Source organism: Legionella sp. 16cNR16C (assembly GCF_021297775.1).
Taxonomy (GTDB): Bacteria; Pseudomonadota; Gammaproteobacteria; order Legionellales; family Legionellaceae; genus Legionella_C; species Legionella_C quinlivanii_A.
In genome coordinates this window covers 460,266-517,936 of record NZ_JAJTMX010000003.1, presented here as the reverse complement: position 1 = coordinate 517,936, position 57,671 = coordinate 460,266, and the positions used below count along the sequence as shown (strand labels likewise).

Below are 57,671 nucleotides of genomic sequence, written 5' to 3'. Positions count from 1 at the left end.
CATCCCCTGCCACTTCGGAGATAATATTTTTTTCAATAGCGGCCTGTTTGTTAATCGCATTATCAAAAGCCAGAGGACCATCCAGTATAGCTTGAGTAATTTGTTCTCTTTCTGACATTTTACATAATAGTGCCGCATCCACGGTGGCCTGCATCTTCACATTAACGAACTCGGTAGCTGCCAGTATCGCCACCTTGGGTTTTTTATCCATTCCATAAAGAACCCGCCACAAATTGATGGCATTTTGGCAGATATCCGCTTTTTCTGATACCGTAGGCGAAATATTAATCGCAGCGTCTGTGATAACCAACGGTTTATGATAAGAAGGAACGTCCATTACATAGGCATGGCTAATACGGTATTTGGTTCGCAAATTGGCAGAAGAAGGTACAATTGCGCCAAGCAACTCATGAGTCGCTAAAGAACCCTTCATGATCGCATCAACTTTACCCTCCGCCGCAAGCGATGCGGCTCTGACTGCTGCGGCATCACTATGAGGGCAATCAATAATTTCCCATTGCGAGATATCAATATTGGCTTCACTGCCTGCTGCCCTGATTTTAGCGACAGGACCAACCAATAGAGGCCTGATCAATCCCGCCCGTTCTGCATCAGCAATTGCCTCTATGCTGCTCGCTTTAACCGGGTGAACGACCACAGTGTTAATGCGGCCAATCTTTTTGCAGGATTTGATGATTGGTTCAAATCGGTCATGGTTGTGAATTTCGATATCAGGCAAACGTGTTTTGGCAACCTTCAGTTTTTTGGTCGGAGCCAATACCCGGGCCTGCCCCTCAATAACGATGTCTCCCTTCTCATTTTTTCCCAAACAATTAAAGAGGACAATTGGCCTGTCTTTTTCCTTGTCAATTACAGTAATTGTAATGGTGACCGTATCTCCCAGATGTACCGGATTCTTAAATTTAAGATCCTGACCAAGGTAAATGGTACCAGGTCCTGGTAAAGCGGTACCTAATAAAGCAGAGATCAAACCGCCAGTCCACATACCGTGACCGACAATTCCATGAAATATATCATTTTGCGCAAATCCGGGATCCATATGAGCAGGATTGATATCGCCGGAAACTGCTGCGAATAAAGCGATATCCTCAGGGGTTAACCTGCGGCTTAACATGGCTTGCTGGCCTATGGATAATTCATCAAAGGTTGTGTTTTCAAGAAATTCATCGGTCACAGCTTATATCCCTAATACAGTGTTGTTACAGAAACGCGCATAAGCGTCGCTAAAAATCCTCTCTCCCCTCAGGGGGCATTGCCATTAAGTTAAGGAAATTCTGCAATTGCATATAGGTTGTGCCCTTGGCACAACCTTGAGCTCTGGAGTGGTTCAAACCCTTTGTTGGGCCAAGGGCCCAACCTACAATGATTCCTTAACTTAATGGCAGTGGCCCTAGCCCTCTCCCAGCTTGGGAGAGGGGATTTTCTCTTAAGTTGACACTTATCCGCAAACGCGGAATTATGGGTTTTTGTTTCAGCGTTTTGGTCGAAGCAACTTACTTTTTTTATTATAATAAGAGTTCCTTGAACGGCTATCTGATGCGAAAGTTGCTATCGCTTTGAGAACAAGATTACCCACTTTTGAAAAGGCTTGTAATAAGGCGAAAGCCAGCGTTCTGGCTCTTGTTGAGTGTGTTTTCATAAAGCACTTCCTATGCTAACAAATTAATCATCCATTTTGCGCGCTTACCTGCACGCAGCTTAATGATATAATTTAAACTAAATTCACACAATAATTCTTAAAAAAGAAAACCGGTTATCTAAAATTCATCCCATAAATTTAACTGCCTTGGCCCCTGCTCCTTTTTGCGGAATTGACTGGTATTTAAAGCAATCTGCCTTTCAGTATTTAAGCCAAAACGCCTGCAAGCCAACTGAAATCGCATCTTTAACAAATTGGCAAACTCCCCCTCTCCACGCATACGGCTGCCAAATGTCGAATCATATTCTTTACCGCCGCGCATCTGACGAATTAAACTCATAATGTGCCCGGCACGCTCTGGAAAATGCTTGCCAAGCCATTCCTTAAACAAATCCTTAACCTCGTGAGGTAATCGAAGCAGTACATAAGCAGCATTACGCGCTCCAGCCCTGCTGACCGCTTCGAGGATCCCCTCCAGTTCCATGTCATTGACCATAGGAATTATGGGTGCCAGCATCACCTGCACTGGGATATTATGTTGCGCTAAACCCTGCACCAGCCTTAATCTTGCAGAAGGTGCCGAGGTTCTTGGCTCCAGGATGCGCTTAAGATCAGTCGATAATGAAGTAATACTGACCGCCACTTTGGCCAGGTTGTTTTTCGCCATAGCTGCCAGCAGATCGAAATCTCTTTCCAGCAGCGAGTTTTTAGTAATTAAAACCACCGGATGCTGATGCTCAAGCAAAACCTCTAACAGGCTGCGGGTTATTTTCAATTTCCCTTCAACTGGCTGATAGGGATCTGTGTTTGCGCCAATCACGATGGGTTTACACTGGTAGTTTGCCTTATTGATTTCCTTTCGCAATAATTCGGCAGCATCCTGCTTGTAGAAAATTTTGGTCTCAAAATCTAAACCGGGCGATAAATCCATATAGGCATGGCTGGGTCTGGCATAACAGTAAATACACCCGTGCTCGCAGCCCCGGTATGGATTAATCGACTGTTCAAAACCAATGTCAGGGGATTCGTTGCGGCTTATTATTGTTTTTGCTGATTCAGGATATAAAAAAGTCTCAAGCGGCGGCAGCGCTTCTTCCTCTCTGTCCCATCCATCATCATAGTATTCATGACTTGTTTTTGCGAAACGCCCTTCCGGGTTGGACAAAGCGCCTCGATTTTTAATAGTGGGTCCAGTTTTCATGATCAATAACTCAACATCTTTTGATGCAATTTTACCCAAAATAGTTGAAAAATGTAGCCCAAATCAGCAAATACTTTCTTGTGAAAATCAGAGGATTAAAGCAGGAATGACAGCATCAGGGGCTCAGCCAGATGGTTTTTAACTTTTTTTGTCTGCCAGTTCTTTTGCCTCTTTCCACAAGGCCATTAACTGTTCAAAGGGTAAATGGTCAAGATTGTTCAGATTCTGACTTTTAGCTAATTGCTTGACCACTAAAAAGCGCTGCTCAAACTTGTTCAAACTCTTTTCCAGGGTTAATTCGGGATCATAGCCGCAATATACGCAAAGCGATAACACCGCATGAAGCAGATCACCGATTTCATATTGCAATAAATCATTTTCTCCATGGTCCTGGTCCAGCAATTGATTGACTTCCACACACTCGCTTTCAACTTGCGTAAGAATCTGCCGGGCATTATCCCAGCGAAAACCAAACTGCATGGCGTCCAGTTCCAAATCAATCAATTTATTAAATAAATTCATACCTATATTTCCAAGTGCGATAGATAATTATTATCAGGGAGGATTCATTTTTATTCCAGTCTTAAAGGCTTTGAGCCAATTGAACGAGTTGATTTAAGCACCCCCAAGTGATACAATATTGAACTATTTAGATAATCAAAGAGCAAACCTAATCATGCCCTTGACCCAAAATCGCCAGTACTTCCCCAATACCGCTTTGCGGGCCTGGCATAACCTACTTTATCGAGAAGACGATTCTAATCCAGTCGAGATCCTGATTGATGGAGAAAAACATAGCCTGCATATAAGCCGTTACCAGGGAGACGAAAATAACTTTGTAAGTCAGGGTGGTACAAAGCAAGTCTACCGATTGGATTATGGGAAGGTCTTTTCAATTTTAAACTGTTCAACCGGAGTAGGGCCTTATGCTGCCAAAGTATGGAACTGGGTAGTTGATGACGAAATTATTTTTTCTAATTATCTGGCCAAAACAGGCTTACGCACTCAGGATTATCAAAAAGTAAAGTTAAGCATTGACGGGCACGATGTATATGTTCTGCAAATGACGGCATTTGACAGCCTGCTCAAGCAGGGCAAGCAAGTCAGAGACGCTAAGAATGCACAACATTTCGGCAGTACCATGCTTTTTGGAAATCGGGAAAATGCCGAAAATCCCGCTTATCTATTACAGTTAATGCAGCCGCTTCTGGATGACATCGCTTGTCTGCTTGCCCATTGCGTGCATATCTCTAATCTTGGAGACAGTCTTAATCTGATTATTGAAGATACCCCCGAAACCCCCGAGCATCAGCGCGACCAACCAGGGCTTATCAGTGAAAGAAAACAAGTTCCCCATTTATTCTTCTATGATCTTAGTAAAGATTTTAAACAGATAGATTTCGATAACGATATCCATTTTGATAAAGAGTGTTGCCCCAAGGTTGCAAAATACTATATAAGAGGGGCCTACTTTGCCCTGCTTGCTGCAATAAATAACGAGGAAAGATCTCTTTTCGGACTTGGCGAATGTTCTCCTTTCCAATTTTCGGATAATAGTTTCGAGACTATAAAAGAACAGTTACTAGAGACAGTTCTTCAAAAAACCGAACAACTGATTGCCAGCAGAACCACATTACCTAAAATTACTGAAATCCCTTGTCCCCCTTTACCTCAGCTTTATGAGCAACCTGCGGATTCTATTGTCGTAGCTTCTCAACCTGAACGGGCAGATCAAAGGCTGTGCTGCGCTTTGAACAAGTACATCAGCGAGCGAGAGGCCGAAGTTAAACGGTTCCAATCGAATTACAATTCCTTCTGGGCAAAGCTATTTTCCAGAATGGATGCAACAACAAAAATAGAAACTGCAAAAAAAGTGATTGCCTGTATAGAGAACAAACCCAATACTGATAAAAATTTTTCACCCAGGGAACTGGCGGCAGCGCTTCAAGGCCGCCTCGGGCATCTAATGGCAGATAATCAATACGCATTGCCAACGGATTTTAAACAGCAACGAGACGTTTACCTGCAGGCCAAATCGTTCTGGAGTTTTAATTAACTTTGACTGCCTGCCTGATTTTCATTAAGCTCAGGTAAAGTGAATTGATCAGGACGTAATCATGCCAGTACTGCAAGGGAATAATATTAGAACCTACTATGAAATTCATGGACAGGGTCAACCGCTGGTATTGATTGCCGGGTACACCGGCGATCACAATTTCTGGAATCTTATGCTGCCGCAACTGGCAAGCCAATTTCAGGTCATCATTTTTGATAATCGGGGAATTGGTGAAACAACAGATAAGGGAGAGCCTTTTACTTTAGAGACTATGGCAGCCGATGTGATTGCATTGATTGACGCACTTGGGCTGTTAAAGCCGCATATTCTGGGTCAGTCAATGGGGGGAGCTATTGCACAGATTGTCGCCCGAAACTATCTCGATCGCATCGGTAAACTAATTCTTTTAAATACCGTTTCCCGTTTCAATCAACGGACCATCAGAACGCTGGAGGGTTTGCTGCGTTGCCGCAAAGAAGGGGTATCCTTTGATTTGTTTATGGATCTGGCAATGCCCTGGTTTCTTTCCAATGCCTATTTAAGCAATGAACACAATATTTTATTATTTAAAGAGGTGCTTAAAAATAACCCCATTCCTCAAACCATTGAGGATCAGCAACGCCAGCTTAGAGCACTTGCTACATTTAACTCCACCGCCTGGCTGGGAGAAATAAATGTTCCCAGTCTGGTTATTGCGGCAGAAGAGGATATCATCACCTTACCTGGAGAGAGCGAAGCCCTGGCGAGGATGTTACCTAATGCCGCGTTTATGAAGGTCCATGGTGCTCACTCCAGCCCTCTTGAGCAAGCGCAAAGGGTCAATGAGTTAATTTTAAAATTTTGTGTTTAAAAAACCCGGCATAGACCATATTTAGACAGATAACTTTAGCCCGCGAAAAATTAAACGCGGGCGTAACCCTGATATCTATCCTATTGACTAAGTCTCTCTTTAATCGTTTGTGCCGTATCATTTATAACCGTTAGCAACTGCTGATAAAGCTGCTCCAGTAATGCAGTATGGCCTGACAAATGATACTCCTCCAAACACTGACAAGCCCATTGCAAACGTACATTTCCGCAATACATCGCACTGCTCTTCAGTTTGTGAGCCAGTTTGGCTACTTTCTGCCAATCTCGTCCAGAATGTGCTTTGGCTAATTCTTCTCCAATGGCAGGTAATTCTTTTTCAAGCAATAAACTGAGCATTTCACGTAAAGTCGCAAAATCACCCAGATTAGCGATACCAATAGTTTCATCAAATAAAGCATGACCTGACAAGGCGAAATAATGGAGTTCCTTGTTATCGCTGCCATGGTGAACGAATTTGTCTTCTGCGATGAATTCTTTCAAAAGACCTTGAAATGCAGGGAGAGTCACCGGTTTACTGATTAATTTATTCATTCCAGCAGGAAGCTTCAGGGTATTACTGGATGATAAAGACTGCGCAGTCAGGCCTACAAACGGAATGGCCGCCCGGCCCTCCTGCTGCTCAAGTTCGCGCAGTCTATTTAACATTTCATGACCCGAAATTCCTGGCAGACCCAGATCGCTGATGATTAAATCAAAGGGTTGTTGCTGCAAAAGCTGCAATGCCTCTTCTCCAGAGGTGGCAATCTGATAATGACATCCGGATTTTTGCGCCATGATCTCCACAGTTTTTAATGCGACCGGATTATCCTCGACTAACAATAAGCGCGCCTCATGATTTGATATTTCATGATCAGAATTTAATTTTTCGTCATCCTGATACTTTTCATCATAACTGATATCAGGCTCTGCCAACACCATCGGAAGTTTGAAGTAAAATCGGGTTCCCTTGCCAATAGTACTGCTTAAATTAATTTCCCCCCCCAGCAATTCCACATAGGTTTTCACGATATGCAAACCTACCCCATGCCCCTGATATTGCGCTTTATTGGATGGGTTTACTTTAAAAAACCGATCAAATACCTTGGCTTGCGCCTCCTCGCTTATGCCTAAACCTGAATCAAATACCGAAAACTCCAAAGTTACATTATTCTCTTCCTCTGAAAGCTTCTGAATACTTACTCCAACATGACCTTCCTGGGTGAATTTAATGGCGTTTCCCAGCAAATTCAGCAAAATGCGATGAATTTTAATGCGATCACTGATAAACCAGTCAGGAACATCTGGCTTGATATCAACCAGAAACTCAAGCTTTCGCATTAATACAGAGGGTTGTTCCAGCTGGACAATATCTTTAATTAATTTTCTCAGGCTGAAATGCTCATAATGCAGATCTTTTTCCTGAATGTTTCCAGAAGAAACAATTTCCAGAACGCCGTTAAGTAATGCAAGCAACTGGGTACCGCTTTCGTGTATCCAGCGAGAATATTGCATCTCTTCCTGTGTATTGGCATTTTCCTCAAGCAGGTTAGACATGCTGATTATGCCGGTAATAGGTGTGCGAATGTCATGGCTCATATTGGCGAGAAACTCGTCTTTGGCTATGTTGGCGGCTTCTGCCAATTCCTTTGCCTCACGCAATGCTTCGGCCCGTTTATTATCTTCCGTAACGTCCGTGGCCACCCCGGTGACGCCATAGCAAATCCCCTGTTCATCAAATAATGGAAATCCATTATCAATAATCCAGCGTATTTCACCATCGGGACGAATAATTCGATAATGTTCCGAATAACGGGCTCGCTCGCCCAGGCGGCTCACTTTTTCAGCCATTTCGGAAATAGGATTATGATCCATCGCATCATCGGGATGAAGAAAATCCATCCACATCGATGGATTATTGTATAATTGTTCGCGAGAGCGTCCCCAGATGCGCTCAAACGAAGGGCTAATGTATTGAATTTTCTTGAAATCCGGGCTGCTAATCCAATACACCTGATCACTATGTTCAGAGAATTTTGCCAGGAAGTCTCCGACTTCATTAATAGTGAGATGAATCTTGTCCTTTTTTTCACCCATTGGAATGCTAGACTAAGAAATGTATAATTAAAATTTTAGCAAACTATATTTATTTTGCGCACTATTTATTTTTGGAGCAAACATGAGAGACCCCGCAGGCCAAAATGCAAATAATGCTGATCAGGTAATGACACAAGCAACTTGGGTAAACCACATCGAATCACTTATCGCGCAAGGTCTTTCCCAAAAAGAAATTGCCGACGGGATGTTAAAACCAACCCAAAAAACCGGCTACCTGAATCTACAAAACAAACCCTACTTAATCAAGGCAGGCATGGGAAGACCGACTTATCCCGCTTCCGTTGCCGCCGTTTTGAAAAAGTACTTCTCTAATATAGAGGAAACGGCAAAAAAAGAAAGACAGGAGTTAGAAAATACATCCGGCAAGGGTGCACTGGATTACGGGGACCCGCAGGGAGATGAGGCGAATCGAAAAATGATGGCCACCGCCATGTCCAATTGGTACGATGCTCCAATCTCACCCCAGGATATTCTCTTTACGGTCGGTGGAGCCGGAGGCCTGCATTTAGTATTTGAAGTGCTGAATCAACTAAATGATAACGTTCCTTTCAGGATGATAACCCCATTTCCTCATTATTCACTCTATGCTTCAAATCCCGGGCATAAACTTCATCCTATTGATGTGTTCAAGCTGCCTGGATACAAACTGACTGCAGAGGCGATTGAGGCCAGTATTATTGAAGCCTATGAAGCGGCCAAAGAAGATCACATCCAGCCCAAAGCGATTTTAATTTGTAATCCCAATAATCCCATGGGTACCGTGATTGATGCAGAAGAGATGAAAAAAATTGCGGTAGTACTTAAAAAGTATCCTGATTTACGCATCATCTTTGATGAAGCCTATACAGAAATGAATTATGTGCGCAGGGGCCTTCTGGAAATACTTGAAGATTTACTTAAAGAAAATCCGGATCTGAAAATTATTCTTGATGAAGCCCATGAAAAGATGGGGATGGAAGAAAAAGTTAATTTTTTAAATCTGGTTAGTGCCTTGCTTCTGCAACATAAGCTTCAGAACGAACATTTACCCGAGCTCAGAAAAGAATACCAAAAAACCCTGGATATTATAATGAGCGGCTCCATTACCTTTAACATAATGTACCATTTATTCACTTTGAGGTCTCAACTAAACCATCTCGAAAACGCCGCGAAAAATCTGCCCATTGATAAATCCATCAAAGATACCTATGGCAACAAGGTCTATCATTCCCTGAGTAAACTCACAACGGCTCTCGAAAAAGATTCAAGACTGCCTCAAATGCTGGAACAGGCTCAGGCTATCAAGGATAAGGAAAATGCTTCATTGGCAAAACTGGCCCCTGAGCTAGTTGATCGAATTATTATTATGCGTTCAGCAACCAAAGCCTTCTCTGCCGCAGGTGAGAGACTGGCTGTTTTAATGGCCTTTGATCCTGTGTTTATGCGCGAACTCAAAACCTTGCAAATCAACACTGTGGGTCATGCGCCACGCTCTTTACAAAAAGCCTATGCCGAAACGATGGCGAATCTCAATGAAAGAGAGCATCTCCTCATGAAATATTTTTATAAGGCAAAGGTCGATTATGTAACCCAGCGTGCCAGGCAAATGGGAATTACCCTACCCTCAGCCGAGTACCATACCGAGGGTACTTTCTATGTTCCAGTAGACTTAAGTGAATTATTTGGAATGAAAATTCCTAAAGGTGCAACCAAAGCGCTGGAAAAGGAGGGTGTGGTCAGTAATGATTTGGAGCTGGCCTACAGTTTGTTATATAAAGATCTGCTGTCCATCAGTCCTTTTTCCTATTGTGGTGTCGATGGCAAAAAAGGGTATATGCGTATTACCTGCTGCAGTCCGCAGGATGAGTTATGTGAAATGATGGACCGGATCGAAAAGCGCATTCTTAAAGTCAGACTTGAAAAAAATAAAAAAATGCGCCATGAAATTGAACAGTTACTTTATAGTTATGAGAGTATTGAGACTACCTATTCAAGAACCAGTTTATTAACCGAGCCGTCTTCAAAAGATCGCTGGGGAGAGCAAAGTTCTAACAATGAACTCTCTTTATCATCAAGCCAGGAAGAAGAAAGAAGCAGCATCGAGGATTTTGCCCGCGAAATCAGAATTCGTTATCAGAACATTCACAAGGAAAAACAACCCAACGCACGCTGCGTTCAAAAGGAAAATAAACAGCTTGAGAACATACTGTCGGAATTGCGGCCTGCGATTATGAGGGCAACCCGATTAGGTCAAAGAATAGCCGCTCGCAAAATTAAAAACTTTCTATCCCATAATTTTCTTACCAGGAAAGATGATAATGAAAGAAAAAAACAGCAGCGCGAAGAAGATGCAATCTGGAAGAGAGTAGTCGATAAAATGTTTGTCATAGATTGCCCACAGAAAGATAGTCTTCTCTGCCTCACACGTGAAAAGCGCATGGTCTATGCTGAATATGCGGAGGCAATCAATAAGTTAGAAAATACTGGCAATCTTCCCCAGCGTCCTCGCTCACAATAGGGTATAGGTCAACACTGCCATTAATTTAAGGAATTCTCCAATTCCCTGTTGGGCCATTGGCCCAACATTCGGTTCTGAAGTCGCCCAACAATAATTCCTTTATGGCAGCCCCCAGCCTTTACTTTTCATTTTCCCGACTCGATGCCATACTCAATTCTTTCTATAACGAGCAGATCTTGTGATAAAGAAAACAGCTTATCTAATTATTGTAACGGTGATCATAGGAGTGCTTTCAGGCCTTAGTGGAATGTGTATTGCCTTGCTATTGCACTGGATACAGCATATCGCCTACGGTTACAGCCTACAGCATATTATCAGCCCGGAAAGCTTTCTCCAGGGAGTCGAGGCAGCTTCGGGCGAACGTCGGCTATTGGTTTTGGTCATTTGCGGCTTAGTCGCCGGAATTGGCTGGGGGCTTCTCTATCGCTTTGGCACTCCACTGCTTGGCATCTCCAACTCCATTAAAAAAGCCGAACCTATGCCGGTTATTGCAACTAGCATTCACTCTCTTTTGCAGGTAATAACCGTTGCACTTGGTTCACCGCTGGGCAGAGAAGTAGCGCCCCGCGAAATAGGCGCACTGTTCGCTGGATGGATTTCGCAAAAAAGCGGGCTGAGAAGCGAAGATACCAGAATAATGATCGCTTGTGGAGCTGGTGCTGGTCTGGCCGCGGTCTACAATGTTCCACTGGGCGGCGCCCTGTTTATTGCAGAAGTCTTGTTGCTTAGTTTTAACTGGTCGGTGCTGCTGCCAGCCCTTGTCAGCTCCACAATAGCGGTTGCCGTCTCCTGGATTGGTTTGGGTAATCAACCGCAATATGATCTTTCAGGATTAGTGCTCAGCCCCGGAATTATGGCCTGGTCAATACTCACCGGACCTGTTTATGGGCTTGCGGGTTACTGGTTTAGTAGAATTGCGAATCAATGCCGTAAAGCGGCAAAGCACAACTGGCAACTACCGATTCTTTGTATTCTGAATTTTAGCTTAATTGGCGTGCTGGCTATTTTCTTTCCGGCTATTTTAGGGAACGGTAAAAGTGTCATTCATGTCGAATTTGGAGCCGTCACGCTGATGTCGCTCTCGGCAATATTATTTCTGTTGCGTGTTATAACCACCTGGTCGAGTTTACGAGCCGGGGCAGAAGGAGGCTTGTTAACCCCCTCCATGGCGGCCGGGGCCTTGTTGGGCGGTTTTTTAGGCGGTTTATGGAATCTGTATTTTCCAGGTATTATCCCTGCTTCTTTTGCTGCAATTGGCGCCACCGCGATGCTGGCTGCCAGTCAAAAAATGCCGCTGACCGCTATCGTGCTTATCTTTGAATTTACCCGTATTGATTTCAGTTTTATTATGCCAGTCCTCTTCGCAGTATGCGGATCACTTGCTGTTTGCAAATTATGTATGAGTCTTGAAAAATAACCCGGCTGCGCACAACCGGGTTCATTGCATCAGGACATGCGATAGATGAGCGTACCGGAAAGCCCATTATCCTGCACATTAGAGGCCCATTGTGCAATATAGGAAAGCTTCAACTGCAAATGATCTGTCTCAGGAGGCTGCAATAACAAACCTGCATCAATCAATACAGAATTTCGCGCAATGGGACTGCCATAAATAGTAAAGGGGTTGCTGCCGCTATTAAAGGCCATCAGCGTCTGCGGGTCTGAATGATGATTCGCATGCTGCCATCCCAGCATAAGACGTTGAGCTATGCTGATTCTGTCATTGACAAGCAGACTGGATGTTTCACGAAGTCCCAGAGTTGAATAGAAAAGATTTTCCTGACCGCGGCCATTTAAGGCGGCAGGACTGCCGGACTCGAAAAAGCGGCGCGTTTCCACGTTCACATAGCTGCCGCCTATAAAGGGTTCTGCCTCTATATTGTTCATTGTGAGCGGATAGCCTAATTCTCCAAACAATTGTGCTGTATTGCCGTTGGAATTGGATTTAACCGAGTTGGAAAAGCCGGGGAATACAATATTACGATGCGTATGAATATCATGCCAGGTATAGGCCGCTCCACCTCGTAAATTAAACCAGGCCAGACGACTGCCTGCATAAATTCCCAGATCATAATTGTCGCTGGATACCCAGGAGTTTCGTGCATACACTTTAATGTCAGAATTACTAATCCCACCAATCATTCCAAGACGAAATGGCAAAACAGAGGTTGTGTCAGCTCCCAGGAAAAATCCACGGGTTCTGCGATCAGTTTGCGCCGCATTCCCATTGCCTTCCAGTTTACCCCAGGCGCCAAAACCTTGGCCCCACCAGCTGAGACCTGACAGCTTCTGGAGTTTCTGATTAGTATCCACCTGTACACCTTTCAAACCTGAGAAAGCCTGCTGCAAGCGATTTAAAGCCGCATAGCGCAGATAACGGCTTTCTTCCATAAAGGCACCTAATGTCGATACATGGATTTCTCCAGAAAGGCTGTCAAATGCCTGTGGGGCGAACTGTAAACTGCTCAGGCTACTGATTGCGTCAAAGACCGGATTACCGCCACCAAGACTCTCTACCCCTTCCGCCGTATTGAACTGATTGACAGTTAAGGCGGTACTGGAAAATCGCAGACCATTTCGCAGAATATCCAGATAAACATGCTGCGGATCATAGGCAAGAATAAAATCCAGAAACGGTAAATGCGCATTAAGACTATTGTAGGTTCCTGTAACCCCGCCAAGCGCTGTTAAAATGGTATAGCGCGTTCCGGCAGAATAAACCCCGGGGCTGCGTAGCAACAATACTTCGGCACCAGTAATACTCGCCGCTCCTCCGATACTGATCAAATCCGATTGACCGGCCGCATTAATTTCAAGCTCATAAATTGAGCCAGGAAGCTGCAGATAATTCCCAAGCACAGAGAATGTGCCAATTGAATTGCCTGGGGCGACATTTCCACCAATAATTGCCGAGCCCACTGAACCCGTACCTTGCAGGCGCGCCCCAGGCAATACATCAACCGCGCCGGGAAGGCTGCCATCGATTCGTAAAATCCCCTGATTGACGCTTGTTGGCCCGGAATAAGTCTGTTGGCCGCCAATGGTTAACTGTCCTGCCCCGGTTTTGGTTAAACCGCCGCAGCCATCGAACACATTATCGGTCCCAATATTAAACCCATTGGAATCAATCGTTAATCCCTGGCAACTTACGAATAACTGTCCAGGAAGAAAACCGCTGATAAACTGTTCATTATTTCCATTGGCTCTGAGAACACCGCCATCGAAATGAGTAGCAATGAAGAGACTGTTGCCCACTAGCTGGTTCGTCTGCAGGACACCATTGGCGACAATCTCAAGCAGGGCAGGACCATTTCCAAGAACAGTTTTCTGCATCACGTTGACCAGTCCTCCATCCTGAATACTGAGAAAACCCGCAGAGTTTTGCCCCACTGTCAAAGACGTATTATTCCAGAGTGAGCCCTGGCCATTCACTATCACAGCTCCCACGGATCCTGCATCGGCAGCAATAATCCCCTGCTGATTGCTCACAGTGCCGCCGCCGCTTATAAACAGACTGCCGTTTCCGGATCCACCGACAGTCAGACTGCCATTGTTAGACCAAAGTGAGTTTGCGCCATTCACATCGGCGATACTGACCGAGCTCGCGCCCGCAGCAATTACGGCTGATTGGGAGGTAACCAGACCGCCAAAAAAAATCGACAGCGATCCGTCAGATAATAAGCCTATGTACAAATCCCCTTGATTATGCCACTGTGAGCCATCACCTTCTACGCCCACCCCGCCTGTAGAACCTGTTTCCGCACCGAGTATGGCATTCAGATTGGATACCATGCCGCCATCGCAAATACATAAATCGCCGAATCCGCCCTTTCCAAGAATCAGATCGCCGCTATTAATCCACTGAGAACCCGGCCCCTGGACATCAATCACCCCTACAGCATTTGCGGTATAGGCAACAGTGGTGGTGTTACTATTGACCTGACTGCCATTATCAATAATTACGTCCCCGGTTCCATCAAAGCCAATTAACCATTGGCTATTGATGTTCAGCAAGCCGTTATCCATCATCAGCATACCAAGAGAACCAGCCGTTAGCCCCATTGTAAAGTTGGCCGTATTGACGGTTCCTCCATCCAGGATATTCAAATTGCCAGTGCCAAAACCGCCAAGCTCGAGTACAGCTGCATTATTCCACTGAGAACCAGGGCCATTTACGGTCACCGTTCCACTTGAACCTATGTTGGTTCCAATTTGCGCCAGAAAATCGCTTACAACACCCCCATTCACTATATCCAATATCCCTTCATTGGTATCGCCAACGATTAAGGAAACCAGAAATGCCGTTGAATTGCCGTTGACTTCTGTCGAATTAGGAATAATCGTATCAATGATTACCGAATCACCTGGAACTGGAACCCCTGGAATCCAGTTCAGAGGATCAAACCAGTCATTTGACACTGACCCTGTCCAGTCTACCGCCCATGCGGGATTGGACAAGCAGAAAATAGTCAATAAAGAGATTAATGGTTTGCTGGAAAAGAAAGAATGGGTATTTCTTTTTTTAAGTGAGTGATTCAATTATAAGCCCCGTTTAAACATTCCTGTTTCCCTTTCTTTAAAAAACAACCCTCACCATAACCCTGACCCTGACTGCCATCAAGTTAGGAAACCAGTGTAGGTTGGGCCCTTGGCCCAACAAAGGGGTTGCACCACTTCAGAACTTAATGTTGGGCCAAGGGCCCAACTTACATGTAATTGCAGAATTCCCTTAGCTTAATGGCAGTGACCCTTTTTTCGCAGGCATTAATTCGGGGTTAATTACATCCGATCCAAATTGATAATACTTGAAATTATTCAAGTGTGAAACGGGCTTTTGTATGAACCCTGCCATTGCTAAAGACTATCCGATTCCAAAGCCTTCAACTCAAGGCCCTCAATCTCCTGCAAGGATTTTCCGGCGATACCTTGTAAATCGCCATACATTCCCACGGTGGCATTCATCACCCGTTCGATTTGCTCGGTACGCTTCGCCCATTGTTTCATAATTGCTTTACGTTCTTTATCCAGATCAGTTTGCATTGAGGAAAAGGCTTCAACTATGGCTTCTATCCGCTGCCGGAAGCGAGAACCGGTGAGGTATTGATAAACCATTTCCATTTTACCTAACTGGCCTTCAGACGATTTTCTGGCAAGAGACAATTCGAGTAAGGACTGACGAAGTATTGTCGCCACGGGAAAGGCCGCTTTTGGATGAGTAACCCAAACACCGTCAATCAAATCGAAGGTTTCAACCCCATCCGGTAGTGCCTGACTGACCAGAACTGAAATTTCTGCTTTCGCGCTGCGCTGGTCCTCTCTCAGTTTACTTAACCAGCCGTCGCTCCAGTGTTTGGTGCGCTTGGATTCCCATAAAATACTCCCGCATGGCTGCTGATTACCTCCAAATACTCTTTGCAGCACATCACCGCCGAACTCCCCTTTGGGCACCGGTTCAATTAAGTCAAAGGGAAATTTGGTTTGCAGCATGGATTCCAGATAAAGCTCCTGCACTTCACCCTGCAATTGCTGCGAACCTTGTTCCGCTTTTCGCTTCAGGTCTTCAATCTGTTTTTGCATGCTGGAAATGGTTTGTTCTTTTTCCCTGATTTTAAAAACCAGTCCTTCCTCTGCTTCAAGACGCGCCTTATTCTTAACCGACTCAAGACCCTCATTGATTCGTTTTTCAATGGTTAAGTCCATTTCACGTTTAGCATCCTCAAGCTCACGCTGTTTTTTAATCGCTTCCGCCTGCATCTTTTGCGCTTCAGCAAGTTTTTCATCACGTGTTTTAAGAATGGCCTGTAATTCAGCAATCTCTTTGAGCCTGTTTTCCAGGTCGGAACCGATTGCCAGCTTCGCTTTTTGCGATTCCTCAACAGCGATGCGGCTGCGCTCTTTTTTTAGCTGAGCTTCAAGCTCATCAGCAATTTTCTTTTGCATTTGCTGCTCAGCCTGTTTCAGCTGGTTCTCTTTCTGGCGTACCGCTTCTTCTTTCTGAAGGATCGCCTGATCTTTTTCCAGTAATTGCTGCTGAAATTGTTTTTTTGTGGTTTCAATCAGAGGCGCTGCCAGTGATTCGGTTAACTTGATGTCTGTTTTACAGGAAGGACAGCGAATGGTGGGTTCAGTCATTTTTCACCAAAGAGTAAAAAAGGCCCATTTTAAATACCTCGGAACAAAACATCTACTTCTGCATAAAAAAATATATTGCCTATTTTATGTACATTTAATTCTATAACTTATACTTATTAAATCATTATCAGATTTTAGAATGACCCATGAGCAAAGATTATGAAGATGTAAACCCCGCCCCTCCAGTGGCCAGAGATCATCTTCCACAAACAGCCACTGTATTAATAGCCAATCCTGAAGTGTACGAGTATGCAAAGTTTGAGCAGGAAACTAAAGCTGAGAATGTGAAAACGGTCTACAGGGGGCAACGGAATAACCAGGGAGAACCAATTAATGGCATCTTTACTGCCGGTATGTCCTCCTGCGTAGCCCTTGCTTTTATTATACGGGATGATAAAGGAGAAATTACGCAAATCTCGATGATGCATGTGCCTGGCTCAATTGGCTCTTCTACCTTTGAGGGTATTGAAGGTATTGATATGACCGGGTCTGCTATTATGGATAATATGCTTAAGAAAGCACCAAAAGGCTCAAGTGTAGAAGTGGTCATAGGCTGGAGTAAAGATGTCTATGAGTCTGACTTTCAGGCTACAGGAAAAACCACACTAATTGATGAAAATCTTGCACAGACCATTGAAAAAGTGATTACCGATAGAGGTTATAAACTCGATAAAATCGAGCCCTATTGGGGGGCTAAAAATAACCTGGATGAAAGTGGTTTCAGTTTTGGTATTAATTTTAAGGGGGAGCGAGGGGAATTTAAAAACTGTCGGGGCTGTCGCACAGAGGAGAACGATGCTCGAGTTAAAAAAACCGACTCTCCTGCTACGCCATCAATGGCTGCATTCATGCTAGACTGGGCTCGCACTCTGCGTGATAAACTATTCTTTAATGCTATCAAAAAGGATCTGGCTGAGTCAGCAAACAATCCAGATTATGATGAAGTAAAAAAAATCGGCTTTGACTACAGTAAAGACGAGCTGCCATTGAACGATATGGTTAAATTAAAAGAAATGATGGTGCTGGCGCGTGAAAAAAACGATCCCAGACTCTGGGCTACCATCAAAGACGCCTTGGTTGAGCAGATTCAAAACAGGCCCGATAAAGCGGCAGCGGTTGCTGAACGAAAAGAATTATTGTCCATGCATTTTAAGGGCAAAGATAGTAATGGAGAATATAAAGGCAGCGGGCTTTGCCGGATGTTCCAAGGCGGCGAAACCGCTCACTGGCGTCAGGTAAAGCAATTTGAAGATTCAGCGCAGGCGGTCATGCAAAAATCGACCGACATGAAAGCGCAGCTCAGACTTTCAAACCCTGCTTCTGACACACAGCCCTTGCTAGAGTCGGACAAGGAAGAGGAGCAAGAAAACAGAGCAAGCATGAGCGCCTAGAATCAATATGAGCTTAGATTCCGCCATTTTGTTTTTTAAATCGGAATAGTATACTAGGCGCTTTTCCTTCTTAAGCACCAGCATGACCGAACTATTCCATAGCGCTCTCACCTTTATTAACAGCACCAAGCTGCTCAGCTCGCTTTATGCTGCCGGCTTAATTGTTGTGGGCTACATTGTCGCACAACGAGTAAGCACCATGACTAATCACTCGATCAGCAAACGCTTTTCCCGGCATCATGCCTTACTGATTAGCCGTATTGTGTTTTATATTATTCTCGGATTATTTGCCGTATCCAGTCTTCAGCATCTTGGATTTAAGCTGGGCGTATTGCTGGGGGCGGCAGGTATTTTTACGGTCGCTATCAGTTTTGCCTCGCAAACCGCTGCCTCCAATTTAATCAGCGGCATTTTTCTATTGTTTGAGCATCCCTTTAAAGTAGGCGATACCATTGAACTCAAAGGAATTAATGGGGTGGTAGAATCCATTGATTTACTTTCAACCAAGTTACGTACCTCCGATAATAAACTTATCCGCATTCCAAATGAGGTACTCATTAAATCTGAATTGGCCAATCTGAACTATTTTGACACACGTCGAATTGATTTAATTATTGGGGTGGCTTATCAAAGCAACATTAACGAAGTTAAAGCCACATTACTTGATATTGCCAGCCACTGCGCTCAAGTGCTAAAAGATCCTGCACCCAATGTGAACATTAATAACTTTGCAGACTCTGCAATTGAGCTAAAATTCATGGTATGGGTTAAAACAGAGGATCATTCGGCAGTTAAGAATCAACTGCAGGAAATTATTAAAGAAAAGTTTGATCTCAAGGGGATTGAAATGCCCTTCCCGCAGGTCACCATTCACCGCGTTTAAATAACAGGATGACAACATGACGATTGCCTTACTTGCAACCGGGGATGAAATCATTAATGGGGATACCCTCAACAGCAATGCCCATTTTCTAGCCCATGCCTTAAGCTCGGAAGGACTAACAGTCGGCCGGCATATGTCTTGTAGTGACAGGCAGGAAGATATCCATGAATGCATCCAGTTCTTAGCAAAAGATCATTCCATTCTCATTATTATCGGCGGTCTGGGCCCTACCTCAGATGACAGGACACGCTTCGCCCTCGGTCAGTTCATGGGAACAGCTCTGATAGAATTCCCGGATGCTTTAGAGCATGTACGAAATCGTCTGCTCAAAAGCAAGCTTGCCTTAACTGAGGGCAACCGACAGCAGGCCAAATTCCCTCCGCAAGCTCTGTTATTGCCGAATCCTAACGGTACCGCCTTAGGTTGTTTTTGCGAGTGGAACGGGCAATTATTTTTTTTACTTCCCGGCCCGCCGCGAGAATGCCATCCCATGTTCAATGAGCACGTCCTTCCCAGATTACAATCGACAGAACATGAAAATACCCGATTATTAAAGTGGCGAGCGTTTGGTGTTGCGGAAGGGCAGATTGCCCAGCAACTTGATGATGCTTTGAAAAATATAGAGTGTGTGACCGGATATCGTCTGGAAACGCCCTATGTCGAATGCAAAGTCCGTTGCAAACCTGAGCTCATCGCAGAGGTTAATACTATTGTAGAACCTATTCTAAGACCCCATTTAATTACCCGAAGTGATAAAAAAGCATCGGAAGAATTTATTCTGGCTCTTTCTAAAACAGAGATAAGGCTTGCCGTCATCGACAAAGCGACGGGGGGCCATCTGCAGACCCTCATACAAAAGCCCGAGAACCGGCAGCAACTCCGTTTTCATGACTATGGTGAGACTGATTTGCACGTTGAGATCGCAGGATTAAGCGAGTACTGGCAGCAGAGTCCGAATAGCGGCACAACTCAGCTGACAATCCACTGGCGCCGGGGAGACGAGCAAGGCAGTGAGATACACAGCCTGCCCTATCGAAGCGCCCTGGTAGTTCATTCAGCGACGGAATGGTTATGCTTCCGTCTGCTTCATCTCATCAATCAGCTGCATAAGTGAATAACAAAGCTGCTGGGTGCCCTCTCCGGTCATCGCAGAAATCTGGAAGACTTTCTCAGTCCAGTTTAAACCTTGAATCACTTTATTAATGGCAGCTTCTCTTTCTTCTGGATCAGGAAGCATGTCGATTTTATTGAGCACCAGCCAGCGAGGCTTTTGCAATAACACTGGATCATATTCGCCCAGCTCATGAATGATTGTTTTTGCCGCTTCCACAGGATCACTGTCATCTACAGGCGCCATATCAATAACATGCAGCAAAATACAGGTTCGTGCCAAATGCCTTAAAAAGCGGTGCCCAAGACCCGCCCCTTCGGCAGCCCCTTCTATCAGGCCGGGAATATCAGCCATTACAAAACTTTTATGCGATGAAACACTCACCACCGCCAAACTGGGATGCAAGGTCGTAAATGGATAATCGGCAACTTTGGGTCTTGCAGCAGAGACCGCACGAATAAGGGTGGATTTACCCGCATTGGGAAGCCCTAAAAGACCGACGTCTGCCAAAACTCTCAACTCCAGCCGCAGATGGCGGGATTCGCCGGGTGTACCGGGTGTAGTCTGACGGGGGGCGCGATTAACGCTGCTTTTGTAACGGGTATTTCCCAAACCATGAAAACCGCCCTGAGCCACCAGCAACTGCTGACCGTGCTCACTCACATCGCCCAGTAATTCATGCGAATCCACATCATACACCAGTGTTCCTACAGGAACAGGGATGACTAAATCCTCCCCTCGCTTGCCCGTGCAGTTTCCACCCATCCCCGGTTGGCCATTTTCAGCTTTAAAATGCCTTTGATAGCGAAAATCGACCAAAGTATTGAGGCTGTTATTGCCTTCCAGGTACACGCAGCCGCCATCACCGCCATCACCGCCATCTGGTCCGCCGCGTGGAACAAATTTCTCACGCCTGAAGCTCAGACAACCATGACCGCCATTACCAGCATCTACTTTAATGAGGGCTTCATCAACAAATTTCATGTTTTCTTACCCAAAATGAAAAAAAAAGCCCCGGTAGCGGGGCTTAAAGGCTATTATCCATCAGCAGGAACAGATTATGCCTGCTCTTCTACTGCCTGGACATTAACAAATTTACGATTTTTGGCGCCTTTTACATTGAATTCAACATAACCGGTAACCAAAGCATACAATGTATGATCGCGGCCACAGCCCACACCAACGCCTGGGTGGAAACGTGTACCACGTTGACGCACAAGGATTTCTCCCGCATTCACAAATTGACCGCCAAAGCGTTTTACACCAAGATACTTGGGATTCGAGTCACGTCCGTTACGCGTACTACCACCCGCTTTCTTATGAGCCATTTCTCTCCCCTCTACTTGCTGATCGCAGTAATTTTAACCTGCGTATAATATTGTCGGTGCCCCATTTGTTTCATATGGTGCTTACGACGTCTGAATTTAATAATTTTAACCTTTTTGTGTCGGCCATGCTCAAGCACTTCAGCAGTTACAGAGGCATTGGAGATTAAAGGAGAGCCACAGGTCACCTTATCGCCGTCTGTCAGCATTAGCACTTCGCTAAAGTTGATTTCTTTGCCAACGTCTGCGGTCAGCAATTCTAATTTTAAAACATCGCCTTCTTTGACACGGTACTGCTTACCGCCGCTCTTAATTACCGCATACATAGCTCTTCTCCCACTCGCCACATTTGGCTTACACAAGTTCAACAAAGTGGCATATTCTATGAAATTACTGCCCTGACTTCAAGTTGTATTTAAATTATTGTATACTTCCCTGCCCATCAATTTTAGCATTTTCCCTGGTCGCGGGCAAAATGCCGGGTAAATTTAACGATTTTTATTTATTTGGAGATTTTTTAATGCCTATTTTACTGGAAGCCGAATCAAGAACTGATATGGGAAAAGGTGCGAGCCGCCGCCTGCGTCGTCTTGAAAATAAAGTTCCTGCCATTCTTTACGGCGGCGACAAAAAACCACAAACAATCCATTTATTACATAATAAAGTGATCAAGGCACTTGAACAGGAAAGTATTTACGCAAGTATTTTTGATCTGAAAGTGGATGGCAAGGTTGAGCATGTTATTCTTAAAGATTTACAACGTCATCCTTATAAGCCTATTGTTCTGCATATGGATTTACAACGTGTTTCTGCTAAAGATGTACTGATTAAACACGTCCCTGTTCATTTCACGAACGAACAGCAATGCAAAGCAGTTAAAGCAGGCGGTATTGTTAACCACACGATGACGCAGGTTGAAGTTCGTTGCCAGGCAAAAGATTTACCTGAATTTATTGAAGTTGATTTGTCCAGCATGGTAATGGACCAGGTAATTCATTTATCTGACCTGAAAATGCCTAAAGGCGTTCAACTTACTATTGACCTGGCAGACGGCACTCACAATCATCCAGTAGTCAGCATTCATGCTCCCAGAGGCAGTGCAGGCGATGCGGAAGAAGGTGAATCCGCAGAAGCAGCAGAATAATTGTTTTGGAAGAGGCGCAAACCGCCTCTTCCCTGATTTGCTTATTTTATGACTATTAAATTAATAATTGGCCTTCGCAACCCGGGTTCAGCCTATGCGCCTACTCGGCATAATGCCGGCGCCTGGTTCGTAGAAGCTTTAGCACAACATTGTGATCTGGCTTTCAAAACTGAAAAGAAATTAAATGCTGAACTGGCAACTTTGGATGGCCGCTGCCGGCTTCTCCTTCCATTAACCTTCATGAATAACAGCGGTCTCCCAGCGCGGGAAGTTGCCCAGTTTTATCGTATAAAACCTGAAGAAATTCTGGTTGTTCATGATGAACTTGATTTGCCCGCAGGCCGAATCAAGCTGAAATCAGGTGGAGGACATGGCGGACATAATGGCTTACGCGATATTATCGCTCATCTTGGCAGCCAGGCGTTTCATCGCCTGCGAGTGGGAATTGATCACCCGGGCCACAAAGATTTGGTGCTTAATTATGTGCTGGGTAAACCATCGCAGAATGACAAACAATTAATTCTGGAAGCAATTGATCGGGCTATCCAGGCTGCACCGACCATTATTGACGGCAATATTGCTGCCGCAATGAATGTCATTAATGGATAATAACTCATCAATTGATGAGCTTAATTGATTTTGAAGTGAGGTTACTATGGGATTTAAATGCGGTATCGTCGGCTTACCCAATGTCGGTAAATCGACATTATTCAACGCGCTGACCAAGGCAGGAATTGAAGCAGCCAACTATCCTTTCTGTACCATAGAACCTAATGTGGGGATTGTAACTGTTCCCGATCCGCGCCTTGATGCGCTTAGTGCTATCGTTAAACCCCAGCAAACCCTGCCGACTACCATGCAGTTTGTTGATATCGCAGGATTAGTTAAAGGGGCTGCCAAAGGAGAAGGGCTTGGAAATCAATTCCTGGCAAATATTCGCGAGACAGACGCTATCGCCCATGTGGTCCGCTGTTTTGATAATTCCGATGTAATTCATGTTGACGGACGAGTAGATCCACTGTCTGACATTGAAATCATTAATACGGAACTGGCGCTTGCCGATATGGAAACCGTCGATAAAGCCATCCTGAAATCCGCAAAAAACAGCAGGAGCGGTAATAAGGAAGCGCTTTTTGAAAAGCAGACTCTTGAGAAAATTAAAACGCATCTCGATGAGGGAATCCCGGTAAGAACCCTGGCATTAACCAATGAAGAAGATCAGATTATTAAACGGCTCTTCCTGTTGACAGCCAAGCCGGTGCTCTATATTGCCAACGTAAGCGATGAAGGTCAGGAAAATAATCCTTATCTTGATAAGGTCAAAGAGCTGGCCGCCAGCGAAAATGCCAAAGTGGTTGCTCTATGTGCATCAACCGAATCAGATCTGATTGATTTGGATGATGAAGAGCGTGTTGAATATATGAAGGAACTCGGCATTTCCGAGCCTGGTCTGAACCGGGTAATTCGTGCAGGTTATGACCTGCTGGGCTTACAAACCTATTTCACTGCCGGCGTTAAAGAGGTTCGCGCCTGGACGGTGGCGAAAGGAGCCACAGCGCCGCAGGCAGCCGGCGTTATTCACACCGATTTTGAGAAAGGCTTTATCCGCGCTGAAGTAATTGCTTATGAAGATTTTATTCAGAATCGTGGCGAACAAGGTGCAAAGGAAGCAGGCAAATTGCGGTTGGAAGGGAAAGACTACATTGTTCGCGATGGCGATGTGATGCATTTCAGATTTAATGTCTGATACCTGTAGCTCTCCATCGATACGAAAATAGCTTTCTCTTCAGGATCAACGGGACTCGGAAACCATTCTCCTGCGTCCCACGACTTCGACCTTCTACCCTACGTACCGCGACTTGTTCGCGGTATCCAGAAATGCCTGTATCCACGCCCAACCTGGATGCCTCGGACAAGCCGAGGCACGTAGGGAGGGGAATACCTCAATCTGAATGCCTTAGACAAGCCGAGGGTCGTAAAGGGCCAAAATACTTCAATCAGGGATTAATTACCTGACTAATTTCATAAATTTTCCGCTCTATACTATAAAGACCTTTAAAATCATCAGGTACTTCGCTTCGCATTGCTGCAGCGTGGTGCTCCAGATAAGACTGATAGGCTAGATAGTTTTTCACATAATAGTCGACCTTGATTTTTTTCCATGAAACCGGTTCTGTTTCGATGCAGGTCAATACTTCAGCTTTTAAAAAGCCTTCAATATCAAGTAATTTACCGACATGCGTGTTGAGCCATACCATGTATTCATCGAATATATCCGGATGAATTTCCACGCTGATTTCATATTTTATCATGGCCATTTTTCGCCTAGCTGCTTATCGCATTATAAGAACCTGCCAGATAATTATTATTGACCTGACGGGTCATTAAATAATAATTAATTAGTTCCGCAAGATTCTTCATTCCCAGTTTCCTCATGATATTCGCTCGATGGATTTCTACTGTGGACAGTGCAATATTGAGCGTATAGCCGATCTCTTTGTTCATTTTGCCATTAATTACATATTCCAGAACTTCCTTTTCCCGAGGCGTTAATTTCATCATATCGTCTTTAAACCGGGTGACAGTATTGCACAAGGGAATAGCAGCAAATGACTTCTGCACTGCAGCCAGTAGTTGCTGGTTATTAAAAGGCTTGGGGATGAAATCAAACGCGCCAATTTTCATAGCTCTTACAGCCATTTCAATATCACCATGCGCAGTAATAAAAATAACAGGCAGTAAATTTTTGCTTTGTGTCAAACTCTCCTGTAACTCCAATCCCCCCATGTTTGGAAGCCGCACATCCAGAATGATACAGCCATTCTGAACCTCTCCACGTTGAAAAGCTTCCAGAAAAAGATAGGGATCATTGTAACAAATCACCTCAATTTGCACCGATTCAAACAAGGCCATAAGCGCTCTGCTGATGGAAAGATCATCTTCTACCAGATAGACGCAAAAATTAGATTTATGCATTGATTTGACTTCCTGAATCATCAATTATTGCGTATCTTAAAGAGATTAATATCGCTTGACAATTCATTTTTAGCGAGAGCTAGCGTATAAAATATATTTCGTTTGGGCCATTATCAAGGTGATTTAATATTGAAAGTTATGTTCGTGGATAACGCTGAAAACACTAATTCCATTCCTGATGCGCAACAAATGGTGCATTGCTTACATCAGTTGACTGTGCAAAGCACGGGTAACAAAAGCCTCTACTCCCTTCTCCAGGAGCATCTGGAGCTTATCATCCAGCTGTTTAAAGTGTCTTATGCCCAATTGAGCCTGCAGAATGTGGATACTCATCAGGTGCTTATTGAAGTGGGAGAAAACCTGAGCCTTAATCCCGCCTCCATTTTGCGCCTAAGTCAAAAAGCTGAAAAAATTCATAATAGTTTCTACATTGATAATCCCGTGCTCACCGAGAATATTGCAAGCCGCTTTATACTTATTCCTGTGTCAAGCCCAACAAAAAGCGCCCTGGGCAATCTTTTAATATATTGGACACATGCAGAGAGACCGGATGATATGAGTATCTCCTGTCTTGAGTTAATTGCTTATCATACAGGCAATTTATTACAGCAACGGGAAATTGACAGTCTTTCCAGTCTTTATAAAACAACAGCAACCGAGGAAGGTTATGCCAAAAAACTTTTTTTAGCCGCTCTTTCACATGATCTTCGCTCACCGCTTACTTCAATTTTGACCTGGGCTCAATTATTAAAAACTACCTCATCTCCTCCGGATAAATTACAAACCGGCTTGAATTTTATTGAGGAAAGTGCATTTCGACAAAATAAAATTATCGATAATCTTATTCACATTTCCGAAGTGCTTTTAAATAAAACACCAATGGAATTTGAGTTCACTGATGTCAATTCCATTCTTAACAAATCTCTGCAATCAGTTATTTCGCTGGTACAAAACCGAAACCTGCAAGTTAAAAAATGTCTGACGCCGCACCCGCTCATAATTCGCGCGGACTCGTTCCGGATTAAACAGGTTTTTTGTAATTTGCTCGCCAATGCTATTAAATTCAGTTTTGAAAGCGGAGAGTTATTGATCAAAACAGAGCATTTGGTTTTAAATAAAAAGAGTTATGCCCAGATCGCGTTCGAGGATCATGGTGTGGGTATGAAAAAAGAACAATTAACAAGAATTCTTCGACTATTTAATAAAGACGATGGTATAAAGGCTAAAGAGGGAATGGGAATCGGCCTTGCTTTTTCTGCCTATCTGGTCAAATTGCACAACGGTTTTATGGATGCAGAGAATAAGGGAGAGAATAAAGGCGCTATTTTCAGGGTCATGATACCGCTGGTTTAATTATGAATAGTGGTTAACCATTAGTGCAAAGTTAAAAACCTGTATTTTTTGATTGATAAGAACAGGTTATCGTTTCAGTTCTTTCTTATAATTCAAGGCATTGAGGAAATAGAATGACTGAACGATTAACAGGTAAGGTAAAATGGTTTGATCCCAAAAAAGGATTTGGGTTCATCCATGCTGATGGGCAAGACTATTTTGTGCATTTTCGTAATATTCAGGCGACAGGATTCAGAACATTGACTGAAGGAGCTGAAGTGAGTTTTTCTCCTTGTAAGGAAGATAAGGGATTGAAAGCATGCGAAGTAGAAATTATTAACCGGGTCTGAATTTGAAAATGCGATGAAAAATTAAACATTTGTTAGAGACAAGGAGAGCTCTAGTTAAAATGGAAATTTTGAAACTAAATGCTTTACAGGGGCCAAATTGCTGGTCAAATACACATACCCGTTTAATAGTCCTGGAACTGGATCTGTTAAACTACGGGGCGCGCCCAAGTAACTCACTTCAGGGATTTACTGAGGCCTTGGAAAAGCTGCTCCCTTCTCTGGCAGAAAGCCCATCTTTGGATAATTGCGAGGGGGGATTTTTGCAAAGACTGCGAAGAGGTATCCCCTTAAGCAGCGTCATTGAACAAGTCGCTCTTGAATTACAATCTCTGTCAGGCATGAGATGCAGTTTCGGCAGGACCCACTATGTTGCAAGCAAGGGGGTGTATCAGATTGTTTTTGGTTATGAATTCGAGAAAGCAGGCTTATACGCAGCGAAAACCGCAGTCTCTATCGTCGAGTGTCTGGCGCTAAGCAAACCTTATCTTTGCCTGGAAAACGATCTGTCCTATCTGCAACAAATCCGACAACTTGCCAGTCCAGCCCCAGGTATTCTGTCTATTTTAAAAGAAGCTGAGAAGAGAAATATACCTTATTATCGGCTTGATAACGAACCGTTCTATCGGCTTGGACAAGGATGTAATCAAAAGCTTCTTTGCGCAACCCTTGGGTCTCAAAATAGCAGTATCGGTGTTGATAATACTTATGATGAAACAGCAGTGAAAAAAATTCTGGATTCTCAATGCATACCCGTAACTCAAAGTTCGAGTGTCAAAGGTCAGAGTTTTATTTTTCTAGTCATTAATTTCAAACTGGCTGCGGTGATCAAACAGAACCAGCCAATCGCCCAAATTAAAGAAGAAAAAGAAATCACCCCAACGGAGGCTACGTCTCAAACCCATCCTTCCTATGCATTTCTTGCGGAGCGGGTTGCAAGGCTAATGCATCTTAGCATATGCGAAGTGGTTATAGTGAGTGAAGATATTCGTTTACCACTTAATGAGACCAGCAAAGCAGTCTATGAAGTGAATGCAACTCCCCGCCTTGGCCAGTATCCCCTTGTAAAACCTATTGCAGCATCTATTATTGATATGCTCTATCCACCTAATCAATCTTCACGCATTCCCATAGTTGCTTTCTCCGGCGTCAAAGGGCAGCCAGGACTGGCTCAATTAATTGCGTCAATGGCGGAAAAATACGATTTTTCAAGTGGATTTACCTCTATTAACGGAGCCTGTATTACTGGACAGCCAATTACCTTTGCCAACGACAAGCCATTTAACCAGGTGAGAGCAGTATTAAGGGATCCTGCCGTAAACTTTGCGGTTTTTGAATGCGATGCCGAAAGTATCTATGATTTCGGGCTGGCGTTTGACCACTGTGATGTCGGCATCGTAATGAGTGTTGCAAAAGAAAACTCAGATTTTGAACGAGTCAAAGAAACCCTGGTACGCAGCGTCCACTCTAAAGGCTACTGTATTTTAAATGCAGATGATGATCAGGTTTATACGATGCGAACAGTTCCTGATTGCCCCGTGGCTTTATTCAGTCTGAATGCCGATAATTTAAGAATTAGCGAACACTGCCAGCAAAATGGCCTGACAGCTTATTTTGAGGACCAGTTCCTAATCGTTCGTAAAGGCAATAAAATCAAATGCCGCATTTATCTGCCTGAAATAACTCAGGGCAGCATCGCGCAAAATATTCTGGCAACAGTGCTGGTATATGCTTGTTTTGAATTTAATATGGACTCTATCGATAGAAAACTTGCCAGCATTCTGGAGAAAGAGCAATCTGATACGCCTCGCCTATACGACCTTGTTCCTGAATAAGCGAAGCGCAGTTGGCTCAGCGCTAGTGAGTTAAAGCAAGCAAGTCTGCCAGATCGTTGGCGTGATCCTCTTCTTCCTCAAGAATCACTTCCAGCATGCGCCGTGTGGTGGGATCTTCCTGCCCAAACCAGGCGATTAATTTGCGATAGACCATAATCGCAATTCGCTCAGCAACCAGATCATCCTCAATCATACCGCGCAAATCGGTACTGGAACCGAACTCTGTAGCAGAACGTGAAAGAATGTTGGCAGGATTGAAATCAGGGTCACCTCCCAGCTGATTAATTCGCTCAGCAATCATCAGCATATGATGCTCTTCCTGCTGCGCATGTTCTTCAAATTCTGCAGCCACCTGGATGTAATCAATGCCCTTGGCAATAATCTGATGGTGGCGATAGCGCAATACACATAAGATCTCTGTCGCCAAAGCATCATTTAACAACTTGCAGGCCTGCGTTAAATCAAGCGGATAGTCACAGGTCACCGCACCGTCTTGTAGACTATTTCTCGCTTCGTTTCGTATTTCCTGCAGATTATAGGGAACAGCAACCTGTTCTTTGTCCTTCATTATCTATCCTTGACTAGACGATTTATAAAACATTATAGACAATATTTAACATTAACAACCAAATAAAATACACCCTGATGCTAAGGAAAACCACTAATAAATCCTGTAAATTCCACTATTTATAAATAAATACAAACAAGAGATGATAAATAATAGTCGTTTTTCCCTTAAATCGCGCTAACCATGACATACGCTACTATACAATTAATGGAGTAAATTTTATGACGGATAAAATTAAAGGAAAGGTTAAATGGTTTAATGCTAAAAAAGGTTATGGATTTATTATGGCCAATAATGAGGATTATTTCGTGCATTTTCGAGAGATTCAGTGCACAGGCTTTCGCACTCTGATAGAAGGTTCAGAAGTAACGTTCGTTGCAGAGCACACCGTAAGAGGTCCACAAGCTCTGAATGTAGAAGTTACAGGCTCTGAGACAAGGAATTGAGGCGCAGTTTTGCGAAACTCGTCAACAATTACTGACCACTCTGTGCTTCCTTTTATATTTGTTTTCCCCTTTGCTGCACCAGAAAATTTCCCGCCCAAGCGGGAAATTAAACTGGCTCCTTCGTCAGGAACTAATAAGAAGAACCACTTGAACTGCCGCTGCCTGTTCCAGTACTACCTGTTCCAGGATTGGTTGTACCTGTACCTGTCCCTGTGCTGTCAGTTCCAGGATTGGTTGTGCCTGTGCCTGTTCCGGTGCTGTCAGTTCCAGGATTGGTTGTGCCTGTTCCGGTATTATTGGTTCCAGGATTTGTTGTAGTATTGTTGTCTGTACCCGTTCCGGTAGTTCCTGTCGTGGAGTCTGTTCCGTTAGTTCCTGTACTCGTGCTGCCTGTACCCGTTGTAGAGGAAGTGCCCGTATCAGGAGTGCTGGTTGCATTAGTGCCGGTTGATGTGGTGGAATTCGTGCTGCTGCCTGTGTTGGCATGCAGAGAAAATGCCATCACGGTGAATAGAAATGCTATCATCCTTTTCATATTTATCTCCTAATTATGAATTTTTATTTAAGATCGTTTGATTTATTGAATTGAACGGCGGATCTGGACTGAACTATCATTTGTCCTTAATTGTTCTTACCCTTTAAGTTTAGTACAAAATAACCCGAGCAAACGCCAGTTTATAAAACTATTTCAGCCGGATAAATTATTTTATGATAGACTAAGTTCAATTTAATCCATACCAGGAGTAAGAATGGAAAGCATGTTCACCTGTCTTGTTCTCTTATTTATCCTGGTTATTTCGGGCGTGGTTTCCCGATTATTACCGTCATTACCCTCACCACTGGTCCAAATTGCGCTGGGAGCGCTTGCCAGCAGCCTGTCCCCCAACTTTTATATTGGTTTTAATCCTGAGTTGTTCATGCTGTTGTTCATACCTCCATTATTATTCAGCGACAGCTGGCATTTCCCTAAAAGAGAGTTCTTTTCCAATACCCGCCCGATTATTATGCTCTCAATCGGGCTCGTGTTTTTTACGGTCGCCGGCATGGGGTATCTGCTTCACTGGCTTGAACCCTCAATCCCATTAGCAGCCTGCTTCGCACTGGCCGCAGCTTTATCACCGACTGACGCTGTATCTTTAAAATCAATGACAAGCAAAACCGGAATGCCCGAGCGTTTGCGGCATATTCTGCAGGGCGAGGCATTATTAAATGACGCCTCTGGCCTTGTGTCATTTAAATTTTCAGTTACCGCGATGCTGACCGGTTTCTTTTCCTTCACTAATGCCACTATCAGTCTGCTTCTGGTGGGATTAGGAGGAATTATCATTGGCGTTCTGCTGACCTATTTATTCATTGCCGCCCTCGGACAGCTAAGCCGTCGAAACGCCAGTGAAACCACCACCGAAAATCTGCTGCTTTTACTTTTGCCTTACGCAGCCTATCTTGCAGCCGAACATCTGGGATGCTCAGGCATTATTGCCGCAGTGGCTGCCGGTTTTACCCTCGATCAGGCAGGTTTTCTGGATAAGACAATGGCTATCATGCGCATTGAAGGCCGCTTTGTCTGGGGAATGCTCGAAACTACCTTAAATGGCATCATTTTCATTTTACTGGGTTTATATTTACCCAATTCCTTTCAAATCATTGCTTATACCGGCACCAGCGTATCGAATTGCTTCCTGATTATTGCATTGATAACCTGCTCTCTGATTGCGCTCAGGGCGCTCTGGATTTATCTGACCTTGCCTTTTGAGGCAATGATAGCGAGACGAAAACAGACAGAGTGGAAAATCCCCAATTTAAAAATTGTAACCGCTATAGCGTTTGGCGGAATTCGCGGAGCTATCGCTTTAGCAGCAATCCTTTCATTACCTACCTGGATGCCTGACGGCTCACCCTTCCCCATGAGGGATCTCTTAATCAGCGTAGTCGTGGGGGTCGTACTCTGTTCCCTGTTATTGAGTGCAATAGTACTGCCTCTCATTATTCCTAGCCTGCGCTCTTTAATTATCGAATCGCCGGATGATGAAGAGTTTCAGGCACGAATCGCTGCAGCCCAGGCCGGTATACAGGCTATAGAACAGGAACTTGCTCAACTGGCCGAGAATTTAAATGAAGAAGAACTCAATCTGTGCACACAGGTGGGCAAAACACTTACCGCTTCCCTTAGCCAATTTGTTTCCTCCAGTGTCGGCGGAGAAACAGAGAAAATGGCAAGTCTGAAAGCACTTGATTTTGAAGAATCTTTACGCCTGGCAGCCCTGGAAGGCGCTCGCAAAGAGCTAAGACAGCTTCGCAAAAAGGGACGAATTAATAATTCCACGATGATTGGCATTATCCACTTACTGGATATTCGCCAGCTTTCCCTGGTGGATAATTACAGACAATCTCAATTAAAAAAAATTAAGCGCTGAAAGCGGCTCATTTTCCAGAACTGAGCAAGTTAGAGCTGCTATCATTGAGTCTCGCCAATAATTCAGTAGTTATAAGCTCTCCCTCCATCTGCCCGCTAATCATTTCAGAGGAGGTCAGATAACTCAAGCCCAACGCCAGCTCTTTAATTTCCGAGCCCATCTCCTGTGAGAGGTACTGGCGAATACGATCGATTAAAGCGAGACAACCCTCTCGGTCTGTCATTGGTAACAGAAAAAACATAGTACCTTCCATCCTGGAGGATAAATCACTTTCGCGAAAGATTTGCCGCAATTTTTTAAAAAATTGTCCCATAGCCCGCTCGGTATTAACAATCCCTTTCTCATGCAGTAATTGATCTTCATTGAGAATGCGCAAGGTCATTATGCTGAAATACCAGGTGTTATAACGTTCTGCCAGTTTGGCTTGCCAGGATACAATCGCCATAAAAACGATATAGTCAATGACATTAAAAAACTGATGAAAATTATGATAAATTTCCTTTTCAATACCCTGCACCAGATATTCAGCTCTCCGGGTTAATGAATAATCATACAAATATCTTGTTTTTAATTCATCAATGAAAAAAAGACGCTGACAAACCAAACACATCATATTCACTTCCGCTTCAGCAAAAAAATGCCCACAATCCATACACATTTTATCTTCGACAGGCTTATCATAATCCACACCCAGTTCTTCGAGCTTGGTATTACAGCGGCTGCAAATCAATCGCTCCCGACGAAGAAACTCTGGAACAGGCCCTATTTTGCCGCAAGTATAACAATGAACAAAATTCTGTAATTTAATACGAATCGAATGGCAGCTGGGGCAGGAATTTTTTAAATTTAACAGACCGGAACTACAGAAACTGCAAATCTTGATTTCATCAATCAAATTATGCTGAGAAAGGATATCCCTTAAGACCAAATCTTCAAGAAATTCCCAGTCATCCCTTTTCTCCTCCGGAGAAGAAAACAGAGTAATTAATGGAAAATAATAGACATATGGATTGTGATAACTAATCTGACCTCTTAATTTTAATTCGGGACGTGTATAAAGATAAGTGCTGAGCATTACCTCTTTCTCTTCTGACAAAAGCACATTCCCCGGAATTTTTTTTAAACGCTGATGAATCGCATGAGCTTTAGTCAATAATTCATCGTCAGCCGAGCCATCAAATAAGTCATGGAGAGACTCATCAATGTCACCATGGTAGAAAATAGGCGTATACCGATACGTCGGAATCGAACGGAGTTCGCGCAACAAGGCAACCCACTCCTGCCGCTCTTTCTTAGACATCACAATGGCATAGGGGGATTGCTTTGGAAGCTCATTGATCTGCCCCACGATTTCTACCTTGAACGGTAAAAATTTATCATCGCTAATATTGCTAATCATCCAAATTGATTGCGGATTATTTATTGTCATTGCGGTTATCCTGACTCAACTTATATTTTGAGTTTAGACCATTTACATTTTGAATACCGCAAAGAGCAGGCATGTTTATAGCATGACAGGTCTGTTGCGGTCCTCTTCAAACTTGACATTATCGCTGACCCGACTTAGCATGCGAGCATAACAAGCGCAGGGGCAGATTATGACGGTTAATCGTTTGAGGGCATTAGTCAGCGAAGACTTTGAAGCCGTTAATTCATTAATTATTGACAAAATCCAGTCACAGGTCGGATTAATTGAAGACTTGTCGCACTATATTGTCCAGAGCGGCGGTAAACGCTTACGCCCACTTCTGTTATTATTAGCGAGCCACGCCTGTGGATATGAAGGACGGGATCATATTCCCCTGGCCGCCATGATTGAATATTTTCACACTGCAACCTTATTACACGATGATGTGGTTGACGAATCCACCTTAAGACGCGGAAGAGAAACTGCTAATGAAATCTGGGGCAGTAAAGCAAGTATACTCGTAGGGGATTATCTCTTCACCCAGTCCGTTCAGTTGATGGTGAATGTGCACAACTGGTCAGTTCTTCACCTTCTGGCTGACACCTCTCATCAAATAAGCTGTGGGGAAGTCAAGCAGCTGGTCAACAAGCATAATTCCTCACTAACAGTCAAAGACTATTATGATGTGATTCGCGCAAAAACCGCCCTGTTATTTGCCGCCGCCGCATCGATTGGCGCTATCCTTAGCAATGCCGGTGAACCTTTGGAAAAGGCGCTATATGCCTATGGACTTCATTTAGGAAACGCCTTTCAGCTCATTGATGATGCCCTGGATTACTGTGCAGACAGTAAAACCATCGGCAAAAATATCGGCGATGATCTTGCAGATGGAAAGGCAACCATGCCATTATTACATGCACTGGAGCATTCAAATCCAGAACAACAGCAAATTATCAGAGAAAGCCTGCAAACGGGCAATCGCGATAAGCTGGAAGCTATATTGCAAATAATCGAAGAAACGCAATCCATTGCCTACACAAAGCAATGTGCGGCAGAGGAAGTCAACCACGCGCTTTGCGCTCTGGATATTCTGCCCGCATCCCAGTACAAAACAGCGCTGGTGGAATTGGCCGAATTTGCGATAAATCGCAATCACTAAAATCAACGGAGTGTAGCTCAGACTGGTAGAGCACTGCCTTCGGGAGGCAGGGGTCGCAGGTTCAATTCCTGTCACTCCGACCAATAAAATCAATGGGTTACGTTATTTCCCGACAAAGCACCAGCTTTTGCAGGGTGCATATAGGGTGCAAATTGATTGAATTAATATACCTATAATTGCATATCCATATATGCCTATGAGCAAGGTACTCCCTGATATTTAGCCTTGACATAATACTCAAATTGACTTGCTTAAGGTCTCTCTGCAAGTTTTCATATTACTTAAACCCTTGGCATAACCTTCCAGTCTGTTATAGCTAGGTCCAGTTTGAAAGAAGGCTGAGGAGATTGTTAATAATCAGAAGGCTTTATCGTGAAAGGAAATTTAAAGATACAATGGAATAAAATCACTCATATGGAAGTATGAGTGATTTCTGTTTGCCTTTAGGGAGATGCCCCTGCCTGCATAAGGTCTACTCAAATTTAGCTTGCTGTGATGGCTCTTGAAATAACCCATCCAAAATATGATAAGCCTCATTCCAAACTTCCAAAGTAATTGATGGCGCATCGTTTGAGGGCATTCCTCTATCATTCAAAAACCTAATATCGCTGCCTAATTTCTTTGATGCTACTTCTTCTAGTTTCGCTCGTATAGCCATTTCAATTGTAATAGCAGCCTCGGTTGATACTGCTTTTATTTCGATCCCTTTATTCGATGCTGGCTCAATACTTTCAATTAGCTTGGCTTCAAGATTAAATTTTTCTGCAAATTCATCAACTTTATCTTTTTGCCTAGCCGGCTCTTTAAAAAAGTTATATTTTTCAAGGAATTTCTCAGATTTTGGTTTACCGAAAAAGAAGTTTAAAAATTTCGCAACAAAACCTTCTCTTTGGATTTCACGACGATGTGTTTTAAATACACTCTCTGAATCTTTATACCCATACATCGTAATCCTTACATCATTATAGTTATTTTTAAATGTTTCAAAAATAATATCCAAATCTACCACTTCCTGAGAATCAGCTTGATTTTTTACAGTATTGTATAGGGCGATCAAAAGATTCAACTTAGCCAATTTAACAGTGAAGTTATTTCCACTGAATTCATTGCTAAGCGAAATTACACTGGGTATTAGATCAGTAGCCTCTTTAGTCACTTTTAAAGTGTATTGCTGAGATAAGCGTCCGTCATACCTTTCTTGAGGGGTAAAATATTTTTTATCAGAATGGGTTAGATTTTGTTCATAAATTCTGTTTATATGTTCATATAACTCTTTTAAAAATTTTGTTTTTTCTTCCTGTGTATGTAATTTCATCTCTAGCCTTAAATGTTTTTCATAAATTTTACACAAAGATCAATAAATAGTCAATCATAGGTTTGTGTCTATCTATCTTGAAAACGGCATATCGTTGCTTTAATTAGATGTTTTAGCTACTGATCGTTCAGATCGTAAATATCTTCCCCTGGAACTTGACAAATACTTTGAGGATTAGTGACATAATCATAGTATTCATTTGAAAATTTTGAAAAAAAATGTTTAATCGAGTTCAGACGCTCCAGGTCTTGTCGGGTCATTACATGGTAATTTTAAAAACTTTAGTTTCATTACCGTCATTACAATTTGTTCTAAATCATTGGTTGGTGAAATACCTAACATATCGTAATAAGTCATGAATACTCTGTTCTTAATTGGCCTTAATAAGAGTATAGATGTTGTATACTGTTGATAATTAAACGCAGAGCCTCATTTAATATGGGCAATAACTTTATAATATGGGCAATAACTTTACCTATTAGAGACGGATCAGACTCAAGAAGCCAATAGCTTCGATGGCGGTAACGCTATAAACAAATAACCGGCTGCATCTTGTAGGTTAAAAACTCATAGAGCAACTTGAACATTTAGTGTAAACTATAAACATTTTGACCAGAAAACACCTTCAATGCAAGAAAAAATCGATAACAGCTTGGCTTTGATTAAATCAAAAACCAAAGCCAGGAACGATGCATCAGTATTAACTTTACAATTACATGACTCTCAAATTCAAGATCTTATCGACACCTCATTTTCGTTAGTCCGAATGATTGGTGAAGGTGAGATTCTGCTTATGCCTGGTAGAAGTCCAGCTCTTCACGCATTTATTTTAAAAGCAGCAGGTCATCCCTGCTTTCATTTTCCTTGCTCAGGCCGTTTTTATGCTTTTAATTCTTATCCGGAAAATAATCAATTGGAAGGCATGCGCGCCAATTTGGAACGAATAGGACTTAATATCGAACTTTTACAAACAACAAAAAAAATCCACCTTTTTGATTACATTGATAGCGGCGCATGTATTGAAGGCCTTTTAATGCTATTTGCGCATTGGGCTTATGATATTAAATATAATAATGGGAGAGCTAGCTCGGCTAAAATGTTTCACGATATAGCCTATAGCAGTGAAGAGTATAAACATTTTCTGGCTAAATTCAGTGTTCACGCCATGGGAAAGCTTAGTCTCTATATGTTCCCTCATCTTAAAACAATACAAAAGCATAGTTTTAATAAATATGGTCATCTATCAATGCCTTATTTTGCTAATGCAATATATGCAAGGACTATCTATTTTCCAAGAGAATGCTGGCATCTTGATGCCACCAAAATACATATTGAAGATTTAAATCCTGAATTTGCTAAAGAAGTCCGCATTCAGGAAATTTCAATATTGGAAAAATTGCTCGAGCATTCTTTAGCGGGACATTACAACCTCGCTGGATTGGAACGAACTTTTGAAGCGGCTATAACCAATTTGAAAATCACGGAAATTGCCAGTTCCTATAACAGATATCGTTTTTTATCTGCTGCAATTTCTCCAAGACCGACTTACTCTATGCGGATCCAAATTCTTGAGGAATTGATTCCATTAGAAGAAGTACAGAATTGCGCTTTGCAGTGATTAGTTGATTACCATATATGCCCTTAATAATATTATGTATCTCAAAAATAGGTGCTTAAAGTAGTTCAATAAAACCACTATTTCCTAAGATTTTAGAAGTGGATCAGGCAATCAATATTCCTTATATTTTAGGAACTTACCGCTTAAATTTATTGATACTCGATCCCCTGCCGGGTCAGGTTCGCGTTGCAAATCCATCTTAAAATCAATAGCGCTCATGATGCCATCACCAAATTCTTCCTGAATTAGTTCTTTAAATGTGGTGCCATAAACACTCACTAATTCATAAAAACGATAGATTAGTGGATCGGTTGGAACGGCTGTTGGCAAAGAACCGCGATGAGGTACTGTTTGCAATATCGCCAAAGCTTCCTTTGGTAAGTCAAATAATTTGACCACTGTTTCTGCTTGCGTAGCATTAAATGTCATTTGCCCAAGGCAGCCTGCGGTAACCCACTCTTTGCTGCCGCCAACTGCTTTAGCTACCTCCGCCCAACGCAGTTTCTTTTGTACTCGTGCAGCTAGGATCAACTCCGTTATTGTTGCCCTGTCCATGGTTTTCCTTATTAGTTAGTACTTGAGTTTCGCCCTGAGTTTTTGTGCTAATGCTTGCAAGTAGTGATCCATAAATTCCGACCATTTGTTTTAAATACATCTATGCTAAAGCGTCAGCTGGAATGGGAGCCTTAAATAACCCATCAATTTTAAACTAGCTGAAGCCGGGCCTATTAGTATTTTCTTCAACCTGCGTATCCGTATTTTGAATGCAAAAAGATTGCTCTAAAGCAGAACAGCTCCTGTTGGTGCTGTTTTCAATTTCTGTGAGCTTTGACAAAAGTGCTGCTTCGCTATAAAACTCATTCCCTAGTGTTCCATCATGTCTGTGTCCCGTGATGTCTTTAATCCGCTCATGTTCAAACTGTTGTTTTTTAAGCTCACGACTAGCTGCTTCAAAACTTGATACATCGCCCCAACTATAGTAGCGCTTACTATCGGTTGAAATCAGGTCGAGAACACGTAATGCGTAATCAAATTGCTCAAGTCTTTTTTTGTCGAGCTCAATTTTTTGCCATATGTTTTTAGGTCTATTCAGATAATATAACTCATCTTCCCTGCTGTTCTTAATTCGTACATAAGCCCCATTTAATACAGGCAGAGAAAAAGGCACTTCAGGTTTTGATGGCAGTACAAAAAGAAGGCAGCCTTCCAGAATGTGATTAGGGGTAATTGGAGGCGTATCATTTGGGTTTTTAGCGATTAGTAATGCTGACTTTAGTAGATAGCGCTGAGCTTCACGGAAATCTTTCGGATACCCCTTATCGCCCCGATAGAAAGCCCCTCCAACTAGGTAGTTGTGCATAATTTGTTGAACAAGCGTACCAGAATTGACAAATTGAAACGATTTACGCATTTGGTCGATTTGAAGTTTGTCTAGCATTTTATTCCCTGTTACAGGCCAATCTTATAAATATATGGCCATTGTGTACATATTTTGATTATACCGGAATTGATTTTTGGAAGCAACACAACAACAATTGCTGAGTTTGTTCTGAGACATAAGCTCCATTGATAAAGTAAGAAATAGCCATTAAAGACCATAAGTAGATTTAAGTGATTAACTTCAAATAGCTCTCTGGCATTTACTTCATTAGATTCTCAGGCCCATCATGTCCTTTTTCTTGCTGAAGCTTTGGAGCCTCTCTTTTTACCACATCACACATGGCAGAACAGCGGCTGAGATGGACAATTAAATTGCTGGTATGATCTGATTTTTTTAAGATGGCATTGTACTTCAGCTTATCAACATGCGCCTTAATCTCATCAATGGAGTTTGCATCCCCAATCTTATCTATAAGCAGTTTGGCATACTCCACTTTGGTTGCGGTTAATGCCCGATCTCGAAAATAGCGTGTAGTCAGGGACTCAGAAAACTTACCTTGCACCAAAGATCCTCTTGAATCAATATAGCGGGTTAGCTCTCTGATACAACTTTCTTTATTATTAAGGCTGAGCTCTCTTTCATTCAGTAATATTTTTTTACCTTTCACAACTGCATCTGCCAATTTATCTTTTGTCCAGAATGAAATACTTGGCAAGGGTTTTTGAGAGCGACTATCGCTTGAGAACACGTGGTCAGCAAATTCTTTGGCCAAATCTAATTCTGAGTTTGGTCCCCAGCCGAATCGTAATTCGCGTTCACTGTTATATCCGTCAGCCAGTATTTTCGCCACAGCGGGGTTGGCTTTTAAAAAGCTGGCATCAAACATATCCGGCCTTTTTTCCTTCATGAATAATAAAGCCTTAACAGTATCCATACTTTCTGGAATTTTTTTTCTCAATACAGAGAGCCAATGATTGAAACGAGCACCCTGTTGTTCCCAGGTTTCACTGCTTATTATGCTGTTTCTGCGATTTTCTTTGCTGCTAACTTTGTCTTCCTCTTCTTTTTCCAGCAGCAAAGCCATACCAACATCTATGCAAACGGTTTGCCCCTCGGCAGTGGTTATAAAGTTAAAGGGGGCAGCATCAATGATAATACGCCCTGTACGATTGAAAATATCAATAACAGCAGTGCTGATTTCTCTATCAGTAGCCTGGCGACCTTTTATGTATGGGCAGGTCCAACCTCTGCCGAGGGGTTCTAGCTTATGGACTTCAGCAGCTGGCTTAATATGGGAGTTTATTTCATTCCATATTCTCACAGCACGTTCCGGTGTATCGGTGGCCTGACCTGCACTTTGAGGCTTTTTGAATACCAGAGTTTCTTCATCATTGACATAAGCTGTATTGAAAGCACCCTCACCCAGTTTCTTCCAGGGCATATCATTATCTCAATTAACCACTTTGCTTAATTCTAGACCATAGACAGCCATTGATTCAATCTGACTCCTGGAGCCTCTGTTCGCCTGCTGAATCCAGTTAAATGGCTATACTGTATATATCCTGAATGACAGAAAATAATCATCATGCTAATAAATGAATTCATTGAGCGTAATTATCAGTTAGGTTATTTGATTAATAAGCATTTGGAAAACCTGAAGAATCATCCAGATTTGGAGAATTTAGATACCATACTAGGCTATGTAGAGAATTTATTGAGTTCTGAAAATGGGCCAATTTATTTTGATGAAATTCTTAATTACCATTTAACGAGCACATTAGCATACATGATTATCACATTGCACGATGAAAAATTATTGAATGAAGCCTCCCTATTCCGGCTTACTCATTTTGCGCAGCCTAACAGTATGGGGCAGGGGCTGTCTCAATTACAATCGGCAGGGTTACTGAAGGCTAATTTTGAGCTGTTAAGACCATTTGATCAGGTTTTATTTTCAAGACCCATGTTAGGGATTTGGAATGCAATGCCACTCGGAGAGTTGAGACAGGATGATGTCAATTCATTTATTGCGATTTGCCGCAGCGATGGAACTATCGAAGAAAAACAAAATGCTATACGTAATTATGTCAATCAGAATCTGCTCTATCTGGATGAAGAAGAACTTGTTCAATTAGAAATTAATCGAGCTCAGAGCACCCATACGGCCAGCGTTCATGCAACAACGGACTTAACAGCCTGGTTATTAGATTTAAACCATAGACAAAATCCTGTTACTCTGAAAAGTATTCAGGAAATCACGAGTTTGCTCGAAGATCTCGCTGACGAAACGCTGGATGCTGAACAAAAACGTGCGGCGATTGATTGTTTGAAGCGTTTAAGTTCGCTGCCTGCAGAAATTGTTTTAGATTCTGAAAAAAAGGCGATCGCTTTGCGCCTGGCTAAAGAAACAGAACTAGGTAAGGAAGCGGCAATTTCACCACTGTTGCCCCTAATGGAACAAGAAGCTGAAAGGCTTCAGGTGATTAGTATCGAGCAATTTATACGCCTGATTTTTCATAACATCTCTCAGGATGATCAGCTTGATTATTGGGCTGCTTTTGTATCAGCACTTTATGAAATTCAGCGAGGTTATAATCTGGATGCGATGGGCTCTGATAATGTACCAGCGGAGGATAAGGAAATTTGTTTTGGCGGCACAGCCAATAAATTCTGTGAGCGATTACAAGGTTTATCCCCATTGATTAAGTTCATATACGTGGATAACGTATCGATTATTCTAAAAATAAAGCAGCTTTTGCTCAATGAAATTCTCAATACTGCCGATGAGTTGATTAATGAGCAAGCTAATGACGAGTTTGTTTTATTGATTGGTAATATGCAAGATGATGAAAAGTCAATTCATCGTTATCATCAAGCCTTTGGTTATTTAAAACCCCAGTTGGAACAATTGCTGGAACTTAGAGTCTATTCCATCATTTATGGACACGATGCCCTTGATAAATTGCTAAATGATTTTGAAATTGCAATTGATAATTTTCCCGATATTACCAATCCAAGGGAGGCCAAGGATTTTAGTCCTGAATCTTTGTTTAGATTTGCAAAATTTGTTGGCATAAAAAATGGGATGCTGAGAAGTGCAGCAAACTATCCCGGGTTTTATCCTGCTGATAAGCGCCCAGGAGAAGCAAAACAAAATGGGCAAGACAATGAGCTATCAAAAAGTGATGAGGGACCCAGAAAAAATCATTAACACCACAATATGCTGATAAAAGCACCTGCCGCCTATCCATTGTCTGAGTGGTCTAACCCTTTGTTGGGCCAAGGGACATAGCCGTTGTTATCCCCTCTCCACCGCGCGCAGTGGAGAGGGAATTAGATATTCTTAGCCTGATGGGGCTCGACCTACAATTTAAATGCCAAGAGGCCAATGGCTCTGCCAAGGATTTAACCCCCAGGGTTTGATAAAATAATCTCAGTTCCTTTCAATTTTATCTTCTTCATTAAAAATTCCTATCATCATAAGCATTCAGTTTATACAATTTTTGCTTATTCCGAAGTTCGGACACTGCCTCTGATTCTTTGCCATGGATATCGCAATTTGATTTAAATCGATTCAAGTGTTAAAGTATTGTCCTATTTATATCAATTTTTGCCTTTAAATTTTAGCGCTGAATACTTCCTTATGATTGATCAAGAAATATTAGACCGAATTGCTCGAAATGACCCAGCCCTGACCTCTATAAAAGAGAATGGTTTTATAATAAACGATGAGGATGCGCAAAATCTCGCTCAGGCACTTCATACTAATACCAGCCTGACTGACATGGATCTTGCTCTTAACAACATCGGTGTCGAAGGGGCGCGGAGCTTGGCCAGAGAGCTTGAAACCAATACAAGCGTGACCACTCTTAACCTTGGCGGTAATCAGCTATGTGACCAAGGGGCTCAAAGTTTCGCTGAGATGCTCGAAATTAATCAACGCCTGACTGACATTAGTCTTTTCTGTAATTTCATTTGTGCTCCGGGGGGCCGGCGGCTGGGTGATGCACTTACCATCAATAATACCCTAAAGTCCCTTGACCTTCGGGAGAATAATCTTGGTGTTGAAGGTACAGAGTTTCTGGCGGAAGGCCTCAAGAGGAATACTGGCCTGACCTCCATTAATCTTTATGATAATTCAATCCTGGATAAGGGGGCCTCGATAGTCGCCAAACTGCTTGAAACCAATACCCCACTAAGCTTCATTGGCCTTGGCAGTAATCAAATTGGTGCTGGTGGTATTCGAGACCTGGCTAAAGCATTCAAAATCAATACACGCCTGACCTCCATAAGCCTTTCTGGTAATAAGATTGGTGTTGAGGCTGCGCAGTATCTAGCGGAAGGATTGAAAAACAACACTGGCCTGATCAGTATCCAGCTTGGCGCTAATCAAATTGGAGCTGCCGGTGCAACACATCTTGCGGAAGCACTTGAGACCAATAATAGTCTGACCTCCATTGACCTTTTTAATAATTCAATCCGGGATGCCGGGATGCAAAGCCTTGCTAATGCCCTTAAAACCAATAAAGTGCTGACCTTCCTTGGGCTAAACCATAATCAAATTAGCTCAAATGGGGTACGAAGCCTTGTTGAAGCACTTAAGACTAATACCACTCTTAGCTCCGTCGATCTTTACCAAAATGAAATTGATGATGACGGTGCGCAAGGCTTCGCTGAACTACTTAAAACCAACACCAGTCTTACCTCACTAGAGTTTGGCCAAAATAGAATTGGTACTGCCGGTGCGCAAAGACTTGCAGAAGCACTCGAAACCAATACTAGTGTGATATATCTAAATCTTGTTGGTAATGGAATTCGGGGGCCTATACTTCAACGTATTAATACGGCCTTGGAAAGAAACAAAAAAATCAAAGCGCTCTTTGATGAGGGGCAACAGGCCCTGGCCGCCACAACAAAAGAAATTGAAGAATTTCTAAATGGCACAATGGATTACAAAGATAATCTTAATGGGCTGGCGGATTTAATCCGCAAGAATTTAAAGGAACTTGAAACACTTTATCCCGAAAGCAGGCAACTTCACAGCTTGCGCGCTCAATGGTTTGAATTCAGGCTTCAACACTTTTTTGATTACGATTTGGCTGCAACTGTCAGGGAGTTTAAGCAATTAACCCTCACCCAATCGTCGTTGCCGTATTATCAAACATTTTTAACCGACATGATCGGGGCATATAAATGCAGACTGGGAGCTCCCCCGCAAGATAATAATGCCCCGGAGACCTCTGATTTCAGTGATCAGGGATTGATTGAACTATGTCTGCTCGACCCATCACTAAAGCCACATACTCTGGCCGAAAGCCTCGCTCATTATTTCAAAATTGACCAGGATGATGTGTGGGTTTACAGCTTACCAGAGGTTTTAACAGCATTGGAAACCCTACCGCTTGAAGAAGGATGCGAACAGAATAATTTACGGCTCAAAGTATTGGGCATCTGCCGTTCTGCTGATTCTCAGTTAAACTTTAAAACTGCTAAAGAGATCAATGAACATCTGCTTCAGGAGATTGGCTTTATTTCAGATCTGAAAGATAGAAAGATGGCTTATTATAATGGACTTAATAAAATTGTTGATAACTTAAGCCCAGAACTAAGAAAAGAGTTGGCAATGCTGCTTTTAAATTCTCCCGATCACCTCTTAAAAAAAGAAAGGCATTTTTTCCGATCTCAGGATTATTCCAATCAGACATTCACTATGCATAAAATCGTCGCAAGCTTATTAACTAATGTGAATAAAACCGCCTCCAATGAGGTTCACATTGAGGAGCATACTCTATCACGGCATGTGACACAGTGTTTTTAAATGAATAATTAGTGTGGGCTCCTTCGCCCACAAAACAGGGGAATAGCTTTCACCTCTTAAGGCAAATCCTGCAATTTTCTCTCTTTCAAACTGTCCAATAAATCAGCGGTTCGTGAATTCCTACCGGCTATAACGGACTCTCTTTTTTCAAGCTTAGCTATTATATCATCACGAGCTAAACCGCTGTTTGTTTCTACGATAAGCTCAATTAGCGCATCAATCTTACTGAGTTTGCGCTCCTTATTTGGATAAGGCCATAGGCTGGTTCGTTCACTATGCAAGCGCTCGATGAGTAATTTGATTTGATTATATTCATCTACAGTTAGTGTGGAGTTTTCATTTTGCTCAGGGATCTGGAACTTAAAGGATTTTGACTGTTGATAAAAAAACGCCTGATTTTGGATATATTTTGCCGAAATAGGGTTCTCACTGATCGATTGATGAGACTTATCGCCGGTTTGCGTTGCACCAAGTTCAACACTGTCGTCATCCCGCCTATCACTTGATTCGCCAATTGGAACTATATCAGAGTGTTTAATATTAGCAGTCTCGGATGTCAGAATGAGTTCTTGATCTGCTGCTTCAATCATTGAGCAGGAGGCATCAGCCAATTGCTCTGAAGCACTATCTATCTCTGTCGTCTCATCTGTCTTAGTATCAGGCGAAGCCATCCTGAGTTCCTGCTCCAGCAGAATCAATGATTCAAAAGCATCAACCATTTGTTCAGGATCATAACGTTCCTCAATGTTCTCAAGCGTTCCTGCATTTAGAACGTTCAGGAGTTGAAGCTTTAAGCTATTGCTAAACTCGGGGATATTTGTATTATCGCTATTATTCAAGACACTAAAAGGCGGTTTAGTGTATTTGTCGCTCGGAGGAAGAGGCGAAATATGGCTATCGTCACGAAATAATTCAGCCGCAATCATGACTACACCATAACTATCAGATTTTTTAAAGTCTTTGGTCCAACTACGGAACGCTTCAGGGGGAATATATCCTGGTGTAGTGATGCTTGCTGGAGTGCTGTCAGGATTGCTCCTTTGAGCAGTATCGACGTCAATAATTGTTATTTTCAATGCATTGATATCAATGTTCCTGAGGCCATTTGCAATCATTTCACTGCTGATATTGACCATAATATTATCAGGCTTGATATCACCATGAAAGATTCCATAGGCATGAAATTGAGTGCCAAGTACTTCAAAAAGCCGTTTTGACAACTGCAGGATCTGCCCCGCGGTGAAATAATTATCTTTGCCAGTCTTATAGAGTAATGCGCGAAGACTCATCCCCTCAAACTCTTCCATAACTAAAAATTGCTTACGGTTGTCGCGAATAGGCAATAAAAATTCATCTACAAAACCTAAATGAGGCAGCTCTCGCAATAAATCTCGTTCATCGGTTATATAATCATCCGAATAGACATAGCTTGATTTACCTGCTTTGCCGGCTCGCTTTGCCCCTGTGATTTGACCCTCTTCAAAAATAAGTTCAAAAAGAGGCTTTACCTTTCCCTGGCCTCCGCTTCCCAATTTCTGATCGGTTGGAAAGTATTTTCTGTTTATAATGGGATGAGACAAGAGATACTGTTTGCCATTCAGTCTATGGACAGTCCAGTTATCAATGTTAGGAGTACTGGATGTACTGAGAAGCTGATTAACCAGAGAAATCGTTTCCGCATCCCCCTGTATAATTTTTCTGATATCGATTATGTGGACATCTTCTTCTACCAGAATTTCAACCGGAATGTTTTGTGCACTCTGACCAAGAAATCTCATTACGTCATTCACAGCATTGGACAAAATTATCTGATAGCTTTTCTCAGATGCCGGAATGACTCCTTGCTGAAGGTATTTCCTGGCTAATGCTTTTTTGGCTTTGGCATCAACTAACTCTATTTGCTCTTCGTATAGGTTATTTAGTCTAAAACTACATTTCATGACAAAAGTCCAATTATCAACAATATATACATTATATAGTCAGTATAGATTTATTTCTTTCAAACCAAGCGTAGGTCGGGCGCTTTCGCCCGACGTTTCCTTTTTCCTTCTTGCTCACTAAAATCAAAACTGTTATAAAGCTCTTTCATAACGGAATATATAAGCAATCCAACATGCGCTATCGACGAGTGATTATTCCCGGTGCCACTTATTTCTTTACTGTTAATCTGCAAAATCGAAGCAGTAGATTACTCATCGAACAGATTGATGTACTACGTATGGCCTTTCGCCGTTCCAAGCATTATTACCCATTTATAATTGATGCGATTGTCATCTTGCCTGACCATCTTCACACAATAATGACCCTTCCAGAAAATGATGGGAATTTTTCCTTACGGTGGAATCTGATAAAAGGCATCTTTTCAAGGCAGCTATCAATAAAAGAGCTCGTGTCTCCAATACAGAAGAACAGGCGCGAAAGGGGTATTTGGCAGAAACGGTTTTGGGAGCATCTTATTCGTGATGAATTAGACTTTGAGCATCATGTCAATTATATTCATTATAATCCGGTTAAGCATGGACATGTGTCTCAACCAATCGATTGGCCTTATTCAAGCATTCATCAATTTGTTAAAAATGGAATTATTCCTTCTCACTGGACAATTTCTAAACCATCTTATTCGCTGGATTTTGGTGAAAAATGAAATGTCGGGCGAAAGCGCCCGACCTACGGTATTTATTCTATTTTATGGCCATCCAGATGCCTTTCATCACGCTCTTTATTTTTTTCTCTAACTGTTTTCTTTATTGCTTCTTCCATACAATTAGCAAGCGTAGGTCGGGCGAAAGCGCCCGACCTACTATATTTATTCTATTTTATGGCCATCCAGATGCCGTTCATCACGCTCTTTATTTTTTTTCTCTTGCTGTTTTTCTTTATTGCTTCTTCCATATTTAATACGATTTTCAGAAGCCTTTTTCTCTTTTTCTGACTTGATTTTGGCTTTTCTTTTTTTATTTAGATTAATGACTATTGCCATAGAGGCCTCGAGAAGATGGGTACTTGTACTGTTAAGTATACATTTTATAGCGGTGATTACCCTACATTTAGCTAATTGATTTGTATGGTCTATAGTTATTTCAAGCAAGTTATTAAATATAGAATAAAAATGAATATCTTCATCACTGGTGGTTGTGGTTTTATCGGATCACATTTATGCGAATACTACTTAAATAAAGGTCATAAAGTGATTGCAGTTGACAATCTTTCATCGGGACGTCTGGAAAATATTGAAGCGCTCAGAAAAAACGCTTCCTTCAGTTTTGTAGAAGCGGATATTCTTGAATGGCCAGATTTGAAAGAAACTTTAAAATGGGCCGATGTAATTTTTCACTTTGCAGCCACTGTCGGCATGTTTAATGTAGTCAATGATCCCATTAGCACCCTCATTAAAAACCTGATGGGATGTCAGCGTGTTTTAAAGAACATGAGTGAAATTAAATCTGATGCGATTGTGGTAATTGCCTCTTCATCTTCGGTATATGGTGATAGTCAAACCTTTTCCAGCGAAAATGATAATCTGAATATTCATCGTTTATCTTGTTCGACTTCAACTTATCCGATTAGTAAATTGGCGGATGAAGCACTTGCTTATGCCTATATTCACCGTCATCAATTAAATATTATACTTGCACGAATCTTCAATACGATTGGGCCTCGGCAAACTGATTTATATGGAATGGTGGTGCCGAGATTTATAAAACAGGCATGTAGCAATGAACCTATTACCATTTTTGGCGATGGGACTCAGACTCGTTCTTTTTGCGACGTGCGAGATGTGATTAAAGCCATGGATATGCTAATCCATGAGCCAGAGGCGCTGGGACAAAGTATCAACATTGGAAATTCATCAGAGATTTCAATTAATGATCTGGCTCAACTCGTCAGGAGTCAGGCAAATAGCCATTCTTTAATTCAGTACCTATCTTATGAGGAAGCCTATGGGGAACATTTCATAGATATTACACAACGCTGTCCAGATTTATCAAAGCTATACCATTTAACGAATTTCAAGCATCAGTGGACTCTGGCTGATACTGTCGGTGATTTAATTGCAAGAAAGAAGCAGCTAACGTAGGTGTGGCGAAAGCGCCCGACCCAAGTATTCATATCAGTTATTCTGAACCCTTGTCTGCAATGAAGCGTCATCCATGATATCTTTGAAATGTTCAACATCAGAAAGCGCATTGCGTAACTCCTCGAACGATGTCAAATTGCTATTTTCAAAGGCCTGCAGAACACTCTTCGCATCCTCGTTCAAAGAGGATTCGTCATAGTTATCCAACCGCTTCCTGATGTCGACTAAGGCCTGTGCGATCGCTTTCTCATCATTATGATCCAGATTGCCGACGATGCTTTTGATGTCCTCAATAATTGATGGAGTAGCGCCATCCTGATTATCCATCATAGGATCATCGAGAATGGAAAACACTGCGTAAATATTTTCCTCTCGTTCATTGGGAGGAATTTTAGCGATATTTAACATCGATTTCATACTATATTTTGAAGCATTTTGTTTTTGATTCTGGGGCGTAATATCTGATTTAATCAACTCATTCATCTCTGCCAGGTCCTGCTTAAACCCTTCAAAAAATTCTAATTCTGTATTGGACAGGGTGTAGGCCGATCGAAACAGGTTCGGAATATACTCCAGAAGACTCGCTTCATGTCTTTCATTATGGGCCAGCTTAAATCCGAACAAGGCACCGCGAACCTTTGCTTTAAAATTGCCCCATGTCGAACCGGTGGTATAATCCCCCAAAGACTGCATATACAAAGCGAAAGATTTTTGTTTTTCTGCTGGTGAAGCCTCCTCATTTAAATAAACTTTTTCTAATAAATGGTTAAGCGGATCAATAATATTTTTGATGGCGACCGGAAACTCCACTGTTCCAGTATCCAAATGGATGATGGATTTTCGATACATCATAAAAAAGCTGGCATAAAGGTTACTTTCTGCAAAACTCTCTTCACAACCCAGTTTTTCAACAAGACGGGCGATATTGGGGTTAGTATCGGCTTTTTCTTTTAAACGTTCTACCAGATTATTCAGCTTTTTCATTTCCGGATTTTCAAAAAGAATATCGCGTAAAGCTTTCACCTCTACAGGCAGTTTTTTATCATCCGAGCGCACGCCAGTAGGCGCCTCAAGAAATCCGTTAGAACTTGCTTTACGAGAGATGGAGGCTATGAACCGCTCAAAGCCCAGTTTTTCCAGAGTTTCCTCTTTTAGACCTGCCTTTTTACAATATTCATATAATTCCTGAGCGGCCTTATGGATTTCACCAGGTTTCATTTCTATTTGCGGATTGCCAATTCTGAATTCAATACCCAGAAGTAACTTATGGATCTTCCGGGGATCAAGCATTCGAGAGTCGGATACTTCTTTCAACAGCGCGTCCTTTAACTCAAGATAATCTCTGGTCAGACTCCTGCGATAACCATCGACGCGAACCTGGGCCTTGCCATCAATACCTCCCCAGGCATAAGTTACTTTGGAACGTTCCGCCTGATGCTCATAATAGCTATCCGGCAGAGCAATCAGATTCGACAAGCCGTCATAGTGACGGGGAATGGTTTTTAATCCTTCGTGGGGTAAATTGGGAATATCAACTGACACATTTCTAAGCCTGCCTGCTACTTCGGAATAAATGCCAAGTTTCCCCAAATACGAATGTAGTCTGGCTGCAAAACTATTCTCTCCTTGAACCCCGCCGCGACCGCCATTGCATATTTCAACGTTGATCTTGAGCGTACCTTTATCAGGTCCAAACACTTCTTTATTAAGTGTTTTATCAAGATAGTCGCCAATTTCAGTATAAAAAGCGCCGGGGATATAAGGATTACTGGGCGCTCCATGTCCCCATATATAGAGATGATCATCGGGAGTCATGCTTTCAAGAATTTCTTTATCGGCATCCTCCGGCTCAGCACTTTCCCAGGTCATGTATTGGCCTTCATTGACATCGACTGGATAAATTATATGTACTTCAATGTCCTCATTACCCTTTTCTTCTTCCCTGTTTTGAATTCGCCGCATAAATGCCTGAACTTCTCGTTCTTCAGATTTATCAAAGCACAAAATCACTGCTTTCTTGCCCATTTGTTTTCCAAAGCTTGTTTCTATTTAAGAATTATAGCCGCTTATACCGGGCTTGCTGGGATATCATTAAAGAGAGCGAGACTCAATCTGCATATATCGCAGCATACTCTCAGCAGCCGAAACGCCCTGAGCAATGGCTCTGACCACTAAGTCAGCCCCTAACACCATATCGCCGCCGCAAAAGATTCGCGGATTGGACGTCTGGAAGGGAAAGTTTGCCTTTTCTGAGGTTTCAACCAGGCCTTTATCAGTTAAATCAACACTTAAATGCTCTAGCCATTCGGGTGGATTGGCATCAAAGCCATAAGCAATAATGACCGTATCGGCTGGCAAAATATATTCACTCCCTTCCTGATACTCAAGCCTGCCGCTGGCATTTTTCACGGTATTCACCAGCTTAATTGCTTCCACTTTTTTATCACCAATCAGCTCAACAGCCTGCTTATGGCAGACAAAATGCACCCCTTCCTCTATTGCATTTTTAATTTCTTTCCTTGCGCCGGGCATATCCAGCATCCCCTGGCGATAGACACAATCCACTGAAAAAGCCTCCAGTCGCAAAGCACTGCGATTACAATCCATTGCAGTATCTCCTCCTCCGAGAATTACCAGTTTTTTATTGCGAAAATCAAATGGTTCATAACCAGGAAGCCCCAGAAAACTGTAGATATTATGAACCAGAAAGTCCAAAGCCTGATAGACATTCTCTAAGGCTTCTCCCGGAATTCCTGCTTTTTTCCCTTTATCAGCGCCTAATCCTAAAAACAAAGCATCATACTCAAGTAATAATTGCTGTGGATTTAAATCACGTCCTACTTCTGTATTCAAATGAAAACGCACGCCCATCTCTTCTAAAATCTGGCGGCGCTGTCTTATAATTTTTTTCTCCAGTTTAAATTCGGGAATACCAAAGGTCAGCAAACCGCCAATTTCAGGATATTTATCAAAAACCGAAACCTCTGTTCCATTTTTTGCCAAAACAGATGCACAAGCCAGCCCAGCTGGCCCTGCTCCGATAACAGCAACCCGTCTGCCATTGGGTTTAACTGCGCTCATATCCGGACGCCATCCATTTTCAAGCGCCTTGTCGGCGATAAACTGCTCTATTGCGCCAATAGTGACCGCCCCTAAACCATCATTTAGAGTACAGGCCCCTTCGCAAAGACGCTCCTGCGGACAAATGCGGCCGCAAACCTCAGGAAAAGGATTGGTTTGATGCGCCAGATTCGCCGCTTCTTCCAGCTTTCCTTCCGCCACAAGGCGCAGCCATCCTGGAATATGGTTATGAACAGGACATTGCCAGGCGCAATAAGGGTTCCCGCAATCCAGGCAACGTCCGGCCTGATTTTGTGCCTGATCAAGGCTGTAAGACAGATAAACGGATGCCGAATGACGAATTCGTTCTTCAGGACTTAGCTTGTCAGGCTCCTGTCTCTTATCCGTTACAAACTTGAATTCTACAGGTTTACTTTCTTTCATAGGCCACGCAAGTTATTCCAACCTATCGCTTTCGGTTTTACCAGCCAAAACAGAGGTAGATACTCACTGAAGGAGTCCTTAATCTGTTGCCCCCAACGACTGCCCGTCTCGTTAATATGATGGTCCAGTAGTTGTTCAAGATAATCAGTATATTCCTTGGTATCGAGCTCAGCTAATCGATATCCTTCGACAAACTCTTCATTACACTGCTGGATAAAGCGATCTGCCAAATCCAGAACAAAGGCAAAACCTCCAGTCATCCCGGCGCCAAAATTAATGCCTGTATCGCCCAGCACCAGTACAACGCCTGCCGTCATGTATTCACAGCAATGAGCGCCGGCTCCCTCAATGACGGCTACAGCGCCTGAATTACGCACTGCAAAACGCTCACCCACCTGACCCGCTATATAACAAATCCCGCCAGTCGCACCATAAAGGCAGGTATTTCCAGCGATGCTTGTCTTATTTGAGTCATACTGCGCCTCATTTGGCAGCCTGATGACAATTTTTCCACCGCTAATGCCTTTTCCCACATAATCATTTGCATCTCCGGTCAGGTAAAGTGACATCCCCTGACAAGTCCAGGCGCCAAAACTCTGCCCTGCCGTCCCGTTAAAGAATAATTGAACTGAATTTTCTTTTAATGCCTTGAATCCATACTGTCTGGCAATGGTTCCCGCAAGCCTGGCACCGATTGAGCGATTGCCATTATGAATAGGAAAATGAAGATTAATATCCTGATGCGCTGCCAGCAAAGGTTCTACAGCTTCCTGTATGGCCTGAGCCAGACTTGCTTTATCTCTTGGCTTATTACTTTTAGGAAGCTCTCGCCACTCATAGGAGGCATCGACTTTGCTGCAATCGAGCATGAAAGAGAGATCAATTCGGTTAATCAGTGGATCATCTGTGGTTATTTTTTGTAATAAATCCCTGCGGCCAATAATTTCCTGCAAACTCGAAAAACCGAGGCTGGCGAGGATTTGCCTGACTTCCTCAGCAAGCCAGGTGAAATAATGAATTACCCGCTGTGGGCTTCCCTGATAATGATTTTCTCTTAAAAAATCATCCTGGGTAGCAATTCCCGTTGCGCAATTGTTAAGATGACAAATCCTTAAATACTTACATCCAAGCGCCACCATTGGAGCAGTACCAAAACCAAAGCTCTCTGCACCCAAAAGGGCTGCTTTCACCACATCCATTCCTGTTTTCATGCCGCCGTCAACTTGCAGAATGACACGATGCCGCAACTTGTTTTCCAGTAAGAGCTGATGGGTTTCATGCAAACCGAGTTCCCAGGGCGAGCCGGTATATTTAATCGAGGAGGTGGGGCTTGCGCCAGTACCGCCATCGTAACCTGAAATAGTAATGACATCCGCATAAGCCTTGACTACTCCAGCAGCGATAGTTCCAATTCCAGGGCCTGAAACCAGTTTTACTGAAATCAGGGCCTGCGAGTTAATCTGCTTCAGGTCAAAAATTAATTGCGCCAGATCTTCAATCGAATAAATATCATGATGCGGCGGTGGTGATATCAGAGTAACGCCTTCACCGCAGTAACGTAACTGGGCAATCAGGGCATTCACTTTACTGCCTGGCAGCTGCCCTCCTTCCCCGGGTTTCGCTCCCTGAGCGATCTTGATTTGTATGACTTCGGCATTCATAAGGTAGTCGGCAGTGACCCCAAACCGGCCGGAAGCAATTTGCTTAATCTTGGAGCGCTTGATGGTGTTGTGACGATAGGCCGCTTCTCCTCCCTCTCCTGAATTGGAGCGCCCTCCCAAGGTATTCATAGCCACAGCAAGCGCTTCATGAGCCTCTGGCGACAAGGCGCCTAAGGACATGGCAGCCGTTTCAAAACGCGGGAAAATGTTGTCTGCTTTTTCAATGTTTTCCAGAGGCAAACTGTTTTTAGCATATTGAATATTCAGCACATCCCGGATAGTCGTCAATGGTCTTTGTTGAATGAGCTGAGAAAAACGTTGATAGAGCGAATACTCTCCCTGTTTTGCCGCATTGAGCAAACTCATGACCACATCGGGATTGAATTCATGATACTCATTATCCGGCAAGTATTTCAGTAAGCCGCCATGACGCGGATAGCTATAGGGATTATGAGCGTCATCGAAATAAGCTCGGGCCAGGCTATCGAGATCGCCGAAATCCAGAACTTCCAGTTTGGAAGCGCTCTGACTGAAACAGCGATTGAGAACTGACTTGCTTAAACCAATAATTTCAAAAAGCTGGGTTCCGCGATAACTGTTCAGTGTTGAAATACCCATTTTGGCACTGATCTTTAACAAACCGCCTTCAATGGCTTTCACATAATTACTTAAACCCTTTTCGATATTGAAGTCAGCAATTAGAGAATAAGCCAGATAAGGATAAATAGCGGCTGCACCATAAGCCAGCAAGGCAGCAAAATGATGCGGATCGCGCACCCATCCAGAGGCAACCAGCAAGTCACAGTCATAGCGCTTTCCCGCCTCAATCAGGCTCTCATGAATAGCACCCACTGCCAGCAAAGGATGTAATGGAATAGCCTGTACATCGATGTCCGAATCAGACAACAGCAATAATACCGCCCCCTGACTAACTGCCTCCAAGGCCTGTTTGCCAAGCCTTTCAATGGCCTCAAACAAACTTTCCTGAGTTGAATAGGATAATGACAGTTTTACAAAAGGATAGCCCTGAGTAGTCAGAGTCTGTAAATGCTCCCACTCTCCGCTGGAAAGAACCGGGGAGCTTAATATAATCCGCTTGGCATGCAGCGGGCTTGCTTCAAACAGGTTTGCCTGGCGCCCCAGGGTGATTTCCGTCGACATAATAACGGACTCACGTAATGAATCCATCGCCGGATTAGTTACTTGCGCAAATTGCTGCCTGAAATAATCAAACAACGAGCGGTTTCGAGTGGATAGTAATGCGATTGGTGTATCATCCCCCATCGATGCAGTGGCTTCCTTGGCCGTTTGCGCCATTGCCTTGAGGACATCATTCACTTCTTCATTGCTGATATCATAGAGCTTGCGATAAAAAGCGGCCTGCCGGTCAGTTAGCCGATTAGCCTCCAGGACATAATGTAATTCAGCCGGAGGATGATGAATATGTTGTTGCAGCCAGTCTGAATAGGGGTATTTTGAACTCAGCCTGGAATCAATTACGGCAGTGCTCGTAACCTGATGCGTCTTCACATCAACGGCCAGAAGCTCGCCGGGACCAATTCTGCCCTTGCAAAGAATATTCTCTTCGTCCAGATCAATAACACCGGTTTCGGAACAGACAAGCAGTAAGCCATCCCTGCTCTGTAAATAACGTGCCGGGCGAAAACCGTTTCTATCCAGAGCACAGCACACTAATCGCCCATCGGTAAACACCACACTGGCAGGCCCGTCCCAGGGCTCCATTTGCAAGGAGCAATATTCAAAGAAAGCCTGTTGCTCTGAATCGCAGTTCCTGTTTTTTTTGAAAGCAGGTTGAATCAGCAGACGAATTGCCTGGAAAGGCTCCATACCTCCACGAACTAAAAACTCAAGCATATTATCAAGGCTTGCTGAATCAGAAGCGATGGGATCGATAATCGGCCTTATTTCATCCAGACAATCCTGGTCTTTATTGGTCAACAGCGGCGCTCGAGCCAAAACCGCATGCCGATTACCCTGAATGGTATTAATCTCGCCATTGTGAGCCAGAAATCGAAACGGTTGTGTCAGACGCCATGCGGGCAAGGTATTGGTTGAAAACCGTTGATGAAAAATGCTGAAAGCGGATTTAACTGCTTTATCGCTTAAATCTTTATAAAATACGGGTAAGTACTTGGGCAAAACCAGGGCTTTATAAATCACTACCTGGGTTGAAAGAGAACAAATATAAAAATAAGGATCGCCGCTTAAACTTACAGTGGCACGATGACGAGCGAGCATGAGTCTGGCTTCAGTCAGTTCAAGGGTCTGCTTATCATCAACATTAACTATAACCTGGGCAAAATGGGGCATGTTATTGCGTGCATGCTCTCCACAAAGGGCACTATCGACGCTGAGATCCCTCCAACCTGCAACAGAGAAGCCAAGAGCAGTTAATTCATTATTTAATTGCTCTTTCTGAGCCTCTGCATTATCAGAGTTTAGAAAACACATGCCAACCGCAAATCGAGCGCTTAAAATCCAGCCCTGCTGTTCTGCATATTTTCTGAAGAAATGCCTGGGTAACTGTATAAGCAATCCGCAACCATCGGCAGACAAGCCATCCTCGCCCGCGACTCCTCTATGGGTCAGACGTTGTAAAGCCGTTAGCGACAGTTCAACAATGCGATGAGAGACTTTACCATTGATGCTGGCAATAAAACCACAGCCGCAATTATCCTTCTCTATAATAGCCACGCCCCTGCCCTCTTCAATTCTAATAATAGAGCTTCTTAATTAAGATATAGACCCAATTTAAACTGCCAGGCAGGCTAGAGAATAAAATCCTCTAAAATTATCGATGGCGGGCCAAAATAACTCACTTTGCCTGGCGATCTCCAATACTGTTTGAGCGAGACTCTCAAGAAAAAATAACAGGAATTAAGCCACTGTTAAATACGTGCTTGCCTCTATACAACTCAATCCACCACAGATATCAGGCGATGGAACGTACAATGCCGCCATCAACATGCACAGAAGAACCATTGGTCGCCGAGGCCAGAGGACTGCATAAAAAAGCAACCATGACCGCTACCTCGTGAGTACTGGCGAAGCGTTTAAGAAGAGAAGATGGTCTCATTGTGCTGAAAAATTCCTGTTCAATTTCCTGCACGGTTCGAGATTGTTCCTTGCTTATTGTATTTAAAAAATCATTAACCCCATCGCTTTGAGTAGGACCTGGAAGCACACTGTTGACAGTAACTCTGGTTCCGGCGGTCAATTCAGCCATGCCACGCGCAATGGCTAACTGAGCCGTTTTGGTCATACCATAATGAATCATTTCAGGGGGGATCTGTAAGCCAGACTCACTGGATATAAAAATAATGCGGCCATCATTTTTCTTAAGCATGACAGGTAGATAATGTCGGCTTAAACGTACCCCACTCATAACATTGACATCGAATATATGCAGCCAATCCTCATCCGAGA

46 protein-coding genes and 1 tRNA gene (2 of these 47 cut by a window edge) are annotated in these 57,671 nt (G+C 43.0%); 22 read left to right on the top strand and 25 right to left on the bottom strand.

The genetic code is table 11. The annotated features are described in order from the left end of the window. The 4 genes from LXA66_RS12380 to LXA66_RS12365 form a co-directional block, all read right to left on the bottom strand. Window positions 1–1,195 carry the 5' portion of a bifunctional enoyl-CoA hydratase/phosphate acetyltransferase gene (locus tag LXA66_RS12380; protein ID WP_233013398.1) on the bottom strand. 212 nt of this gene lie to the left of the window's left edge, so the window shows 1,195 of its 1,407 coding nt (coding positions 1–1,195); it begins with the start codon at window positions 1,193–1,195; its stop codon lies off the left edge, out of view. A 297-nt stretch (window positions 1,196–1,492) separates the two neighbouring features. Then, entirely contained in the window at window positions 1,493–1,660 is a 168-nt protein-coding gene (locus LXA66_RS12375; protein WP_172458318.1) for a hypothetical protein, read from the bottom strand. A gap of 118 nt (window positions 1,661–1,778) precedes the next feature. Then, window positions 1,779–2,861, bottom strand: coding sequence for a PA0069 family radical SAM protein (locus LXA66_RS12370; protein ID WP_233013397.1), 1,083 nt, complete (start codon window positions 2,859–2,861; stop codon window positions 1,779–1,781). Between the two features lie 138 nt (window positions 2,862–2,999). After that, window positions 3,000–3,383: a nucleoside triphosphate hydrolase gene (locus LXA66_RS12365; RefSeq protein ID WP_233013396.1), complete on the bottom strand. Its 384-nt coding sequence runs from the start codon at window positions 3,381–3,383 to the stop codon at window positions 3,000–3,002. Window positions 3,384–3,501: 118 nt separating this feature from the next. Here LXA66_RS12365 and LXA66_RS12360 point away from each other — a divergent pair, with 118 nt between their 5' ends. Next, window positions 3,502–4,917, top strand: a complete 1,416-nt coding sequence (locus LXA66_RS12360; RefSeq protein WP_233013395.1) for a hypothetical protein — start codon at window positions 3,502–3,504, stop codon at window positions 4,915–4,917. A gap of 61 nt (window positions 4,918–4,978) precedes the next feature. Then, on the top strand, window positions 4,979–5,767 hold the full coding sequence (locus LXA66_RS12355) for an alpha/beta fold hydrolase (protein ID WP_233013394.1): 789 nt from the start codon (window positions 4,979–4,981) through the stop codon (window positions 5,765–5,767). 80 nt (window positions 5,768–5,847) lie between these two features. On the opposite strand, the gene LXA66_RS12350 is transcribed toward LXA66_RS12355, so the two are convergent. Beyond that, window positions 5,848–7,860, bottom strand: coding sequence for a PAS domain-containing hybrid sensor histidine kinase/response regulator (locus LXA66_RS12350; RefSeq protein WP_233013393.1), 2,013 nt, complete (start codon window positions 7,858–7,860; stop codon window positions 5,848–5,850). 82 nt (window positions 7,861–7,942) lie between these two features. Here LXA66_RS12350 and LXA66_RS12345 point away from each other — a divergent pair, with 82 nt between their 5' ends. Beyond that, window positions 7,943–10,378 carry a pyridoxal phosphate-dependent aminotransferase gene (locus LXA66_RS12345; protein ID WP_233013392.1) on the top strand — a complete coding sequence of 812 codons (2,436 nt, stop codon included), beginning with the start codon at window positions 7,943–7,945 and terminating at the stop codon, window positions 10,376–10,378. 178 nt (window positions 10,379–10,556) lie between these two features. Then, window positions 10,557–11,795, top strand: coding sequence for a chloride channel protein (locus LXA66_RS12340; RefSeq protein WP_233013391.1), 1,239 nt, complete (start codon window positions 10,557–10,559; stop codon window positions 11,793–11,795). A 29-nt stretch (window positions 11,796–11,824) separates the two neighbouring features. Here the strand turns inward: LXA66_RS12340 and LXA66_RS12335 are convergent, their stop codons facing one another. Next, window positions 11,825–14,917: an autotransporter domain-containing protein gene (locus tag LXA66_RS12335; RefSeq protein ID WP_233013390.1), complete on the bottom strand. Its 3,093-nt coding sequence runs from the start codon at window positions 14,915–14,917 to the stop codon at window positions 11,825–11,827. Between the two features lie 315 nt (window positions 14,918–15,232). Continuing rightward, complete coding sequence (locus LXA66_RS12330) at window positions 15,233–16,510, bottom strand: DUF2130 domain-containing protein (protein ID WP_233013389.1); 1,278 nt, start codon at window positions 16,508–16,510, stop codon at window positions 15,233–15,235. 146 nt (window positions 16,511–16,656) lie between these two features. Between LXA66_RS12330 and LXA66_RS12325 the strand changes: the two genes are divergently transcribed. The 3 genes from LXA66_RS12325 (at window position 16,657) to LXA66_RS12315 (ending at window position 19,898) form a co-directional block, all read left to right on the top strand. Continuing rightward, window positions 16,657–17,901, top strand: coding sequence for a hypothetical protein (locus tag LXA66_RS12325; protein WP_233013388.1), 1,245 nt, complete (start codon window positions 16,657–16,659; stop codon window positions 17,899–17,901). 82 nt (window positions 17,902–17,983) lie between these two features. Next, window positions 17,984–18,784, top strand: coding sequence for a mechanosensitive ion channel family protein (locus LXA66_RS12320; RefSeq protein ID WP_233013387.1), 801 nt, complete (start codon window positions 17,984–17,986; stop codon window positions 18,782–18,784). 16 nt (window positions 18,785–18,800) lie between these two features. Next, window positions 18,801–19,898 carry a molybdopterin-binding protein gene (locus tag LXA66_RS12315; protein WP_233013386.1) on the top strand — a complete coding sequence of 366 codons (1,098 nt, stop codon included), beginning with the start codon at window positions 18,801–18,803 and terminating at the stop codon, window positions 19,896–19,898. Here the strand turns inward: LXA66_RS12315 and cgtA are convergent. The 3 genes from cgtA to rplU form a co-directional block, all read right to left on the bottom strand. Further along, entirely contained in the window at window positions 19,854–20,879 is a 1,026-nt protein-coding gene (cgtA, locus tag LXA66_RS12310; RefSeq protein ID WP_233013385.1) for an Obg family GTPase CgtA, read from the bottom strand. The genes LXA66_RS12315 and cgtA overlap by 45 nt on opposite strands. 74 nt (window positions 20,880–20,953) lie before the next feature. Then, window positions 20,954–21,223 (bottom strand): 50S ribosomal protein L27, encoded by a 270-nt coding sequence (rpmA, locus tag LXA66_RS12305; protein WP_112220710.1) that lies wholly within the window; start codon window positions 21,221–21,223, stop codon window positions 20,954–20,956. A gap of 11 nt (window positions 21,224–21,234) precedes the next feature. Next, the gene (gene rplU / locus LXA66_RS12300; RefSeq protein ID WP_058506374.1) at window positions 21,235–21,546 is read right to left on the bottom strand and encodes a 50S ribosomal protein L21; all 312 of its coding nucleotides are present in this window, start codon (window positions 21,544–21,546) and stop codon (window positions 21,235–21,237) included. A 194-nt stretch (window positions 21,547–21,740) separates the two neighbouring features. Here rplU and LXA66_RS12295 point away from each other — a divergent pair, with 194 nt between their 5' ends. The 3 genes from LXA66_RS12295 to ychF are packed head-to-tail and all read left to right on the top strand — an operon-like array spanning window position 21,741 to window position 24,111. After that, complete coding sequence (locus LXA66_RS12295) at window positions 21,741–22,364, top strand: 50S ribosomal protein L25/general stress protein Ctc (RefSeq protein ID WP_233013384.1); 624 nt, start codon at window positions 21,741–21,743, stop codon at window positions 22,362–22,364. Window positions 22,365–22,412: 48 nt separating this feature from the next. Continuing rightward, window positions 22,413–22,973: an aminoacyl-tRNA hydrolase gene (gene pth / locus LXA66_RS12290; RefSeq protein ID WP_133139654.1), complete on the top strand. Its 561-nt coding sequence runs from the start codon at window positions 22,413–22,415 to the stop codon at window positions 22,971–22,973. Window positions 22,974–23,019: 46 nt separating this feature from the next. Beyond that, the gene (gene ychF, locus LXA66_RS12285) at window positions 23,020–24,111 is read left to right on the top strand and encodes a redox-regulated ATPase YchF (protein ID WP_233013383.1); all 1,092 of its coding nucleotides are present in this window, start codon (window positions 23,020–23,022) and stop codon (window positions 24,109–24,111) included. A 250-nt stretch (window positions 24,112–24,361) separates the two neighbouring features. Here the strand turns inward: ychF and LXA66_RS12280 are convergent, their stop codons facing one another. Further along, window positions 24,362–24,682 (bottom strand): DUF4286 family protein, encoded by a 321-nt coding sequence (locus tag LXA66_RS12280; RefSeq protein WP_233013382.1) that lies wholly within the window; start codon window positions 24,680–24,682, stop codon window positions 24,362–24,364. 7 nt (window positions 24,683–24,689) lie between these two features. Further along, window positions 24,690–25,340 carry a response regulator transcription factor gene (locus tag LXA66_RS12275; RefSeq protein WP_233013381.1) on the bottom strand — a complete coding sequence of 217 codons (651 nt, stop codon included), beginning with the start codon at window positions 25,338–25,340 and terminating at the stop codon, window positions 24,690–24,692. Window positions 25,341–25,478: 138 nt separating this feature from the next. Here LXA66_RS12275 and LXA66_RS12270 point away from each other — a divergent pair, with 138 nt between their 5' ends. The 3 genes from LXA66_RS12270 to LXA66_RS12260 all read left to right on the top strand — a co-directional run bounded on the left by LXA66_RS12270 (window position 25,479) and on the right by LXA66_RS12260 (window position 28,854). Next, window positions 25,479–26,693, top strand: coding sequence for a sensor histidine kinase KdpD (locus tag LXA66_RS12270; RefSeq protein WP_233013944.1), 1,215 nt, complete (start codon window positions 25,479–25,481; stop codon window positions 26,691–26,693). Between the two features lie 113 nt (window positions 26,694–26,806). Further along, a complete protein-coding gene (locus LXA66_RS12265) occupies window positions 26,807–27,022 on the top strand; it encodes a cold-shock protein (RefSeq protein ID WP_233013380.1) in 216 nt (71 codons plus the stop codon). A gap of 59 nt (window positions 27,023–27,081) precedes the next feature. Then, on the top strand, window positions 27,082–28,854 hold the full coding sequence (locus LXA66_RS12260) for a Mur ligase family protein (RefSeq protein WP_233013379.1): 1,773 nt from the start codon (window positions 27,082–27,084) through the stop codon (window positions 28,852–28,854). A gap of 22 nt (window positions 28,855–28,876) precedes the next feature. On the opposite strand, the gene LXA66_RS12255 is transcribed toward LXA66_RS12260, so the two are convergent. Further along, window positions 28,877–29,422 (bottom strand): bacterioferritin, encoded by a 546-nt coding sequence (locus LXA66_RS12255; RefSeq protein ID WP_233013378.1) that lies wholly within the window; start codon window positions 29,420–29,422, stop codon window positions 28,877–28,879. A gap of 221 nt (window positions 29,423–29,643) precedes the next feature. Here LXA66_RS12255 and LXA66_RS12250 point away from each other — a divergent pair, with 221 nt between their 5' ends. Further along, entirely contained in the window at window positions 29,644–29,868 is a 225-nt protein-coding gene (locus LXA66_RS12250) for a cold-shock protein (protein ID WP_112220719.1), read from the top strand. 130 nt (window positions 29,869–29,998) lie between these two features. On the opposite strand, the gene LXA66_RS12245 is transcribed toward LXA66_RS12250, so the two are convergent. Further along, window positions 29,999–30,403 (bottom strand): hypothetical protein, encoded by a 405-nt coding sequence (locus tag LXA66_RS12245; protein WP_233013377.1) that lies wholly within the window; start codon window positions 30,401–30,403, stop codon window positions 29,999–30,001. A 214-nt stretch (window positions 30,404–30,617) separates the two neighbouring features. On the opposite strand from LXA66_RS12245, the gene LXA66_RS12240 reads away from it, so the two are divergent. After that, window positions 30,618–32,282: a Na+/H+ antiporter gene (locus LXA66_RS12240; RefSeq protein ID WP_233013376.1), complete on the top strand. Its 1,665-nt coding sequence runs from the start codon at window positions 30,618–30,620 to the stop codon at window positions 32,280–32,282. A 7-nt stretch (window positions 32,283–32,289) separates the two neighbouring features. Here LXA66_RS12240 and LXA66_RS12235 read toward each other — a convergent pair whose 3' ends face one another. Beyond that, window positions 32,290–33,711 (bottom strand): hypothetical protein, encoded by a 1,422-nt coding sequence (locus LXA66_RS12235; protein ID WP_233013375.1) that lies wholly within the window; start codon window positions 33,709–33,711, stop codon window positions 32,290–32,292. 169 nt (window positions 33,712–33,880) lie between these two features. Between LXA66_RS12235 and LXA66_RS12230 the strand changes: the two genes are divergently transcribed. Together LXA66_RS12230 and LXA66_RS12225 are read left to right on the top strand one after the other, a co-directional pair. Then, window positions 33,881–34,849: a polyprenyl synthetase family protein gene (locus LXA66_RS12230; protein ID WP_233013374.1), complete on the top strand. Its 969-nt coding sequence runs from the start codon at window positions 33,881–33,883 to the stop codon at window positions 34,847–34,849. Between the two features lie 6 nt (window positions 34,850–34,855). Next, window positions 34,856–34,932 (top strand) — tRNA-Pro (locus tag LXA66_RS12225). A gap of 389 nt (window positions 34,933–35,321) precedes the next feature. Here LXA66_RS12225 and LXA66_RS12220 read toward each other — a convergent pair. After that, window positions 35,322–36,164: a hypothetical protein gene (locus LXA66_RS12220; protein ID WP_233013373.1), complete on the bottom strand. Its 843-nt coding sequence runs from the start codon at window positions 36,162–36,164 to the stop codon at window positions 35,322–35,324. Between the two features lie 628 nt (window positions 36,165–36,792). Here LXA66_RS12220 and LXA66_RS12215 point away from each other — a divergent pair. Beyond that, entirely contained in the window at window positions 36,793–37,782 is a 990-nt protein-coding gene (locus LXA66_RS12215) for a hypothetical protein (protein ID WP_233013372.1), read from the top strand. A 111-nt stretch (window positions 37,783–37,893) separates the two neighbouring features. On the opposite strand, the gene cynS is transcribed toward LXA66_RS12215, so the two are convergent. From cynS to LXA66_RS12200, 3 genes are all read right to left on the bottom strand, one after another. Then, a complete protein-coding gene (gene cynS, locus LXA66_RS12210) occupies window positions 37,894–38,337 on the bottom strand; it encodes a cyanase (protein WP_233013371.1) in 444 nt (147 codons plus the stop codon). A 154-nt stretch (window positions 38,338–38,491) separates the two neighbouring features. Next, window positions 38,492–39,220: a hypothetical protein gene (locus tag LXA66_RS12205; RefSeq protein WP_233013370.1), complete on the bottom strand. Its 729-nt coding sequence runs from the start codon at window positions 39,218–39,220 to the stop codon at window positions 38,492–38,494. A gap of 202 nt (window positions 39,221–39,422) precedes the next feature. After that, window positions 39,423–40,604, bottom strand: a complete 1,182-nt coding sequence (locus tag LXA66_RS12200) for a hypothetical protein (RefSeq protein WP_233013369.1) — start codon at window positions 40,602–40,604, stop codon at window positions 39,423–39,425. A gap of 144 nt (window positions 40,605–40,748) precedes the next feature. Between LXA66_RS12200 and LXA66_RS12195 the strand changes: the two genes are divergently transcribed. Together LXA66_RS12195 and LXA66_RS12190 are read left to right on the top strand one after the other, a co-directional pair. Then, window positions 40,749–42,374 carry a hypothetical protein gene (locus LXA66_RS12195; RefSeq protein WP_233013368.1) on the top strand — a complete coding sequence of 542 codons (1,626 nt, stop codon included), beginning with the start codon at window positions 40,749–40,751 and terminating at the stop codon, window positions 42,372–42,374. A gap of 432 nt (window positions 42,375–42,806) precedes the next feature. Further along, complete coding sequence (locus LXA66_RS12190; RefSeq protein WP_233013367.1) at window positions 42,807–44,981, top strand: hypothetical protein; 2,175 nt, start codon at window positions 42,807–42,809, stop codon at window positions 44,979–44,981. Between the two features lie 56 nt (window positions 44,982–45,037). Here LXA66_RS12190 and LXA66_RS12185 read toward each other — a convergent pair whose 3' ends face one another. Further along, window positions 45,038–46,921, bottom strand: a complete 1,884-nt coding sequence (locus LXA66_RS12185) for a hypothetical protein (RefSeq protein WP_233013366.1) — start codon at window positions 46,919–46,921, stop codon at window positions 45,038–45,040. Window positions 46,922–47,094: 173 nt separating this feature from the next. Here LXA66_RS12185 and LXA66_RS12180 point away from each other — a divergent pair, with 173 nt between their 5' ends. Next, complete coding sequence (locus LXA66_RS12180; protein WP_233013365.1) at window positions 47,095–47,625, top strand: transposase; 531 nt, start codon at window positions 47,095–47,097, stop codon at window positions 47,623–47,625. A 162-nt stretch (window positions 47,626–47,787) separates the two neighbouring features. Here LXA66_RS12180 and LXA66_RS12175 read toward each other — a convergent pair whose 3' ends face one another. After that, on the bottom strand, window positions 47,788–47,961 hold the full coding sequence (locus tag LXA66_RS12175) for a DUF4169 family protein (RefSeq protein ID WP_233013364.1): 174 nt from the start codon (window positions 47,959–47,961) through the stop codon (window positions 47,788–47,790). Window positions 47,962–48,090: 129 nt separating this feature from the next. Here LXA66_RS12175 and LXA66_RS12170 point away from each other — a divergent pair, with 129 nt between their 5' ends. Beyond that, window positions 48,091–49,059, top strand: a complete 969-nt coding sequence (locus LXA66_RS12170; RefSeq protein WP_233013363.1) for an SDR family NAD(P)-dependent oxidoreductase — start codon at window positions 48,091–48,093, stop codon at window positions 49,057–49,059. A gap of 33 nt (window positions 49,060–49,092) precedes the next feature. Here the strand turns inward: LXA66_RS12170 and LXA66_RS12165 are convergent, their stop codons facing one another. The 4 genes from LXA66_RS12165 to LXA66_RS12150 form a co-directional block, all read right to left on the bottom strand. After that, complete coding sequence (locus LXA66_RS12165) at window positions 49,093–51,084, bottom strand: hypothetical protein (RefSeq protein ID WP_233013362.1); 1,992 nt, start codon at window positions 51,082–51,084, stop codon at window positions 49,093–49,095. 66 nt (window positions 51,085–51,150) lie between these two features. Continuing rightward, window positions 51,151–52,563 carry an FAD-dependent oxidoreductase gene (locus LXA66_RS12160; protein ID WP_233013361.1) on the bottom strand — a complete coding sequence of 471 codons (1,413 nt, stop codon included), beginning with the start codon at window positions 52,561–52,563 and terminating at the stop codon, window positions 51,151–51,153. Continuing rightward, window positions 52,560–56,939: a glutamate synthase large subunit gene (gene gltB, locus LXA66_RS12155; protein WP_233013360.1), complete on the bottom strand. Its 4,380-nt coding sequence runs from the start codon at window positions 56,937–56,939 to the stop codon at window positions 52,560–52,562. The genes LXA66_RS12160 and gltB overlap by 4 nt, the downstream gene beginning before the upstream one ends. Window positions 56,940–57,177: 238 nt before the next feature. After that, window positions 57,178–57,671, bottom strand: the 3' portion of a protein-coding gene (locus LXA66_RS12150) for an SDR family NAD(P)-dependent oxidoreductase (protein WP_233013359.1). 301 nt of this gene lie beyond the right edge of the window; only the last 494 of its 795 coding nucleotides appear in the window; its start codon lies off the right edge, out of view; the stop codon is at window positions 57,178–57,180.

Bases quoted from the DNA above. Each gene is read 5' to 3' on its own strand.
- LXA66_RS12375 (WP_172458318.1), bottom strand. From the start codon at position 1,660: ATGAAAACACACTCAACAAGAGCCAGAACGCTGGCTTTCGCCTTATTA.
- LXA66_RS12370 (WP_233013397.1), bottom strand. From the start codon at position 2,861: ATGAAAACTGGACCCACTATTAAAAATCGAGGCGCTTTGTCCAACCCG.
- LXA66_RS12365 (WP_233013396.1), bottom strand. From the start codon at position 3,383: ATGAATTTATTTAATAAATTGATTGATTTGGAACTGGACGCCATGCAG.
- LXA66_RS12355 (WP_233013394.1), top strand. From the start codon at position 4,979: ATGCCAGTACTGCAAGGGAATAATATTAGAACCTACTATGAAATTCAT.
- LXA66_RS12350 (WP_233013393.1), bottom strand. From the start codon at position 7,860: ATGGGTGAAAAAAAGGACAAGATTCATCTCACTATTAATGAAGTCGGA.
- LXA66_RS12345 (WP_233013392.1), top strand. From the start codon at position 7,943: ATGAGAGACCCCGCAGGCCAAAATGCAAATAATGCTGATCAGGTAATG.
- LXA66_RS12330 (WP_233013389.1), bottom strand. From the start codon at position 16,510: ATGACTGAACCCACCATTCGCTGTCCTTCCTGTAAAACAGACATCAAG.
- LXA66_RS12325 (WP_233013388.1), top strand. From the start codon at position 16,657: ATGAGCAAAGATTATGAAGATGTAAACCCCGCCCCTCCAGTGGCCAGA.
- LXA66_RS12320 (WP_233013387.1), top strand. From the start codon at position 17,984: ATGACCGAACTATTCCATAGCGCTCTCACCTTTATTAACAGCACCAAG.
- LXA66_RS12315 (WP_233013386.1), top strand. From the start codon at position 18,801: ATGACGATTGCCTTACTTGCAACCGGGGATGAAATCATTAATGGGGAT.
- cgtA (WP_233013385.1), bottom strand. From the start codon at position 20,879: ATGAAATTTGTTGATGAAGCCCTCATTAAAGTAGATGCTGGTAATGGC.
- rpmA (WP_112220710.1), bottom strand. From the start codon at position 21,223: ATGGCTCATAAGAAAGCGGGTGGTAGTACGCGTAACGGACGTGACTCG.
- rplU (WP_058506374.1), bottom strand. From the start codon at position 21,546: ATGTATGCGGTAATTAAGAGCGGCGGTAAGCAGTACCGTGTCAAAGAA.
- LXA66_RS12295 (WP_233013384.1), top strand. From the start codon at position 21,741: ATGCCTATTTTACTGGAAGCCGAATCAAGAACTGATATGGGAAAAGGT.
- pth (WP_133139654.1), top strand. From the start codon at position 22,413: ATGACTATTAAATTAATAATTGGCCTTCGCAACCCGGGTTCAGCCTAT.
- ychF (WP_233013383.1), top strand. From the start codon at position 23,020: ATGGGATTTAAATGCGGTATCGTCGGCTTACCCAATGTCGGTAAATCG.
- LXA66_RS12280 (WP_233013382.1), bottom strand. From the start codon at position 24,682: ATGGCCATGATAAAATATGAAATCAGCGTGGAAATTCATCCGGATATA.
- LXA66_RS12275 (WP_233013381.1), bottom strand. From the start codon at position 25,340: ATGCATAAATCTAATTTTTGCGTCTATCTGGTAGAAGATGATCTTTCC.
- LXA66_RS12270 (WP_233013944.1), top strand. From the start codon at position 25,479: ATGTTCGTGGATAACGCTGAAAACACTAATTCCATTCCTGATGCGCAA.
- LXA66_RS12265 (WP_233013380.1), top strand. From the start codon at position 26,807: ATGACTGAACGATTAACAGGTAAGGTAAAATGGTTTGATCCCAAAAAA.
- LXA66_RS12260 (WP_233013379.1), top strand. From the start codon at position 27,082: ATGGAAATTTTGAAACTAAATGCTTTACAGGGGCCAAATTGCTGGTCA.
- LXA66_RS12255 (WP_233013378.1), bottom strand. From the start codon at position 29,422: ATGAAGGACAAAGAACAGGTTGCTGTTCCCTATAATCTGCAGGAAATA.
- LXA66_RS12250 (WP_112220719.1), top strand. From the start codon at position 29,644: ATGACGGATAAAATTAAAGGAAAGGTTAAATGGTTTAATGCTAAAAAA.
- LXA66_RS12245 (WP_233013377.1), bottom strand. From the start codon at position 30,403: ATGAAAAGGATGATAGCATTTCTATTCACCGTGATGGCATTTTCTCTG.
- LXA66_RS12240 (WP_233013376.1), top strand. From the start codon at position 30,618: ATGGAAAGCATGTTCACCTGTCTTGTTCTCTTATTTATCCTGGTTATT.
- LXA66_RS12235 (WP_233013375.1), bottom strand. From the start codon at position 33,711: ATGACAATAAATAATCCGCAATCAATTTGGATGATTAGCAATATTAGC.
- LXA66_RS12230 (WP_233013374.1), top strand. From the start codon at position 33,881: ATGACGGTTAATCGTTTGAGGGCATTAGTCAGCGAAGACTTTGAAGCC.
- LXA66_RS12220 (WP_233013373.1), bottom strand. From the start codon at position 36,164: ATGAAATTACATACACAGGAAGAAAAAACAAAATTTTTAAAAGAGTTA.
- LXA66_RS12215 (WP_233013372.1), top strand. From the start codon at position 36,793: ATGCAAGAAAAAATCGATAACAGCTTGGCTTTGATTAAATCAAAAACC.
- cynS (WP_233013371.1), bottom strand. From the start codon at position 38,337: ATGGACAGGGCAACAATAACGGAGTTGATCCTAGCTGCACGAGTACAA.
- LXA66_RS12205 (WP_233013370.1), bottom strand. From the start codon at position 39,220: ATGCTAGACAAACTTCAAATCGACCAAATGCGTAAATCGTTTCAATTT.
- LXA66_RS12200 (WP_233013369.1), bottom strand. From the start codon at position 40,604: ATGCCCTGGAAGAAACTGGGTGAGGGTGCTTTCAATACAGCTTATGTC.
- LXA66_RS12195 (WP_233013368.1), top strand. From the start codon at position 40,749: ATGCTAATAAATGAATTCATTGAGCGTAATTATCAGTTAGGTTATTTG.
- LXA66_RS12190 (WP_233013367.1), top strand. From the start codon at position 42,807: ATGATTGATCAAGAAATATTAGACCGAATTGCTCGAAATGACCCAGCC.
- LXA66_RS12185 (WP_233013366.1), bottom strand. From the start codon at position 46,921: ATGAAATGTAGTTTTAGACTAAATAACCTATACGAAGAGCAAATAGAG.
- LXA66_RS12180 (WP_233013365.1), top strand. From the start codon at position 47,095: ATGCGCTATCGACGAGTGATTATTCCCGGTGCCACTTATTTCTTTACT.
- LXA66_RS12175 (WP_233013364.1), bottom strand. From the start codon at position 47,961: ATGGCAATAGTCATTAATCTAAATAAAAAAAGAAAAGCCAAAATCAAG.
- LXA66_RS12170 (WP_233013363.1), top strand. From the start codon at position 48,091: ATGAATATCTTCATCACTGGTGGTTGTGGTTTTATCGGATCACATTTA.
- LXA66_RS12165 (WP_233013362.1), bottom strand. From the start codon at position 51,084: ATGGGCAAGAAAGCAGTGATTTTGTGCTTTGATAAATCTGAAGAACGA.
- LXA66_RS12160 (WP_233013361.1), bottom strand. From the start codon at position 52,563: ATGAAAGAAAGTAAACCTGTAGAATTCAAGTTTGTAACGGATAAGAGA.